We start from the raw sequence: 57671 nt of genomic DNA, 5'->3' as shown, positions 1-57671 counted from the left end.
CTCATTACCGCAGCCCAAGTCAAAAAAGAGTACTACACCTCGGCCAGCTCAACCGAGCGGCCAGCTAAATCGCCGCGTCCTTGATCGACTGCTGCAAGCCATGGCGCAGTTGCAACCCGAGCTCCGAGCGCGCCTTGTCGATGCAGGGTACATACCGGTTCCGGAAACTCCCCGGAGTAGCCTGAGCGGCTGCAATGTGCACCGTTTTTTGGGGGGACAGCACGTCACGCACCTGATGCGCGAGCTCAGCGATCGTCACCGCCTCATCCGAGCCGACGTTGTAAGCAGTGCCCGCACGCCCTTGGCGCAACATCACATCCAGCCAGTGAGCCAGATCACGCTGGTCCATGTAGGAACGCACGGGCGTTCCATCCCCACTGACGCGAATGGCAGGCGACTCAAGCGCGTCGCGGATGAAGTTGCCTATCGCGAAGTGCACATCGCGCGGCAGGTCCCTGCCGACAAACGCGAAACAGCGGGCGATGACCACTTCCAGGCCAAACTGCTGCTGGTACAGGATGCACAGATGCTCGGCACAGCGCTTGGCAACGCTGTAGGCATGGGCAGGTTCCAGCGGGTCGGGCAACCCGTGGTAATCCTCGGGGATCTGCTCCAGCCCCTGTGGCTGGGGGCCGTACACACCACCGGAACTGATCATCAGGAAGCGCGGGATAGAATGCCGGGCTGCATAGTCCAGCAAATTTCGAGTGCCATCGACAATCTGGGTGTAGCGCTGTAACGGAGACAGCTGTGGCCCTGCAGTCGAGTCGGCCGCAGCATGCAGTACATGACTGAAATCCCCGCCCTCTGGCAAAGACTCAGGATCCAGGATGTCGCCACGATACAGGCGTATCCAGTCATGGATGCCAAATTCTGGATACCGCTCAAGAAAGCTTTCTGGAGAGCGGCTCAGGACGGTGACCATAGGGACAGCGGCACCTGCATTGGCGGCCGCCATCCAGTGCCGCAGCAACGCCTTGCCAAAAAAACCGGTGCCACCGGTCAATAGCACCTTCATTGGCCCGGAACCGCATACAGGACAGACTCGAACGTGTTCGATGCATGCTGCCGTATATGAAGCCGATAGCTCGGGCACAGCGCTGACAGCAGCTCTGGCAGCTCCCATAGATCCTGCTGATTATGGTAGAGGGACACCGCGAGCACCGGCCGATTTCGCCGAATGATACCTGCAGCACCGCGTAAAACAGCGGCCTCAGCACCCTCCACATCAAGCTTGATCAGGTCTACCGGAACTGCGGGCAACATTTGATCCAACGCCACCGCAGCAATCGAGATTCCGTCACCCTGATCACTGATAGCGCAGGCTTCTCCCTGGCCAGCGTTGAAGGTCAAGAGGCTGTGGCGCTCAGCGGCAGCCAGGGGCAAACAGACGGCATTGCGCCCCTTGGCCGAGACCTGCTGGACCAGCCGGACGAAGTTGCCAGGATCAGGCTCAAGCAGAAACGCCTGCCCACAGGAAACCTCAGGCCGCGCCAGCAATGCCTCATAGCTATCGCCATCATAGGCACCACAGTCGACGAAGGTGATCGCGCGCCCTGTCAAGGCAGGCACGGTCAACTCATTGATGTACTGCGCCTCGCCCGAAGAAAAGCTGGCGTATTGCATATCGAGCCCAAGGCGGAAAGCGCATATCCGATAAAGTATCTTGCGACTCTCATCGTCAGCCAGCCCTTCGGCAACACGCCCGATACGCTCCATTGCACCCAACAGAGAGGCGCGAGCGCCCAACCAGAACCTCCAGCCCAAAGCCTCGGAGAACTGCTCGTACAGATCCCACGGCATCAACAGGTTGGCAAAACCTGCTTTCGCAGCGATGCCTAGCAACGCATCGTAGGGCGTATCACGATTGAGTATTCCGAGCGCGACCTGGGCCGTTGGGGCATCTTGCGACAGCTGTTGCCAGTTCACCACCGGCAACCCTGCAACCCTGTCAGATCGCGGTGACGTCTCGACAAAGCCCCCAACGACAAAGCCTTGCTGCTGCATCGCCGTTGCCAGGCTAAGGCCGAAATTTCCCGCACCAAAGATCCACAGCGGTCGACGAGGATCAATGTGCGCCGGTTTCACGTCGTTCGCCCGGTCGCGCAGAGCCATGAAGTCTTCGAAGCGCCACGTTGTGTCAGCCATGTCAATCGCCAGTCGTGTCGGTGATAGGGACAGCACGCAGCGCTGCAGCTTCTGCACGAATTCGCGCCATGGTTTCCGGCTCCAGGAACGGGTGCATGTCATCGAGCTCCGGGGTGACGAACGCACCGTTGGCATCGACCCGCGACTTGATACGCGGCACGAACTCCTGCCGCGGGTCGACATGCAGGTCGATCAACATCGGGCCATCACTTTCCAGAAGCGTATCGAGCCGCGCCAGGTCGCCCTGCGTAGCGATGCTTTCGGCGCGCAGGCCATAAGCACTGGCCACGGCAGTGAAGTCCGGGAAATCCACGCCTGATTCAGGCGTGGCGCCGATCACCCGACCAAAGAAGTTTTCGTGTGTTTGCCAGATCGAGAGGTAACCTCGATTGTTGAGCACGATCACGATCACGTTGACGCCGAGGGTCTTGAGCGTTTGCAGTTCCTGAATGTTCATCTGCAGGCTGCCGTCGCCGGCAAAGCAGATCACCCGGCGTGCACCTTCCGCTTTGGCTGCCGTCGCCGCACCAATGGCCGCTGGCAGGTCATAGCCCATCGACGCGGAGCCGGAGTTACTGAACAGGCGCTGGCCCTTCTGCAAGGCGCCGATCTGGAATGGCAGGATGCAGGCTGACGCGTTGCCACACACCACGATGTCATCCGCACGCATCTGCGCAAAAATGCGCTGCACCATCAGGTACGGGTTCAAAGGCCCATCGGCTTTTTGCGTGTGCTCCGCCGCTGCAGGATAGGTACGCCCTATGTGCTGGCACCATTGCACCCACGGCGCAAAACTCTGAACGGTAGCCTTTGCCAGCTCTTGCTCGAAGACATCGAGGAAGTCTGCCAGGTCGGCAGCAACGCCGAAGTCCGGGCGCACGGTGGGCTTGTTCAGCTCGGCGGCGTCGATATCGACCTGAGCCACCCAGGCGTGCTTGGCGAACGCCTGCCAGTTGTAGCTGGTCTGGCGAACATTAAGGCGCGACCCCAGCACCAGCACAAAGTCAGCCGCCTGCAAGCAGAAGTTGCCGGCACGGGTACCGATAGTGCCAGGACGGCCGGCGAACAATGGGTGATCGGACGCAATCAGATCATGGGTCCAGGCGGTCGCCAGGGGGATGCCGTAGCGCTCCACCAGCGCCAGCAGCCGTTGCTCGGTGCGCGAAAGGCGTACGCCAGTGCCGCCCAGTACCACAGGACGGTGCGATTGCAACAGCTTGCCGACGATATCACGGCAAGCCGCGCGCAAACCCTCGGCCCGAGGCGGCTGGACCAGCGATGGCGCGGGGATATCGAGCGGTGCTTTGGATTGCTGGATATCCAGTGGAATATCGAGCCAGACAGGCCCGGGCCGACCGCCCACTGCTTCGGCGAAGGCCTTGGGCAGCATGACCTCCACATCCTGCTCCGAACGCACGATCTGCGCATACTTGCAGACCGGGCTGGCCATGGCGATGGTCGGCCCCTCCTGATCACCCAGTTGGCGCAGGCCAGGCACATCCTGGAAAGACACACAGGTCTCGCGCTTGATCTGGCCAGACAGCACGATCATGGGAATGGAATCGGTGAACGCCCCATGCACTCCATTGAGCGCGTTGATAGAGCCCGGGCCGGTCGTCAACATCACCACGGCCGGCTTGCCGGTGATGCGCGCATAACCTTCGGCAGCCATGGCACAAGCCTGCTCATGGTGCATGAACGTGCAACGCAGTTGCTCATGGCCACCCAAGGCCTGGTTGAGGAACATGGCACCGCCACCGGTAACGGTGAAAACCTGCTCGACCCCCTGCTGAACCAGCCACTGCGCAATTTGCTGAGATACAGTCGCCATCATCACAGCCCTCGGCCCAGGATCAGTTCTTTCAGTGCCGGGGTTTCACTGTATGGCCCGTCAATGTGGTCGATGGTCAGGCGTTCGTTTGCCTTGATCGGCCGCAGCAGCGTTTCACCGTTCATCACTTCCCGGCAGGACAGCTGCCCTTTGTGCAACGGGATGGCAAGGTAGAAGTCCTTTTCGAACTCGTCCCGGTTCAGTACGTAGCCTGGCGACAGGTCCCGACGTGCGTAGGCACCGCGCACGAGTGCGTTGAGGTACTCGGTTTCCTTGCGCGAAATGATGCGTCGAGTGCCGCTGACACCCCCGCACATTTCCTTGGCCTTGTGGAACGCCTTGTACCAGGCGTCGCACTGCTCCGGGAGCGAGCAATAGTTGGAAACCGGCACACCTTGGTACTGGATATCAATGTGCCTTTCCCAGGTACGTACACCTTTGCCGTAGGAAATGAGCATGGAAGAGTGCCAGTCATGGTACTCATGGGTCGACAAACCAATGACATGCCCAGGGTAACGGTTGCGCAGGTAGTCGATCTGGTCGAGCTGCAGCTCGTCGTCCTCGCTGGGGTAAAGCGAAACGCAATGGTTGATGGCCAACGGGATATCACGCTTTTCAAAAAAGCGAACGATATCGTCCAGGTCTTTTTCCGATGCGCCACCGGTGGAAATGATGGTCGGCCGGCGGGTAGACGCGATTTTCTCGATAAGCGGCCAGTCGTTCATGTCGGAACTGGCGATCTTGATGATCGGCATGTCGAATTCGACGCACAGATCAACCGAGGCTTCGTCGAACGGCGTCGCCATGGGAATGCAGCTCAGGTTGCGGACTTCTTCCACCATGCGGGCAAACTCCGCCTTGGTCAGGCGAGTGTCCTCGGTCTTCTTCACATAGCGAAGGTCTGCAGTACCTTTGAAATCAGGATGGATGAACTCGTCGACATCACGGAACTGCAGCTTGATGGCAGCCTTGACGTTGTTGTAACGCGCAATCGTGCCGTGGTCGCGGACAATTTTCAGGCCGCGCTCCAGCTTGCCCCAATGATTGTTGGCGAGTTCCAGTACGAACAGGTTTTCAAACAGATCTTTGTCACGCTGACTAATGGTTTTCACCGGATACTCCCCTGATTGCCATGCGCCGGGTCGATGTGGCGCCAAAGCATGCTGTGTTCTATGTGCGGCTATGCCGGCATTGCACGCCGCCCTGGGACGTACCCGGCGGCTATTGGAATAGTTGACTCTTCGCTATCGGTGTCTGGTCTGCCCTCACCCTGGCAGCCAGGCGTCAAGCCATTGGCGTGCATAGCCTTCATCCAGCATGTGCCGTGCCAGCACCTGCTCGCGCAACGCTTGCGCACCCTTTGCACTGGCAGCAGGCTCGGCAAGGTGCGCCTGGATAGCACTGACCCAGTCGCCGGCCGTGTTCCTGACCCTGGTCACGGGCAACCCTTGGTAGGGCAATACGTCACTGCACACCACCGGATAACCGCAGGCGGCATACTCCAGAAGCCGCACATTGCTGCGACACGCATCAAGCCAGCCATCGCCAAGCGGAGCCAGCGCCAGATCGAGCCCCAGCGACATGAGTTTCTGCGGATACTCATCGTATGGCACCGGGCCATGCAGCTCGCGCAGGTAAGGCTGTAGCTGTGGCGGACATTCACCCAGGCAGACCCAGTCCACATCGGCACGCAAGGCCTGAACAATCTCCAGCATCAGGTGCTGAACGCGTGCATCGAACTGATCACCCACCCACCCGACACGAGGGCGACTACCCGGCTGCCGTTGAGTGGCCAACGCCCCCCAACGCGCCGGATGCAGACGATCCGGCATGACACGAATATCGGAACAGAAGCCTTGCAGCGCTTCGGCCAATGCCTGGGTTGGCACCACCAGCCTGTCCACAACGCCGACAGACCACCGCAGCGCCCCTGCAAGATCGTCTTCAGCCAGGCCAGGCAAGTCGGCATTCACGTCGCCCACCTTGAATGCGCGGCTGAACCGGGCATTGCGACGCAACGCGTCAATCTGGGCCTCGCTGGCCGGCCGCCGCATCACCCAGCTGTCGGGCTGCAGCCGCTCCAGCTCAGCGGGCAGATAAGGCCGCAAAGCCAGGCGGACATCCGCCAGGCCGGCGATACTCATGGACAACGCCGGGTCGACAACCCGACTGCGAGCAGCGCCGGCAAGTTCGCCCGGCATGCTCAGCAGCACAGGCAACGGCCGCCAGCTCAAGGGGTTCCACGACAGGCCCGGGTCAGTCTCAAGCTCAAAACCAGCCCCCTGCAAAGACAGGTTGCGGTTGTAGGCCGGATCGCGGGCGATGACAGGCAGCCATTTGCCATACAACGCGTCCTGTTCGGCTTCGACCGCTTCGGCAGGCACGAGCTCGCCCTGCCCTTCGCACACCAGCACAGCATGGGGCGTCCACACCGTGAGATAACCGGCCTGCCGCGCCTTGAGGCAAAGATCGAGACTGGCACCGGTGCGCTGCGCCAGGCCTTCGTCCATTCCACCCACATCCAGGTAAAGCGCCCGGCGAATCAGCAGGCAAGCGCCAGACACGGCACTCAGGTTCTGATCCAGGTCAAGCCGGCGCATGTACCCCTCATCCTGCGGCAGCCCGGAAAACGCCGAGCTGCCCGGGCCATTCAAGCCCAGCACCTGCACAGCCTGTTCGACCATGCCATTGGGGTGCATCAACCTCGCGCCGACGATGCCTACTTCCGGCCGTTGCCCGTGATTGAGCAACGCGTCCAGCCAGTCATCGTGCACGATCACGGTATCCTCGTGCAGCAGCACCAGGTACTCGCCCTGCGCATGCCTGGCCGCCAGATTACAGGCAGTGGCATGGTCACGTACCGACGCATCACTCAGTACGCTGACCCGGTTTTGCTCCCGCGCCACAAGGCCATCCAGCCAGGCACGGGTAGCCGGGCTACTGCCGCCATCGTTTACCAGCAGAATCTCGAAGTGGGGGTAACGGGTCTTTTCAATCAACGCATGCACGCAGCGCTGTACGTGATCGAGACGCCCATTGCATGGCACGACCAACGAAACCAATGGCTGCTCGGCGTGCCCATAATCGATACGATGAATGCCTGGCCGATGCATGCGCACCTGCGCCTGGGTATAGCCGCGCCGCTGCAAATGGCGCAGCAGCACCGCCTGTTCCTGAGGGCTGTGGACAGGCGCTTCGCTGGGCGATATGCACACGGGTTCGCTGACGTGAGCCAGCCCGTCGAGGCCATCGGCATCTTCGATCAAGTGCAACAGCAACGCGAGCTCGGCCGCCCCCGCGCAGTCCAGGTCGAAACCGCCCGCCTCGAGGAATACCTCACGTCGGTAGAACCAATGCCGCGCTAGCTGGGCCGGGCTGGCCAGCAGCATGTCCAGATTGAAGTCGGGGCGCAGCAGCGCATGCTGGATGCTCTGCGGGGTGGTTACCAGCTCATCGGCATACACCGCACGCACCTGGTCGCCCTCGAGCAGTTCCAGCGCGAGCATCAACAACCCGAACGGTGTGAACGTGGTACCCGCACGAACAAAGCAGATCCACTGCCCGGTCCCTTGCTGCAGGACCAGCTGGTTAAGCGTGGCTAGCGCGCAATCAGCCGGCAAATGGACGGCGACCTGCTGATACATCTGCCCTTGCAGGCTTTTACGCGTGGCCTCGACCGCAGCTGACGGGCCGTCCGGGAGGATGACGAAATCGAACCTGGGCAAGTCCATGCGCCTGTCTTCCAGACGCTGGGCGATCAACGCGGCCTGCGCATCACTAGGGCGACGGGAGCGCAACCACTGGGCAACCTGTGCATCCGGCCGACCTGTAGCCCCCTGCATAGTGTCTGCTTGCAGGTCGGTGCAAGGCATGGCCTGGGTCTGCTCGATGAAGCTGGCCAATTGTTCCCAGAACCGGACCTGTAAATCAGCATACTTTTGCTGGACGATGGCCAAGCCGCTCCTGGCATGCTCAATTGCCTCGAGCGAGTCTTCGAAGGCCAACCCATACGTGCCGAATTCGCCAACATTTAGCGGCGTCCCATCAAAAAAGGGGGATCTGAGCACTACGACCGGGCAACCACACAACATCGCTTCCATACCAGTTGCGGTGGAAGAAAAGCAGTAGATACCTTCACTGCGCCGGAACAGCTCTGCCATTTCCCGAGGGGTAGCTGGCCATTCGTTGGTAATCAGCGTGCACCTCGCCGCCAGCTCGGGGTGCTCCTGAAGCGCGTGGGTATGGCGCCCCGGGTAGATCAGCCAACCTTTGCGATGGCCGTCATGGGGGTTGTCAAGGTTGTTGAACAACGATGTGTCGATCGGCGGCAGAAACAGTATGCGCTCAGCCCCCGCGCCCTTGGGTAGCAGATGCTCACCGTAGGCAAAGATCATTTCCGAATCGGCAAACTCCGTATCCCCTGCGATCAACCCCGGTACGTTGAGCAGGTAGCGCACTACCGAGCGTGCGTTGGTCGGGTTACCTGACACCACCTCCGGGTACACCACGATAGGCTGGCGCCCAGCCTGCTCATGCTGTTGCTTCAACTCATTGGTGAGCAGGGGCGTGTGCCACATCGGGTTGGTCGTGGAGCTGTACAGGTAGGCGTCCTGGCCGCACCGGTTCAACAGGTGACACAACATGTGCATCACCCGGATACCGGCTGAGTTATGCCGGTAGGCGGGCGCAACGATGTAATACGGGCGCGGCGACGCAACGTGCAATGGCGGATAGTGCTGAGTGCTCACGAGCTGCATCCTGGATGTGGCATGGACGGGCGTGCGCCGCTGGCTCGGGCGAACAACCTGTGGCCGCGCCCGGCAATTCGTTCACACGCGAAGGCGCTCATCAGCGCAGCCTCCGCACATAGGCTTCGATGCTGCCGGCCACATGCTCAAGGTGGTCTTCGCCAAGCCCGGGCCACAGGCCGACCCAGAAGGTGTCCTTCATGATCTTGTCGGTCACCGTCAGGTCACTGGCTACGCGGTATTGCTGGTCTTTCATGTAGGGCTGTCGGGTGAGGTTGCCGGCGAACAGCAGGCGAGTACCCACCTTCTGCGCATCGAGATGACGCAAAAGATCCAGCCGCTCCACACCACAACCATCACGCAGTGTCAGCGGGAAACCAAACCAGGACGGGTCGCTGTTGGGCGTAGCGTGTGGCAGGATCAGTTGGTCTACACACCCGGACAAACGCTCGCTGAGCCAGGCAAAGTTACGTTTGCGTGCAGCGATGAAATCATCCACCCGGTCCATCTGTGCCAACGCGCAGGCAGCCTGCATGTCGGTGATCTTCAGGTTGTAGCCCAAGTGGGAATAGGTGTACTTGTGGTCGTAACCTTGCGGCAGGTCACCCAGCTGCCAGCAGAAACGCTTGCTGCAGGTGTTGTCTTCACCTGGCCCGCAATAGCAGTCACGCCCCCAGTCACGGAACGATTCGACGATACGCTTGAGCAGCGGAGAATCGGTGAAAACCGCCCCGCCCTCGCCCATGGTGATATGGTGGGCCGGATAGAAACTGAGTGTACCCAGGTCGCCGAAGCTGCCCACCTGGCGGCCATCATAAGTGGCACCCAGCGCATCGCAGCAGTCCTCGATCAACCACAAGCCGTAGCGGTCGCACAGTTCTCGCACCACGGCCAGGTTGAACGGGTTACCCAGCGTGTGGGCCAACATGATCGCCTTGGTCCGCGGGCTGATCGCCGCCTCGATCAAGGCCGGGTCGACGTTATACGTACCCATCTCGATATCGACGAAGACCGGCACGGCACCAAACTGCAGGATCGGGTTGACGGTGGTAGGGAAGCCCGCTGCCACGCCAATGACCTCGTCCCCCTTGCGAATGGCACGATCCCCCAGGCGTGGCGACGTCAAGGCGGAAAACGCCAACAGGTTCGCCGAAGAGCCGGAGTTGGCGGTGAGCACGCCACGCCGCCCCAGGTAACGTGCCAGGCGTTTTTCGAATGCCTGGTTGAAGCGCCCGGTGGTCAACCAGCCGTCCAGCACAGCTTCTGTCATGGCTTGTAGTTCGGGTGCACCAATGACTTTGCCAGAGGGCGGAACCGCATGCTGACCCGGTACAAAACCGGGCGCGGCCAGTTCCAGCTCGGCATAACGGCCAACGAGCTCGGTAATTTGCTGGCGCAACTGCTGCGCCGTTTGATCAGTCATTGAACTCACCTTCGTGTGCCGCTATTTGCGTGCGGCAGTATTGCTGCATGTCTTGGCCATCGCGCCAGGCGTGATGCCATTCAAGGGTGTGACGCAACGATTGCTTCAGGCCCCACTTGGGCCGCCAGCCCAACGATTGACGAGCCCTGGAGGAGTCGAGGGTCAACAAGCCTGCTTCATGAGGCTGCACGCGCGCCTCGACAGACCAGCCCGCCTCGCTTGGCCACAACTGCGCCATGGCATGTACCAACTCACCCACGGTTGCCGTCCCGCTACTGTCAGGGCCGAAATTCCAGGCCTCTGCCACATCCTGGCCACGCTCGATCAACGCCTGGGCCAGCAGCAAGTAGCCGTGAAGCGGATCGAGTACGTGTTGCCACGGGCGCACGGCATCGGGGTAGCGCAAGGTCACCGATTCGCCGGCTTCCCAGGCACGCAGGATATCGGGCAGCAACCGGTCTGCTGACCAGTCACCGCCACCGATCACGTTGCCCGCACGCGCGGTCGCAAGCGCCACACCGCGCTCGCGCAGGAACGACTCGCGCCATGAGGCGCACAGCAGCTCGACGCACGCCTTGCTGCTGCTGTAGGGGTCATGCCCCCCCAAGGCATCCTGCTCACGGTATGGCCATTGCCACTCGCGGTTCTCGTAGCATTTGTCGCTGGTGACCACCAGCACGGCACGCACCGTGTCGCACTGCCGCACGGCTTCAAGCAGGTTGAGCGTGCCGGTAACGTTGGTGGCGTACGTTTGCGCCGGGCTGCGATAGGATTCGCGCACCAGCGGCTGCGCGGCCAGGTGCAAGACAACCTCCGGGCGAAATGCCGCCACACTGCGCAGCAACCGGTCAGCATCACGAATATCGGCAAACTCGCCAGCCACGCATTCGGCTAGCCGGGCGCTGTCATAAAGCGAGGGCGCGGTATCGGGGGCCAGGGAGTAGCCATACACTTCGGCGCCCATCTCGCGCAGGCAAAGGGCTAGCCAGCCGCCTTTGAAGCCGCTGTGCCCTGTCAGGAAAACCCGACGCCCCGACCAGAAGCTACGGCTCATGACCAAATGCGCCATTGTGCTTCATCGGCCTTCCAGCGCTCTTCCAGGTAACTGCGATCACGCAGCGTGTCCATGGCCTGCCAGAAGCCACGGTGCACATGGGTCATCAGCTGGCCATCCTGCGCCAGGGCACGCATGGGCTCGTATTCCCATGTGGTGGCGTCGCCTTCGATGTAGTCGAAGACCCCGGGGTCAAGCACGAAGAAGCCGCCATTGATCCAGCCACCGTCACCCAGTGGTTTTTCCTGGAAGCCATGCACCTGCTCGCCCCGCACATCCAGCGCACCGTAACGCCCGGGCGGCTGAACGGCAGTGACCGTGGCCAGTTTGCCATGGCGGTTGTGGAAATCGATCAAGGCTGGCAGGTCCACATCGGCAACGCCGTCGCCATACGTCAGGCAGAAGGTTTCGTCGCCAACGTAATCGCGTACCCGCTTGAGGCGCCCGCCAGTTGCCGTATTCTCGCCAGTGTCCACCAGCGTGACCCGCCAAGGCTCGGCATGCCGGTTGTGGATATGCATCTGGTTTTCCGACATGTCGAAGGTGACATCTGACATGTGCAGGAAATAGTTCGCGAAGTATTCCTTGATCACATAGCCCTTGTAACCGAGGCAAATCACGAAATCGTTGATCCCGTAATGGGAGTAGATTTTCATGATGTGCCAAATGATGGGCTTGCCACCAATTTCGATCATCGGTTTCGGGCGCAGATGCGACTCTTCACTGATACGGGTACCCAGGCCTCCGGCCAGGATGACTGCTTTCATTGTCGACACACCTTGACAGGCTGACGCCCATAGCGGGCTGACAAAATACTGACCAATTCAGTAAGTTGCCGTTATCTAGCAAAAAGATTGCCAATCAGCCTGACCGGGCAAGGTAAATGCGCGTGCAGCGGGAGATACCGCTCAAGCGTGGAGCCGGCCTTGATCGGCCGGGCTCGGGGGGATTGTCGAAACAGGCAGGACAGGGCTGCGCTGTCAGCTTGCAGCCCTGTCAATAATCCGCCTCGACCTATTCGACCTGTTCCAGCCAGCCTAAGGACGACGCCGCCTGCTCGCTGAAGGCCGAGGGCCAGCGATCGAACAGCGCCTGCGCCAACGCATGATCCGCTTCAGGCTGGGCGCTGAGCAGCAGCCTGGCCTGCGGCGTCCAGACCACCAGTTGCCCGGCCTCGACAACGGCCCGGCACAGGTCGATATCGGCACCTTGGGCAACCTGCAAACCCGCGCAATGCTCGAACACCTCCTTGCTCACCATCAGGCAGTCGGCACTGACCGCCTGACAACCGCGCACGGCCAATGGCCACCGGGCTTCAGCACTCGCTTGCGGCTTCATGCCCTGCCAGGGCGAAGCCACCTGCGGCCCCTGCAGCAAGGCATAACCTGCATGCAGAAGCGCAGCATCGCCCCCTTCGAGGCAGGCACCTACCACACCCACTTCCGGGCGCTGAGCCTCATTGAGCAGTGCCTCGATCCAGGCAGGGGTAATGACCTGACTGCGCTCAGACACCAGCACCAGATAAGCCCCTCGTGCCTGGCTAGCCGCAAGGTTCAGCCAACTGCTGCGCGAATCGCCTGACTGGCCGACCAGCACATGCACTTTGCCGGCGAACGGCTGCAGCGCTGCAACCTCGTGCTCGGCACACACCACCAGCACTTCGTAGCGCGGGTAACGGGTACGCTGCAGCACGCTACGCAGGCAAGCCTGCAGCTGCGCGGCATCGCCTTCACTTGCCACAAGCACGCTTACCAACGGCGTGGACGAATGCCGGTAGTCGATGGACAACCCTTCATTCGCCTGTATCTTCACCTGTGCGCGATAACCCAGTTGCGTCAGGTGTCGGCCAACCACCTTGGCAGCTTCCTCATCCAGTGCACTACTGCCCTGCTCACCGATCACCAGGTAGTCGGCCATGTGCGCCAGGCTGCTCAAGCCTTGGGCCTCTACCAGACGCAGCAGCAGGTCGAGCTCCAGCGCCTCACGGCAGGTTTCGCTGTACCCCCCCAGATCCAGCACCGCCTGGCGACGTACCAGCCAATGCCGAGACATCAACCCAGGCTGGCTGCGCAGCAGATCGAGGTCTGCACCTGGGCGTTCGACGCTGTGCAAACGCCCTTCACCGTCGCGCTGTACTTCATTGGCGGCGATGGCCTGGCAGGCCGGTGCATCGACAAGCTCCACCGACAGGCGCAACAGGCCTCCGGCAAGCAGTACATCGCCGGCACTCAGCAGCATCAGCCAGGCGCTCGGCAACTGACGCACCGCCTGGTTCAGGTGTGTTACCCAATTGCTGTCACTGACCTGTATGAAATGCAACGTGTCGCGCGGCGTGGTGATGGCCGGTGGCTTGCCAGCCTTGAGTACCAGCAGCTTGAAATTGCGTATGCCGCTGGCCAGCAGGCTGTCGAACGTGGCCTGAAGCGCTTGATCGTCGTTTTCCAGGTCGAGAACCACGAAGGCGATCTGCTCGGCCGGGTGCTTGCCCAGATACCGGAGAACGCGCTGGCGTCCAGCCTCATCCGGTGTAGCGGCCGCGATGGCCTCGATCACCTGACCCGACGGGGTACCCTGCAAACGGCACTGTTCATCAATACCCGGGACCTGCTCAAGACGTGCAAGCCAATCCGTCAGCTCACGAACATGCGCAGCTTCCTCTGCCCTGTCCAGCGTGGACAACAGCAGATGGCAGACGTCGCGGTTGAACAGGCTCAACGCCAAGGCCTGCCAGTAGCGGTGGCTCAAGCTTTCTGCGCTATCGTTCGGGTGCTCCTGCAGCAAGTCACGCTGCTGCACCCAGATCCCTTCCAGCGCACGTTGCTGCTGCGGGCTGGTCGGCCATGCGTGGCAGAGAAACTCAAGCTCGGTCAACCGCGCAAACAGTGCACCGTTGTAATAGGGCAGCTGTACGTCCTGATGTGGCTCGAACAACCGCTCAGGGTCATCGATCACACTGCGCCAGCTGGACGTGAAGATCAACGACGCCGCACTCAGATCGTAGGTGTTGCGCACAAACCGGTTGAGGGCCGTGAAGCCTTGTTCGTCACCACAGAGCCGATACAGCCCGGCATCCCACTGGCGCAAGTCGCGTACCAGCTGCGTAAGGCGCTCTTCACGCTCCACCGGGCTGGAGCCGGCGGGCTCATGCTCAGTCACCACATCGGTCTGGGCCAGGTGCGCAACCGGCCCTTGCGCCAACACGGCAAGGGACATCGCCACACGCACGGCAAGCGCATCGAGGTTGTCTGGCAAAGCCGTCAACACGGCTTGCAAAGTCGACACACGCATGACCGCACGCCAGGCCTGCTGCCCCGCCTGGGCGTACTGCAACAGCCTGCCTGTACCGGTTTCGGCAATGGCAGGTGCAAATGCCGAACCTACGCGGTAGTACTCGACCTTGCCACTCCCCGGCCTGTAGCCCAACAACTGGCCTTGCGCAGCCACCACCCCAGGTTGCGCGTGCAGGCACGCCGCTGCAGTGTCCAGAGACGGGGCCAGCACGAAGTCGGTATCCAGCGCCAGCGCCACATAAGCCGTGGCAAGCCCTTCCAGGCATTCTGCGAGGGCCTGAGCGAACCCAGCCGAGCTCGGCCCAGCCGGCAAGTCAAACGCCACACAGGGCACGCAAGCCTGCTGGTAGTAGTGCTGCGCGCGGGCGCGGCTGTGCGCCTGATCCTCGCCCAGCAAAACAATGGTCACATCATTGCGCGAGCCGATTGCGGTATCGATCATATAGCACCTGTCCAATTGTCAATCAGGCGCGGGCATCGCCCCACGCCAATGTTCAGTCTGCCAACCAGGCGTTGGCCCAATGCTGCAAATGGTGCGGCATCAGCATGTAGTCACGCAGCACTTCCGCGCGCAGGGCATCGCCCTGACGGTAGCTGGCCTGCGGGTCAGCCAGGTGCATGCGAATCGCATCCAGCCATTGCTCGGTGGTGTTGTCCTTGACCCGGGTACAAGGCAGGTAGCCGGCGTAGGCCTTGGTGTCGCTACAGACCACCGGAAAACCACACGCCCCGTACTCCAGCAAGCGCAGGTTGCTCTTGCAGTCGTTGAACAGGTTCTGCTCCAACGGCGCCAGCGCAAGGTCAAGGTTGAGGCTGGCGAGCTTGCGCGGGTAATCAGCCAGTTGAACCGCCTTGTGAAACTCTTTCACATAGGGGCGCAAGGGCTCCGGACACATACCGAAGAAGACCCAGTCAACTTCGTTGGCAAGCGCCTTCACGACGTCTTGCAACAGCTCCAGATCACCACGATGGCTCGTGCCACCCGCCCACCCGACCCGCGGCCGGATACTGGTCTGACGCTGACTGGAAAGGCCAGCCCAGAGCGGGGCGGACAACATGTTGGGCACTACGCGGATATCCTGATGCATGCTGGATAACGCATCAGCCAGCGGCTCGGTCGAACACACCAGCCGATCGCACTGCCCGATGCCTTGGGCCACCAACTCGGCAAGGTTGCCGGGCAGGTTGCGGGCATGGTCATTCTTTTTCGGCGGGTCAATGATGTAGTCGTCCAGCTCGTAGATCATCCGCGCATGCGAAAAGCGTTTGAACTGCGCCATTTCCCGGATGTTGCCCGGCATGTAACGACACTGCAGGATCATCACATCAGGCTTTTCGCGCTCGAGCTCGATAATGCCAGGGGAGACGTGGTTGACCCGCCCCTGGATCCAGCCCGCCCGCTCAAGCTCGGTGAACGGCTGGATGACCCGGTAATGCCCCACTGCCGTGGTATTGATCGGCAACGCCAGCACTGACGGCATGGCACGGGCAATGAAAGGGTCCCAGCCACTGCGCAGGCCTGGCTCCAGGTTGAAATTGGCGAACTTGAGGCTCAGGTTGTCGTTGTAGGCCGGGTCCCGGGCAATGCGGCTCAGCCAACGGTCGTAAGCAATGTCCCGGTCGGCCTTGGCAAGCTCGTCAGCCAGCTCGGCAGCTTCACCACCCGGTAGCCTCATGACACGAGCAAAAGGTGTCCCGACCGACAGGAAGCCTTTTTCACGCGCACGCAGGCAGAGGTCAACGTCAAACAACGCGACCTGGAAGGCCGAGGTGTCCAGCCCATCAAGCTCCTCGAACAGTGCCCGGCGAATGAGCAGGCAGTCCAGGCTCAGTGCGCTCCAGTTCTGTACCAGTTGCTGGCGCCCCATGTAACCTTCGGCTGACAGGAATCTGCCCGGGAACGGGCTACCCGCTGTACCGCCGCCAAGGCCGAGCACCAAGCCGGAAGACACCAGCTCGCCGTTGCTCCCACAGAGCGCCGGCCCCACCAGGCCGACCTCAGGACGCTGCGCCTGACTCATCAAGGTACTGAGCCAACGCGGTTCGAACAGCGCACACTCCGGTGCGAGCAATAGCAAATACTCGCCCTGCGCATGGCGACTGGCCTGGTTGAGCATCGCCGCCCTGCCCTGCGCCTGAACATCGATGACGCGCAACTGGTCACTGCCCAGGCCACGCATCGCCGCCAACCACTCGGCAACCGCCTGCGGCTCGTCGCCATTGGCGATGACCAGCGCTTCGAAATGGCTGTACTCGGTGTACTGGAACAGCGACTCGACGCAACGCCTAAGCGCGTTCAGGTTGGCCCCTGCAGGGATCAGTACCGATACACTTGCCTGCTGCTCATGCCGATAGGTCACACGCGTGACCAAGCTGCCAGCGGTGCTCTCCACCAAGGCATCGACGCCTATGCGACGCAAGTGAGCCTCGACCACGCGTGCCGCCTCAGCCTGCCCTGCCGGCTCGCTCATCCACTCTGCATACCCCGACTGGCAATGCACCAGCATCTGCGCGACATGCTCTACCACATGCAAGCCATGAGCCTCGACCATTCGCCATAGCAGATCCTGTGGCGCCAGGCTCTCGAACCGGGTATCGAACCCTTCCAGCGCCAGCAGAGCAGCACGCTTGAATGCCAGGGTGCGGCCCACATAGGGCACGCTGCGCATCAAGTCGAGGTTGAAGTCCGGCTTGAAAACCGGGTTGCCGGGCGCCAGGGCGCCAAAGGTGTCTTCATCGGCGTACAGGCACATACTCTCGTCGCGCAGTGCCATGCGCTCGGCCATGACCACCAGCGCATGTGGCCGCAGGCGATCACCGGCCCGCAACAGCAGCACCCAGTCGGCTACGCGTGTGCCTGCCAGCCACCGATTGAGTTGAGCGTAGCCACTGCCGCTCAAGGCCAGGTATTGCACGCCTGGCGCGTCAACCCTGTCGAAGCCATCAGGCACCAGCACCAATACCTGGCTGGCGGCATAAGACTGTGCTGCCAGGCAATCCAGGGTGGCGCGCAGTGCACTTTCATCGCCTTCGCGACAGGTTACGACCGGGACGATGGCAGGCTGTACCGGCCACTGCTCGACCCGCTTGGGCAGCAACCGCAACTGCCCGTCAGACAGGTTGCGGCAGGCCAGCCATTCGGCATAGAGCTCGGTAAAGCTGAGGGCGTTGCTGCCTACCTGCTGCGAGAAATTGGCGACCTGGCCGGCATGGAAGCGGCGGATGTCCAACTCCTCCCAGGCTGGGTCGGCCCCTGGATCGTAAGCCTCCAGCGGCAGGTAACGCACCCAGCCATTGGCCGGCGCCGACTCGCCGGTGCGCGCCGCCAGCATCTGCTGCAGCCACTCGGTTTCATGCTTGTAGGCCTCGGTCATGCTCGAGTGATGACTGAGCCGGCCTGGGTGAATGCGCTCCACACTCAGTATGCGCTCCAGGCTCGCCAGGTGCCCGCGGCGCAGCAGGCATGCGTACAAGGCCAGGTCCAACCGTGCGGCGAACCCTTGGCCACCCTGTACCAGTTGCGGCAGGTATTCCAGCACCTGGGCACGGCGGAACAGCACATGGCTGATGCCACCGAACAGATTCGGAACGTTCTCGGCGATGCTGGCCAGCAAGTCCGTACCGACAAGCACGGCACTTTGCGGCGCGATCACACTGTTGAGCGCACGGGAAGGCAAGAGGATGTCATCAGCCGACCAGAGCAGACGCTGACCGATCACCATGCTGAGCTGAGGCCATTGCGTCAAAACCTGCGCTTGCCGGCTGATGCAACTGTCGAGCAACAGGTCGTCATCACACAGGAACTTCACCAACTCCCCGTTGGCCTGCTCCAGGCACGCTTGCAGGTTACGTGCAAACCCCAACCGGACAGGGTTGCGCGTATAGCGCACGGGCACCGCAGCACCGTTGCCGAGCGCCTGGCAGATAGCCTCGATCTCGGCGCCGGCGCTGTCATCGCAAATGACGACTTCCAGGTTGGGGTAGTCCTGGCCAAGCGCACTGACCAAGGTTGCTTGAAAAAAATCGGCATTGAAGGCAGGAATGGCGATACTGACGAGTGGCTGCTCTGACACGATGACGACCTTGCTGGAGAGGCGGTGCGCTTGGAAATAGGCGGGCGTTCAGGCCTGGGCGACACAAGGGCAAGCCGGCCGGTCGTTATCAACCCAGGCCGGCGTGCCCGTGCGTCATGACGGGCAAACGCCCGTGAGGATCAGATGTAATTGACCAGCGAGAGACCGGCAATCTTGGCGTAGGCCTGCAACGAAGCCTGCAACATGTTGGATTGCATCTGAAGGCGAATCATCACCTCGGCCGGATCGCTCTCACGAATCGAGCTCTGGGTCTTGGCGTTTTCGCCACTCAGGGCCTCATTGGTTTCCACTTGCACATCGATTGCCTGGCCACGGCCACCTATCGACGAAATGGAGGAACTGACCTGGTTGGTGGCGCTGGCGATGTTGCCAATCGCCGAGTCCAGCGATGCCAGGAAGTTCTGCCTGGCCACGGGGTCGTTGTCGACCGGGGTGGCCAGCGCCGCGCGCAACTGGCTGATGGTATCGAGGACGTTCTGGGTCTGGTGCGTGTCGACCTTGATGCCAAAGCTGTCGCCTGCGCTGGGCGTGTCCGAAAGCGTGAACTCGACCCCCATGGCGGTCGCCGTGTTGCCACTGAGCGTGCCCTTGGAAATCGGTTTGCTGTCGGCGCTCACAGGGGAGGCATAAAGCTCGAACTCGGTAGCACTGGTGAACTTGAGTACCGCACCCTCAGGGAACGCCGACTTGTATTTCTCAGCATCGGTGATGGTAGCGCCGGTCACCTGGGCCGACGAGCTGTTGCCTGCACTGCGGGTGCCAGAGATTTCATCCGCCTTGGAGCTCAGGCTGAAGACATGGCCGGCGATGGCCGCATCAGGGTCGGCGGCATCGCCGTCCTGGAAGGTGATGTCCAGACGCAGGTCAACACCACGGAAATTGACCGTGGTGTTCTTGCCATTGGGGTCGAAGGTGCCCCCCTGGCTGGCTTCCAGCGTCACGTCCTTGCCAGCGGCATCGGTGATCTTGAACTGGGTGCTGCTGGTGAACTCGATGGTGTACGGCTCGCCGCTGCGGAAGCGGTCGTTGTACGTTGCGCTGCCGCTCACCTGGCCATTGGACAAGTTGACCCGGCCATCGTCGGTGGCAGGCGACACCAGGCTGGTTTCGCTGCGGCTGGTATTGAGCGCTTGCTCGAAGGCATCGTAGCCAGTTTCGTTGGCTGCCAGGGTGAGCATGTCACCCACTTGCAGGTTCAGCTTGCCTTGGTCGCCCTGGTAGGTATAAGTGCCATCAGCGTTGCGCACATAAGGCGGTGTATCGCCTTTGGACCCCGAGAACAGGTACGCACCGCTTTCATCCTTGCTGTTCATCAACGAGAACAGCTGATCCTCCAGCGACGCCAGCTCGGTGGCATTGGCCTTGCGGTCTGCATCGGTGAAACCGGCGTTACCCGAGCTGACGGCCAGCTCGTTGACGCGTTGCAAGATGGTGCCAATCGCATTCAGCGTGCTTTCTGCGGTGCCCAGCGCGTTGCGCACATTGGTGACGTTGCGGGTGTACTGGTCGAGCATGTTCTGTTGCTGCTGCAGTTGCAGCAGGCGTGCCGAGCCTACCGGATCGTCAGCCCCGCGACGCACCCGAATACCGTCAGAGGCCTCTTGCCGAGTCTTGTCGAGGTTGGAGAAGCTGCGCTGGTAGTTGGCGCTGTTGCTGTTGTAGAACTGCGAAGTGGAAATGCGCATGGTCTACGTCTCCTTAAAGAGCATTGATCAAGGTGGTGAAGGTTTCCTGTGCCGCCTTGATAATCTGCGACGACGCGGTGTAGTACTGCTGGAACTTGACCAGGTTGCCGACCTCTTCATCGACCGACACGCCGGAAAGGCTGTTGCGGCTGTCCAGCGCGGAGCTGTGCAGCGCATTGGTGGCATCACTGTCCATTTCCGCCTGGCCAGCCTTGCCGCCAACGTTTGAAACCAGCTTGGCATAGGCATCGGTAAAGCTGATGCCCTTGCCGTTGGCCCCCACTTCAACCGTGGATTTGGTCTGGAGGTCGATCACCGACTGGGCGTTGCGGTTGTCGGCCGAGCCAGCCCCCGTCAACGACACGGTGTAGCTGTCGCCGTTCTGCGGCGCGCCGGAAACGCTCATTTCGAAGGTGAAGCTGCTACCGGTCGCATTGCCGCTGCCATCGACCATCGGCACCGACAGCTTCAGCTTGTTCTCCTGGCCCGGCACGATGGTGCCGCTGCCGATTTCCGTACCCTTGGCGTCGTACAGCTTGTAAGCCTGGGGCGAAGTGGTTTCGTCACCGAACACCAGCTTCACCGGGGTGGAATTCTTCAGGCCTGCCTGCAACTGCGAACGCTGCGTGGCATCGTAGATGTCCAGCTGCGAGGTCAGGGTCGGCTGGGTGATCACACCGGTGCCCTTGTTGCCGGCACCGTTGGTGGCGGTCAGGGGTGACGCCAGCGCCAGGCGCTTGGGGTCGGTGAGGACCGTCTCGATATTGGCGGCCGCATTGCGAGTAGGTGTGATCTTGAAGCTGTCGCCAGCACTCAAACCGCCGCCGTTGAGCGACAAGGTAAAGCCATCGATGACCGGAGGTGGCGTGTCGTTAAGGTCGTAGCTGCCCATTTCGGTGCCTTCCGGCAGCTTGCGCACGCTGTAGCCTGTGGCGCTGGTGAAGGTCACCTGGTAGTCACTGGTAGTCAGTTTGCCGGTGTCCTTGATGCTGACATCCAGGTTGCCGGACCCGATGCTGTTGCCGAGTTTGGCGACGCTGCGCTCACTCATGGCCTTGGCGCTGTTGATGTCACCGAACAGGGTGGCGCCAAAGTTGCCATCCTTGTCGATACCCTGGGCCAGCTGGCTATTGATCTGGTCTGCCACCACCAGGGCCACGCGCCCCAGCTCGTTAAGCGCAGGGTCGAGGGTTTCGCTGCGGTAGCGGATCAACCCACCCAGCTCGCCTCCGGTGGCACTGCTGGTGATGTCCATCTTGGTCGAGCCGCGGTTGAGCACCAGGCTCAAACGGCCCGGGTCGCTCGCCGTAGGCTCCACACCCACCGTCTGGGTGGTGTTGCCCAGCACCAGCGCCTGGCCGTTCTTCAGGTAGACATCGTAGGTGCCGTCACGCTCGACCACGTCTGTGCCGATCAGCTTGTTCAACTCACGCACCGCGCCGTCACGCTGGTCCAGCAAGTCGTTGGGCTGACCGGAAACAGCGCCCACGCGGGCGATTTGCTCGTTCAACCCGGCGATGGTCTTGGTCAGGTTGTTGATCTGGTCGGTAATCGCCGTCATGTTGCTGTTGATATTGCTCAACTGCTGATTCAACTGCGACGACAAGGTATTGAAACGCTTGGCCAGCGACTGTGCGCTGGTCAGCAACAGCTGACGCGAAGCGTCTTCGGTTGGCTTGGCTGCCGCGTCCTGCATGGAGGTGAAAAAGCTCTGCAGCGCAGCGGTAATACCGGTATCGCTACTGGACAAGGACGTATCCAGCGGCGTGATCTGATCCAGGTACGAGGACGCCTCACTGCTCAGCGAGGTGGTGGTACGCAGCTGGTTCTCAATGAATGCGTTGTACACCCGGCGAACGTCCGCCAACGTGGTGCCCGTGCCAATGAACACCTGGCCGACTTGTTGCCCGCCCTTGGTCTTTTGCACGTTCTGCTGGCGCGAGTAGCTTTCGACATCGGCGTTGGCGATGTTGTTACCGAGGGTGTACATCCCCGATTGCGCGGCACCCAGCCCCGACATACCAATGTTGATCAGACTCGCCATGGTTCCATACCCTTAAAGTTTTGTTGCGGTACCGAGCATTGCGTAGTGCTCGTACGACTTCATCTGTCTTGCGATCTGCGAGATCTTGCTGGCGTAATTCGGGTCGGTGGCGTACCCGGCCTTTTGCAACTCTTGCACGAACTGTTCTGGTTTATCGGCGGCCTTCACCGCATCTTGATAGCGTGAATTGTTCTGCAGCAGGCTGACCAGGTCGTGGAAGCTGTCCTGGTAGGAATCGTACGAACGGAACGCCGCCGTCTCCTTGACGAACTGGCCATCACGGTACTCGCTGGTAATCGCCCTCGCCTCACCGCCGTCCCAGTTGCCAGTGGCTTTGATGCCGAACAGGTTGTGGCTGCTGCTGCCGTCGGTGTTGCGCATGACCGACTTGCCCCACCCGGTTTCCAGTGCGGCCTGGGCCACCAGGTAGCGCGGGTCGATACCAATGCGCTTGGCCGCCTGTTCGGCCATCGGCAGCATGGTGGCGACGAATTCATCGCTGTCGCCGAAGGCTTTGTTCGGCGCCAGCGGCGGCTGGGCCACGGCACGGCCGACAATGCGCAGGCCGTTGTCCGGCACGGCGAAGGCCTTGGCCACTTGCTGGCCGTCACGGGCAGGCACGGTGGCGGTGTTGGCCGTGGCCGCCGACGGCACGATGCCGGCCAACAGGCGGTCGGTGAGCTTGCTCGGCAGCGCCAGACGACGCGAGTTGAGTGCAGCGACGTCGTTGCGGGTGGCGGTCGACTGGGTGGCATGCACCGGCTCGGCCACCTTGTTGCCCCACAATGTCGGGGCGTTGCCCTCGGTACGTGGAAACGGGCTGGTGCTGGCCGGGCTGGCCTTGTTCTTCGACAGCTGGCGCACCAGCACATCCTGCAACCCGATACCGCCACCTTCGCGCGACATGCTCACAGCCAGCTGCTGGTCATACATGTCACGGTACTGCTTCACCGTTTCGGTGTTCATCGGGTTGTCGTCAGCCAGCACGTCGCTGGCCTTGCGTGAGGCCTTGAGCATTTCGCTGATGAACAGCGACTCGAACTCCTGGGCGACCTTGCGCACGTTGGCATCGCTGTCGCGGTCGCCATGCTTGAGCGAGCTCAGGCGATTGAGGTCGGTGTAGGCACCGCTGTCGGCGCTGCCGGAAACCAGGCTTTTGCTGTTCATCCGCGCCGTCCTCAGATCACGATCAGGTCGGCCTGCAAGGCGCCGGCCTGTTTCAGGGCTTCGAGGATCGCCATCAGGTCGCCTGGCGCTGCGCCCACCTGGTTCACCGCACGGACGATTTCATCCAGCGTGGTGCCCGGGCCGAACTTGAACATGGGCTTGGCTTCCTGCTCGGCATTGACCCGCGACCGTGGCACCACGGCGGTCTGGCCATTGGAGAACGGCCCAGGCTGGCTGACGATCGGGTCTTCGGTAATGGTCACGGTCAGGCTGCCGTGGGTGACCGCCGCAGGCGACACCTTGACGTTCTGGCCAATGACGATGGTGCCGGTACGCGAGTTGATGATCACCTTGGCCACGGCCTGGCCCGGGTCGATTTCGAGGTTTTCCAGGATCGACAGGTAATCCACGCGCTGGCTTGGGTCCATCGGCGCACTGACCCGCACCGAACCACCGTCCACGGCCTGTGCCACACCAGGGCCGAGCAGGTCGTTGACCTTGTCGACGATACGCTTGGCGGTGGTGAAGTCGGGGCGATTGAGGTTCAGGGTCAGGGTATTACCCTGGTTGAAGCCGCTCGGCACTGCACGCTCGACACTGGCACCGCCCGGAATACGGCCGGCCGACGGAACGTTGACGGTGATCTTCGAGCCGTCACGGCCTTCTGCATCAAAGCCGCCGACGACCAGGTTGCCTTGGGCGATGGCGTAGACGTTGCCGTCGATACCCTTGAGCGGGGTCATCAGCAGGCTGCCGCCGCGCAGGCTCTTGGAGTTACCGATCGAGGAAACGGTAATGTCCACTACCTGGCCAGGCTTGGCGAATGCCGGCAGGTCGGCATGCACCGACACCGCTGCAACGTTTTTCAGCTGCACGTTACCGGAACCGGCCGGCACCTTGATGCCGAACTGCGACAGCATGTTGTTGAAGGTTTGCAGGGTGAACGGCGTTTGGGTGGTCTGGTCACCCGTGCCGTTCAGCCCCACCACCAAGCCGTAACCGATCAACTGGTTGGAACGCACGCCAGAGATGCTGGCGATGTCCTTCAGGCGCTCGGCCTGGGCAGCGAACGCACAGGACAAGAGCAGGGTTGTGGCAATCAGCTGCCTCACGTTGAACATGGTCATCCGTACTCAGAAAGGCCAAAGCGGGCTGATGAAGAAGCGGTCCAGCCACCCGGGCTGGCTGGCATCGGCGAACGAGCCGGTACCGGAATAGGTGATGCGCGCATCGGCCACACGGGTGGACGGCACGGTGTTGTCAGTGGCGATATCGTCAGCGCGGATCATGCCGGCAATACGCACCAGCTCTTCGCCGGTGTTCAGGGTCAGCCACTTCTCGCCACGCACGGCGATGATGCCGTTGGGCAACACTTCGGCCACGGTGACGGTGATGGAGCCGGTCAGGGTGTTGCCCTGGGTAGCCTTGCTATCGCCCTTGGTGGCGCGGTCGCCGCTGTAACCGGCCTCCAGCGAAAGGTCGCCGCCACCGAACGGGTTGTTGGTGTTGGGCGTGGTGCCGAACAGCGACGTCAGGCCAATGTCGGTCTTGCTGGTCTTGGCGATCTGCGAACCGGCGTTCTTGCTGGCGGACGTGCGCTCGTTAAGCGTGATGGTGATGATGTCACCCACCCGGAACGCCTTGCGGTCGCTGTACAGGTTCTGCTCGAAACCGGCCTGGTAGATCGAACCGTTGTTGGCCGCTGCCGGCAACGGGGTGCGCGGCAGGACCGGCGCATAGTACGGGTCGTTGGGCTTGGGCGTCGGGCCGACGCAACCTGCCAGCAACACCGCCCCCCCCAGGGCGAACACGGACAACAGACGATTCATGATGCATACCTCACGGGTGTAACGAAGCTACTGGACTTAGAGCTGCTGAGTCACGAACGACAGCATCTGGTCGGCGGTGGAGATGACCTTGGAGTTCATCTCGTAGGCACGCTGGGTGGTGATCATGTTCACCAGCTCTTCCACCGTGCTGACGTTGGAGTTTTCCAGCGTCTGCTGCAGGGTAGTGCCGAAGCCGTTGAGGCCCGGGGTGCCGACCTGCGGCGCACCACTGGCAGCGGTTTCCAGGAACAGGTTGTTACCCATCGCCTGCAGGCCCGCCGGGTTGATGAAGTCGGCGGTCTGAATGTTGCCGATAACCTGTGCAGCCGGGTTGCCGGCGGTGGTGATCGACACGGTGCCGTCCTGGCCCACCGTGAAGGTCTGGGCGTCGTTCGGGACCACGATGGCAGGCTCCAGCGCCAGGCCATCGGCGTTGACGATCTGGCCGTCGGAGTTCAGGTGGAACGTACCGTCGCGGGTGTAGGAGACGGTGCCGTCAGGTTGCAGGATCTGGAAGAAACCACGGCCATTGACGGCCATGTCCAACGGGTTTTCCGTGGTCTGCAAGCTGCCGGTCTGGAAGTTTTTCTGCGTGCCGACAATGCGCACACCAGTACCGACCTGCAGGCCCGACGGTAACTCGCTGTCCTGGGTAGACTGCGCACCTGGCTGACGCTTGATCTGGTACAGCAGGTCCTGGAATTCGGCACGATCCCGCTTGAAGCCGGTGGTCGAGACGTTGGCCAGGTTGTTGGAGATGACCGTCAGGTTGGTGTCCTGTGCGGACAGGCCGGTTTTAGCGACCCAGAGAGCCGGAAGCATTTAGTGTTCTCCTCGTGCGCCTGATTTACGGCACCCGTTCAAATGTGGTTAGCCGAGTTGCAAAACACGCGCCATGGCTTCGTCGCCTTCCTTGGCCGCGTTCATCATCTTGACGTGCAGTTCGAACTGGCGAGACAGCGCCAGCACAGAGGTCATTTCCTCGACAGTGTTGACGTTACTGCCCTGCAGAAAGCCTGATACCACCCGCACGTTGATGTCGGCATCGGCGGGTTGGCCGGACGTGGTATGGATCAGCCCGTCCTGGCCTTTGGTCAGGCCTTTGGTGTCGGGGTTGACCAGCTTGATGCGATCGACTTCCGCCATCACGCGCGGGTCTTCACCCATGGAGCGAATGCTGATGGTGCCGTCGGAGCCGATTTCGACCTTCTGCTCAGGCGGAATGGCAATGGGGCCGCCGTTGCCGAGCACAGGCATACCGTTGCCGGCACGCAACACCCCGAGGGCATCGATGTTCAGGCTACCGGTACGCACATACGCTTCACTGCCATCTGGCGCTTGCACGGCGATAAAACCGTTACCGCTCACGGTCACATCCAGGTCGCGGCCGGTTTCCACCATCGGGCCTTCACTGAAGTCAGTGCCCGGGCGCTCGGTCATGGCAAAGGCACGCGCCGGAAAGCTGTCACCAAACACCGGCATCGAGCGCGCCTGCTCCAGGTCACGCTGAAAACCATTGGTAGAAACGTTGGCCAGGTTGTTGGCATGCGCCTTCTGCGCCAGCGCGTTCTGGCTGGCCCCGGTCATGGCCACATAAAGCATCTTGTCCACAATCATCCTCCGTTGCACTGGCGGCCGTTTGCCGTTCGCCGTTGCTCTACAGGGGCTAAAGCAAGTTCCGAACCAACTTGCCAAAAGCACGAAAAAGCCCATGAATACGGGCAATTGGGAAAGCCCGGGCGACGACAGCCGCCGGTTATCCGGCGCTGCTTTGCCGCTGGCGGCAAAACGGTTTCATCTACAGGCAAGCCTGTGCCTATGGCACGTCACGGCAACGCGCATTGTTGTAAGGCCCGGCAAAGCGCCTCCAGCCCTCACCTGGCGACCACTGCGAACACACCAGACGCCCATCCACCAGGCTCTCCCATCGCCAGTAAGGCGCTGGCGCCGCCTGCAGCTGACCAAGACAGCAGGCAACCAGCATTGCGACAAACAGCCTTTTCATCACCCCTCCTGCAAAAACAACGAACCCCTTCACGAGAAAGGGGTTCGCCTGTACGCACTCAAACAATCACGGTCAAGTCATCTGAATGATGGTCTGCATGACGGTGCTTTCGGTCGAAATGGTCTTGGCGTTCGCCTGGTAGTAGCTTTGCGCCTTGATCAGATCAACCAGCTCCTGCGTCAGGTTGACGTTGGAACCTTCCAGCGAGTTGGACTCGATCGCGCCCAAGGTACCGGTTTTCGGCGAATCGATACCCGGAATGCCCGAGTTGTAGGTCTCGGTCCAACGGGTACTGCCGATTTGCTGCAGCCCCTGCTCGTTGGCGAAGCTCGCCAGCGCGACCTGACCAATGGCGCGCGACTGGCCATTGCTGAAGGAGGCGAACAACACACCCGTCGCGTCGATGCTCAGGTTGGACAGGATGCCCGTGGCATAACCGTCCTGGGACTGGGACATACGCGCCGTTTCAGTGTTGTAGGAGGTGGTGCTGGCCATCGACATTTTCATGCCGGCAGCATCGCCCACCGCACCGTTGGCACTCCAGTTACCCGAAGCATCTTCGACTGCCGGCACCCAGCCAATCATGCTGAAGGTATTGTTGACGACCGTGAACGAGGTGCCCGCCGGATGGCCCGTGTTGTCAGCTGTCATCGAGTTGACCGAACCATCGCTGTTGAATGCGATCGTGCCCACCAGCGGCTCTGTGCTGCCCGGGTTGAACGGGTTGCGCCCGTCAACGAGGGTGTACATGGTCCACTCGTTGGTACCGGTCTTGCGGTAGAACTGCTCCATGGTGTGTTCGTTGCCCTGGCTGTCATACACCTTGGTCGGGAACGAGCGGGTATAGGTCGTATCGTCGGAAGGGTCGAACGGCTTGTTTGCCACCAAGGCAGGCGAGGTGACACCCAGCGACTGGTTGGTACCTGCCGCGCCACTGGCAACCCAGTCACCATTGGCATCCTGAGTGGCCGGCACCCAGCCGGTCATGGCAAACGCGCCATTGCTGACCGTGAACGACGCACCACTTGGCACGCCCGTGGTGTCAGCCACCATGGAGCTGATGGTGCCATCACTGTTGTAGTTGATGGTGCCGGCCAGCGGGGTGGTGCTGGCCGGGTCGAACGGGTTGCGACCGTCGACCAGCGTGTACATGGTCCATTCGTTGGTGTCGGTCTTGCGGTAGTACTGCTGCACTTCGTGCTGAACACCGTTAGCATCCAGCACGGTACTGGTGCTGGAGCGCTGATAAGTGCTTGGGTCCGCCGGGTCGAATGCGGCCATGGACGGCGGCTTGGTGTTGTCATACACCAGGAAAGGAATCGAGGCCGCCGAGGAGTTCAGGTTGATGCCCTGGTCGATCAACGAGGTTGCCTTGGGCTGCAATGCCGACGTGTCGATCTTCAGGTCGGTCAGGCCGCTTTTCTGGATCTTGCCGGTGGCATCCGCCATGTAACCTTGCAGGCGCAGGCCATCGGAGGTCTCGACGAAGTTGTCCTTGCTTGGCTGGAAGGAGCCCGCCCGGGTGTAAACCTTCGAGCCGTTATCAGACAGCACGAAGAAGCCCTGCCCCTGGATGCCCATGTCCAGCACGTTGCCCGTGGTGTTTACATCACCCTGGGTGAACTGCTGGGAAATGGCTGCCAGCCGCACACCATTGCCCACCTGGTTCTTGCCCACACCCAGGCGGTTGGCGCCCGCATAGACATCCGCGAACTCGGCACGCGAGGACTTGAAGCCCGTGGTATTGACGTTGGCGATGTTGTTGCCCGTGACATCCAGTTGTTTGTTGGCTGCGTACAGACCGCTAAGGCCGATATTGAAAGACATGAATTCGCTCCTTTTGCCGCTCTAGCGGGCCTTAGATACCAATGGTTTGCACGTCGGAGAGGGAGACCTTGCCTACACCGGCAAGGTTGAGCACCATTTCGCCCGAGGCACTGAAGCTGACGCTGGTGACCTTGGCCGGCAGCAGCGTGCTCATTTGCACCGCCTTGCCATCGACTGTGGTGCTTGCGGTGAAGGTGTAAGTGCCCGGGTCCACTTTCTCGCCACTGTTGTTGGTACCGTCCCAGATAAAGTCGGCGTAACCGGCTTTCTGCTCACCCAACTCGATGGTCTTGACCGTGTTGCCGTCCTTGTCCTTGATGGTGATCTTCGCTTCACTGATGGCCTGGGGTACAACGAACTGGGCATTGAAGCTTTCAGCGGTATCAACCACGGCCTTGTCGTTCTGAACCACCACCGACCGCCCTACCAGCGACGATGCCTGAAGCGCCTGGGACGAAGCCATGGCACTGGTGATGGCGCTGACCGAGTCGTTCAGCGAGGTAATACCTTCCAGGCTGCTGAACTGCGCCAGCTGGGCAACGAACTCGCCGTTATCCTGCGGGTCCAGCGGGTTCTGGTGCTGCATCTGGGTGACCAGCAACTGCAGGAAGGCATCTTTGCCGAGCGAATCGGTGCCGGTCTTGGATGCAGTGTCCGTGGTCTTTTTGGTGCTGGTGCCCACGCCCGACGCCGACAGCACGTCATTGAGGTTCACACCGTTAGTATCGATTGCCATGGTCCGAATTCCTTATCACTGCCCCAGGGTCAGCACTTTCTGCATCATGGTCTTGGCCGTGTTCATCAGTTCGGCATTGGTCTGGAACGCGCGGCTGGCAGAGATCATGTCAGCCATCTCCTCGACCACGTTGACGTTCGGGTAGTAGACGTAGCCGTCCTTGTTCGCCGCCGGGTGGTTCGGCTCGTAGCGGGCCTCCAGGGTGCTCTGGTCTTCGACGATGCCTTTTACCTGCACGCCCTGCCCTGCCTCACCCTGGTCTTCGAACAGCGACTGGCTGCTGCCGGCCTGTGCGTCCTGGAAGGTGGTGGCGAACACCGGATGGCGGGCGCGGTAGGTCTGGTCGATGCTCGAAGACACGGTCTCGGCGTTGGCAATGTTGGACGCAACGGTGTTCAGGCGCGTGTTCTGCGCGCTCATACCGCTACCGGCAATGTTGAAAACACTGGAAAGGGACATGGTCATTCTCCCCGCAGGGCGGAAACCAGCCCTTTGAATTTACTGTTGAGCAGCGTGAAGCTGGCCTGGAAGCCAATGGCGTTTTCGGTGTAGTTCGATTGCTCGATCTGCGCGTCCACGGTGTTCTGGTCGATCGACGGCTGCAGCGGCGTGCGGTACTTGAGGGTATCGTCAGCGGCGATGGCGAGGCCTTCGGCTTCGATGTGCCGGCTGTTGGTACGGTCCATGGCGAAGCGGCCGCTTTGCTGCTTGCTGGTTTCGGCGGCGAGCACCGAAGAAAAGTCCATGTCACGCGCCTTGTAGTTGGGCGTGTCGGCGTTGGCGATGTTGTTGGCCAGCACTTCGGCGCGCTGGGCGCGGAAGCCCAGTGCCTTTTCGTGAATGCCAAGCGCCTTGTCGAAACTGATGCTCATGTCGGGGAAACCTTCAGAGGTTGACCGGAATGTCGTTGAGCAAGGTATAGCAAGGGCTGTGCCAACGCGTAAAAAGCCCGGAAACTCAGGCTTTCGAGGTACGGTGGTGTCAGGGTGATGCCAGAAAAGCGGCAAAGGCCTTCCGCCTTGGGCGGCGAAAGCGGCAATTGCCGGGTGGCAAAAGCGGCAAATCAAAAAATTGACGTCAGTGTTTTTCCTGCACGCTCGAAGAGGCCGACGCAGGCAAACAAAAAGGCCGGCAACTTTCGCTGCCGGCCTTTGTGCTTACTTGGCCTGGTAGATGATCCCCGGGCTGCACTGCACCATCTGGTAATGGTCCGGCAACCCGTTCAGGGCTTCCGACGCACCGAGGAACAGGTAGCCACCCGGCTTCAGGGTGCTGTGAATGCGCAGCAGGATGTCCTTCTTCACCTGCGCCGAGAAGTAGATCAGCACGTTGCGGCAGAACACGATGTCGAACTTGCCCAGGCTGGCATAGCTGTCGAGCAGGTTGAACGAGCGGAACTCGACGCGGCTGCGAATCGCTGGCTTTACCGCCCAGCGCCCTGGCCCCTTGGGGTCGAAGTAGCGCTGCAGGCGCTCCTGCGACAGGCCGCGGGCAATCGCCAGGCTGTCGTACTCACCGGTCTTGCAATTGGTGAGCATGGTGCCGGACAGATCGGTGGCCACAATCTGCGCACCCATCTTCAGCTGGCCCAGGTTGCTGCGCTCGAACTCGTCGATGGCCATCGAGATGGAATACGGCTCCTGTCCCGACGAACAGGCCGCCGACCACATGCGCAGGCGCTGGCCGGGGTTGTTGCGGATGAACTCGGGAATCACCTTGTTCTTCAGCACTTCGAACGGGTAGGTATCGCGAAACCACAGGGTCTCGTTGGTGGTCATGGCATCCACCACCTGCTCGCGCAAACCGCCGCGCGGCTGGGCCTGGATACGCTGCACCAGCTCGCCCAGGCTCTTGATGCCCTGTTGCTCCATCAGCTTGTTGAGACGGCTGGAAACCAGGTACTGCTTATTCTCGCCCAGCAGGATGCCACAGGCTTTCTCCAGGAATACCCGGAACTGTTCGAAATCCAAATTACCCGTAGACACTACTGCCGCCTCTTTTCAATCACTGGTGCCGGGGGCCTGCCCCCGGCTGCTTCAATGCGCTGCCTTGATCCGGTCGACCACCCGCTGGGCCAGGTCGTCCGGCTTGAACTTGGCCAGGAAGTCATCGGCGCCGACCTTCTTGACCATTGCCTGGTTGAACACCCCGGAAAGCGAAGTATGCAGGCAGATGTGCAATTTTTGCATGCGCGGGTCGCTGCGGATCTCCGCCGTTAGCGTATAGCCGTCCATTTCCGGCATTTCAATGTCCGAGATCATCATCAGGAACTCTTCTTCCGGCTTTTTGCCCTCGTCCACCAGCTGACGCAGGTAGTTCAGGGCCTGACGGCCATCATTGAGTGCCACCACTTCCACCCCCACGGTCTGCAGGCAACGGCTGACCTGCTTGCGCGCCACCGACGAATCGTCGACGGTCAGCACCCGCATCAGCACGGCCTTGTCCTGCACTTCGGCGTCGATCACCCCGGCCGATACCGACTCCGACGATGGCGACACTTCGGCCAGCACCTTCTCCACATCGATGATCTCGACCATCCGGTTGTCAACACGGGTGACCGCCGTCAGGTAGTGGTCACGGCCAGTGCCCTTGGGTGGCGGATGGATCTCTTCCCAGTTCATGTTGACGATGCGCTCCACCGAGTGCACCAGGAAGCCCTGGGTCTTGGTGTTGTACTCGGTGATGATCACGAAGCTGTTGCGCGTGTCTTCCTGCAGCGGCCGCAACCCGGTGGCCATCGACAGGTCGAGAATCGGGATGGTCGCCCCGCGAATGTTGGCAACGCCACGCACCACCGGGTGCGCCTTGGGCAGCAGGGTCAGCGCAGGGCATTGCAGCACTTCCCTGACCTTGAACACGTTGATGCCGTATAGCTGCTCGCCATTGAGGCGAAACAGCAGCAATTCCAGGCGATTCTGCCCCACCAGCTGCGTGCGCTGGTTGACCGAATCCATAACACCCGCCATGCCAGACTCCTTAATCTTTCAGCCTTTCGTTGCAACTCAGGTAGCGAGTCGGCACGGGCTTTGCTTTTTTGAGCGTCATGCACACGAAAACGACATTTTTCCGACGATTGACGCGCCTGCTGACCGGCTTGCTGGCCACGCTGTGCCTGCTGGCGCCCGGCGTTCGTACGTTAGCGGACGCGTTCACCTTGCCTGAACAACTTATCGGTGTCACCCAAGGGTTTCTTGAATTCACCGTAGAAGATTACCTGGCCACCACCCAGACAGCCGGCCGTTACGAAATCCAGGTCAACCCGCTGGACCCGCGCCTGCGCATGCCGCTGTGCAGCCAGCCACTGGACGCCTCGCTGGAAAGCCCCGCGCAGCCACTGGGACGGGTGACGGTGCGGGTTCGCTGCGACAGCGCAGCCCCGTGGACAGTGTTTGTGCCGGCCACCGTACGGCTGTTCCGCGACGTGGTCGTGGTAACCCGCCCGCTCAAGCGCGACAACACGGTTGGCGAAGGCGACGTGGCCCTGCGCGAGCGCGATGTCGGCACCCTTGGCCAGGGCTTTCTGACCGAGCTGGACCAGGCAGTGGGCATGAAGATGCTGCGCCCCACGGTGATCGACCAGGTGCTCACCCCGCAACACCTGGAGCAGGCCGAGGTGGTCCGCAAAGGTGACCAGGTGGTGATCATTGCCCGCAGCGGCAGCCTGAGCGTACGCATGCCGGGCGAGGCCCTGAGCAAGGGCGGGCTGAGCGAGCAGATCCGGGTACGCAACCTCAACTCCAAGCGGGTGGTCAAAGCCAGGGTGACCGGCCCCGGCCAGGTCGAGGTCAGTATGTAAGCCAGCCACCCGATTGCGCTGGCGGTGAGGAACCGCATTTCCTAAACTGTGTCAGAAAACGGGTTACGCGAGCCTGCCGACAGGCGGCTATGCATTTGTGCCTAAAGTTTCTATCGGGTTGGCCGAAAACAAGGCAAGCGTCCAAATACCCAGAGGTTTCTGATCATGGTCATCGACTTCAGTCGTTTGAATAACTCGCCGTCCGTCACGGGCGGTGTGCGCGGCAACTCCGCGTCTGGCAGCGCCGAAAAGCCGGCAGCCAGCCAGGAAGCAGCCAGCGCCACCAGCGCCAGCGGAGAAGCGGTGCACCTCAGCCAAGAGGCCCAGCAGTTGCAGAAGATCAGCGACAAGCTGCGCGACGAGCCCGTGGTCAACAGCGCCCGCGTGGCCCAGTTGAAACAGGCGATCGCCGACGGCAGCTACCAGGTCGATGCCGGCCGGGTCGCCAGCAAACTGCTCGATTTCGAAGCCCAGCGCTGACCGTACGGCGCGCTGACTTCACGGACGCTAGAAAAGCCAAGAGTTAGCCATGCACGACATCACCTTGCTGCAACTGATCGAAGACGACATTGCCCCGATGCAGGAACTGCTCGACCTCCTGCAAAAGGAGTCTGTAGCCCTGCATGGCCGCGATATGGCCCCGCTGGAAAGTATCCTGGCCCGCAAACAGTCTTTGATCGTGCTGCTCGAGCAGCAAGGCCTGCGGCGCAACAACCTGCTTACCAGCCTTGGCCTGAGCGCAGATCGCGCCGGTGTGGAGGCTGTGGCGGCACAATCGCCCAACGGTGAATTGATCCTGCAACAACTCGACGTGATCAGCCAGTTGATGCAAGCCTGCCAACAGCTTAACGAGACCAATGGCCGGATCATCCAGGTGCAGCAACACGTCACCAGCAACCAGATCCGGATCCTCATGGGCGGCGATTCGCCGTCACTGTACGACAGCCGCGGCAGCACCTCGCCGCTGGCCAAGCCACGGGCGCTCAGCCAAGTGTGATTTTTCTATCAAGGCACAGAACATACTGGCAAAATGCCGTTACTTGCGTGTGTCGCTTTTGCCTGGAGAACGATAAGCCGTGTTCAATGAATCCGATGCCCCGCAACCGCCAAAGGTGCTGAGCACCCCCTTGGAGATTGCGGCCAACTTGCGGCAGCTGCAGGAAAGCCACGACCCCCTCATCATCACCTTCCACGACCGTAGCCAGCGCTTCCAGAGCTATGTGGTGCACGTGGACCGTGAAAGCAACACCCTGGCCCTGGACGAAATGATCCCCCGCGACGGCGAGAAGTTCATCGAGAACGGCGAGCACTTCCGCATCGAAGGTTTCCACGATGGCGTGCGCATCGCCTGGGAATGCAACCACGAGCTGAAGATTACCGAAGTCGACGGCCACCGCTGCTACAGCGGCCCCATGCCAGTAGAGATGACCTACCACCAGCGCCGCAATGCGTTCCGCGCCGCGCTGAAGCTGTCGCAGCTGGTCGATATCATCCTCGACGGTGCCCACCTGAAGGGTAACGGCGCCCTGCGCGGCAAACTGCTGGATATCTCGGCTACCGGCTGCAAACTGCGCTTTGAAGGCAATGTCGAAGACCGCCTGCAACTGGGCCAGGTGTACGAACGCTTCAAGGCGGGCAACCCGCTGGGCCTGGTGGACACCATGGTCGAACTGCGCCACCTGCACTATGAAGAGCGCATCAACACCACCTTTGCCGGCGTACGCTTCCATAACCTGAGCGGGCAGGCACAGCGCAAGATCGAGAGCTTTGTGTACCAGCTGCAGCGTGAGGCGCGGCGGTTCGACAAGGACGACTATTGATCGTCGGCTGAATGAAAAAACGCCACCTGATGAGGTGGCGTTTTCTTTTGTGTCTCTCCAGTGCCGGCCTCTTCGCGGGCTTGCCCGCTCCCACAGGTAAAGTGTTGCCCTCAGGCTTAGCGCTATTCCTGTGGGAGCGGGCTCATCGAGGCGTCGAACCGCCGCGAAGAGGCCGGCACAGGCTTACACCGACTTGCTGGCCTCCTGCGGTTCAGTGGCCTGTGGCTCAGCCCCCTTCCCTTCATCCTCGGTATCTTCAGCCGCCACCGGCGCCTGCATCATGTCCTGCACGGTCTGCTCATCCACCCGTGGGTCCAGCGCCGCCGATAATGGCGAACCCGCCGCCGGCATCGCCACGTGGCCCAGCGGCGCATCCTGAACCTGGTGCAGCCCGGTAACCGCTTTCGGCCGAATGCGCCACACCAGCACCAAGGCGAAGAACACAAAGAACGCATACAGCATCTGCGCGCCCAGCACCTTCATCAGCACGCCCGCCGCCAGTGGCCCGATGCACGCACCCACACCGTAGGTCACCAGCAGCATGGCGGTCAGCGACACCCGCCGCTCGCTTTCCACGTGGTCGTTGGAAAACGCCACCGCCAGCGGGTACAGGCAGAACTGCAGCAACGAAATCAAAAAGCCGATACCAAACAGCAACTCCAGCGGCACGCTGGGCAGTATCGCCAAGGGCGCAGCGGCCAACGCCAGGCCAATTGCCACGCTGCGGATCAGCACCGCCCGGTCGTAACGGTCAGACAACCAGCCCAGTGGCCACTGCACCAGCAGGCCAGCAAAAATACAGCTACCCATGAACAGACCGATCTGCTCGGTCGTCATTCCTTGGCTGGAGGCATACAAGGGCGCCAGGCCGTAGAACGAGCCGACGATCAATCCCGAGCCCAATACCGTACTGAGCGATTGCGGCACACGCTTGATGAAGAACTTCGGCTCCATCGGCGCCGGGCGCAAGGGCGCCGGGTGAATGCGCCGGGTCATCGCCACCGGCACCAGGCACAGGGCAAAGCACATGGCCACCAGCATCAGCAGCTCCGGGCCAAGCGCGGGGTGCACCACCAGGATCAGCTGGCCAAGCACCAGCCCCAGGTACGAGGCAATCATGTAGCCGCTGAACACCGCGCCACGGTGCTTCACGTCAGCCTGCTCGTTGAGCCAGCTCTCGATGACCATGTATTGGCACATCATGCCCAGGCCCACGATCATGCGCAGCCCGACCCAGGCCGGCAGCCAGCTGGTCAGGCCATGGCCAAGCACTGCCGCACCGACGATGCCAGCGCAGGTGGCATAGGCGCGTATGTGCCCTACCCGGCCGATCAACCGGTGGCCAACCTTGCCGCCCACCGCCAGGCCAAAATAGTTGGCCGCCATCAACGCACCCACCCACAGGCTGTCGACGTGGTCGGCCGCCAGGCGCAAGGCAAGGTAGGTACTGAGCAGGCCCGAGCCGATCAACATCATCAGCGCGGCGAAATACAACGACTGAAACGGCTTCCATACATTTCGCATACGTCCCGCAATGCTCCCTGGTCAGGTGGCGGTAGGTGCTAGCAGCATAAGGGCAAACGCCGGTCAGTGCAGGCCCCCGACTGCAAAATGGTGCAGCCGGGGCGTGTCCGGTGCAGGTCGTGTCGCGATCAGGCCTGTGCCGCCAGGACCCGGCGCTCCCACGGGGTGATTTCGTCGAAGAAATCGGTCAGCTCCAGGGTCTTGCTGGCGATGTAGCCTTCGATGAACTCACTGCCGAACAGTTCCCGCGCCAGCGCGCTGCGCTTGAGCCGCTCCAGCGCCGCATGGAGGGTGCATGGCAAGCTCAAGTGCTCCGGCACTTCGAACTCGCCCTGCATGGCCGGCGAAGGTTGCAGGCGCTGCTCGATGCCGTGCAACCCCGCAGCCAGGCTGGCGGCGATGGCCAGGTAGGGGTTGGCGTCGGCGCCGGGCAAACGGTTTTCCACCCGACGCGCGACCGGTGCACTGGCCGGGATGCGCAGGCCTGCTGCACGGTTGTCCTCGGACCAGCAGGCGTTGTTCGGCGAAGCATAGGGGTGGCACAGCCGCTGGTACGAATTGACGTTGGGCGCAAACAGCGCAGTGAAGTCGGCCATGCAGGCCTGCAGGCCGCCGATGAAATGGTGGAAGGTATCGGTAGGCTGGCCCTGCTCATCGCTGAACACGTTACGCCCGCTGCTGGTATCGACCAGGCTCTGGTGAATATGCATGGAGCTGCCAGGCGTGCGCGCCAGCGGTTTGGCCATGCACACCACGGTCAGCCCGTGCTTGAGTGCCACTTCCTTGAGCAGGTGTTTGAACAGGAAGGTCTGGTCGGCCAGCAGCAGTGGGTCGCCGTGCAGCAGGTTGATCTCGAACTGGCTGACACCCATTTCATGCATGAAGGTGTCGCGCGGCAGGCCGAGCGCGGCCATGCACTGGTACACCTCCTTGAAGAACGGGCGCAGGCCGTTGTTGGAACTGATACTGAATGCCGAGTGGCCAAGCTCACGGCGGCCATCGATGCCTACGGGTGGCTGGAACGGTTGCTGGGGGTCGCTGTTGGGGGCAAAGACGAAGAATTCGAGCTCGGTCGCCACCACTGGCGCCAGGCCCAGCGCCGCATAGCGGGCGATCACGGCCTTGAGCTGGCCACGGGTGGACAGTGCCGAGGGGCGACCATCCAGTTCATTGGCGTCGCAAATGGCCAGGGCGCGGGCGTCGTTGCTCCAGGGCAGGCGATGGACCTGGCTGGGTTCGGCGACCAGTGCCAGGTCGCCGTCGTCGCTGCCGTAGAACTTCGCCGGCGGGTAACCGCCCATGATGCATTGCAGCAACACCCCGCGTGCCATCTGCAGGCGGCGGCCTTCGAGGAAGCCCTCGGCGGTCATTACCTTGCCGCGCGGCACGCCGTTGAGGTCGGGGGTGACGCATTCGATTTCATCGATGCCCTGAAGCTGAGCGGTGCTCATGACGCTTGTCCTTGTTGTTGTGCGCTGACAACAACATAGGCTGGGGGTGTTTAAAATATCAAGCACCCTCTTTAGCACCTGTGCTGCCCGCTACTCCCGCAAGGTCATGCCATTGGCCGGCAGGGGCAAAGCGGTTTTGTACCGCACCTGCTTCAAGGCAAAGCTTGAGCGGATATTCGCCACCCCCGGCAACCGCGTGAGGTAATCGAGAAACCGCTCCAGCGCCTGGATGCTCGGCAGCAGCACTCGCAACAGGTAATCCGGGTCGCCCGTCATCAGGTAGCACTCCATCACCTCGGGCCGTTCGGCAATCTCTTCCTCGAAGCGGTGCAGCGACTGCTCTACCTGTTTTTCCAGGCTGACATGGATGAACACATTCACATCCAGCCCCAACGCTTCGGGCGACAACAAGGTCACCTGCTGACGGATCACCCCCAGCTCTTCCATGGCCCGCACCCGGTTGAAACAGGGCGTAGGCGACAGGTTGACCGAGCGTGCCAGCTCGGCATTGGTGATGCGGGCGTTTTCCTGCAGGCTGTTGAGAATGCCGATATCGGTACGATCGAGTTTGCGCATGAGACAAAATCACCGGTTTTTTGTGTTTATGCGGAATGTTTATCTGCCCCGCTCGGCAAAGGCAATCAACTTGAGAGAAAAATTCTCCTGCCGGACCACTAAGATGTAGGGGACGCTGACTTACCAGTCACAAGCCGGTACTCAGCGGCGGCCGCTTCAGAGCTCACAAAAACAAATACCCGAGCGAGCGTAAAAAGCATGAACGAGTACGCCCCCCTGCGTTTGCATGTGCCCGAGCCCACCGGCCGGCCAGGCTGCCAGACCGATTTTTCCTACCTGCGCCTGAACGATGCAGGTCAAGCCCGTAAACCCCCTGTCGATGTCGATGCTGCCGACACCGCCGACCTGTCCTACAGCCTGGTCCGCGTGCTCGACGAGCAAGGCGACGCCCAAGGCCCCTGGGCCGAAGACATCGACCCGCAGATCCTGCGCCAAGGCATGCGCGCCATGCTCAAGACGCGGATCTTCGACAGCCGCATGGTGGTTGCCCAGCGCCAGAAGAAGATGTCCTTCTACATGCAGAGCCTGGGCGAAGAAGCCATCGGCAGCGGCCAGGCGCTGGCACTTAACCGCACCGACATGTGCTTCCCCACCTACCGTCAGCAAAGCATCCTGATGGCCCGCGACGTGTCGCTGGTGGAGATGATCTGCCAGTTGCTGTCCAACGAACGCGACCCCCTCAAGGGCCGCCAGCTGCCGATCATGTACTCGGTGCGCGAAGCCGGCTTCTTCACCATCAGCGGCAACCTGGCGACCCAGTTCGTGCAGGCGGTCGGCTGGGCCATGGCCTCGGCCATCAAGGGCGATACCAAGATTGCCTCGGCCTGGATCGGTGATGGCGCCACCGCCGAGTCGGACTTCCACACCGCCCTCACCTTTGCCCACGTTTACCGCGCCCCGGTGATCCTCAACGTGGTCAACAACCAGTGGGCCATTTCTACCTTCCAGGCCATCGCCGGTGGCGAGTCGACCACCTTCGCCGGCCGCGGCGTGGGCTGCGGCATCGCCTCGCTGCGGGTGGACGGCAACGACTTCGTCGCCGTTTACGCCGCTTCGCGCTGGGCTGCCGAACGTGCCCGCCGTGGTTTGGGCCCGTGCCTGATCGAGTGGGTCACCTACCGTGCCGGCCCGCACTCGACCTCGGACGACCCGTCCAAGTACCGCCCTGCCGATGACTGGAGCCACTTCCCGCTGGGCGACCCGATCGCCCGCCTGAAGCAGCACCTGATCAAGATCGGCCACTGGTCCGAAGAAGAACACCAGGCCACCACGGCCGAGTTCGAAGCGGCCGTGATTGCTGCGCAAAAAGAAGCCGAGCAGTACGGCACCCTGGCCAACGGTCACATCCCGAGCGCCGCCTCGATGTTCGAGGACGTGTACAAGGAGATGCCCGACCACCTGCGCCGCCAACGCCAGGAACTGGGGGTTTGAGATGAACGACCACAACAACAGCATCAACCCGGAAACCGCCATGGCCACCACTACCATGACCATGATCCAGGCCCTGCGCTCGGCCATGGATGTCATGCTTGAGCGCGACGACAATGTGGTGGTGTACGGCCAGGACGTCGGCTACTTCGGCGGCGTGTTCCGCTGCACCGAAGGCCTGCAGACCAAGTACGGCAAGTCCCGCGTGTTCGACGCGCCCATCTCGGAAAGCGGCATCGTCGGCACCGCCGTGGGCATGGGTGCCTACGGCCTGCGCCCGGTGGTGGAAATCCAGTTCGCTGACTACTTCTACCCGGCCTCCGACCAGATCGTTTCTGAAATGGCCCGCCTGCGCTACCGTTCGGCCGGCGAGTTCATCGCCCCGCTGACCCTGCGCATGCCTTGCGGTGGCGGCATCTATGGCGGCCAGACCCACAGCCAGAGCCCGGAAGCGATGTTCACTCAGGTGTGCGGCCTGCGCACCGTGATGCCATCCAACCCGTACGACGCCAAAGGCCTGCTGATTGCCTCGATCGAATGCGACGACCCGGTGATCTTCCTGGAGCCCAAGCGCCTGTACAACGGCCCGTTCGACGGCCACCACGACCGCCCGGTTACGCCGTGGTCGAAACACCCGCACAGCGCCGTGCCTGACGGCTACTACACCGTGCCACTGGACAAGGCCGCCATCACCCGCCCCGGCAATGACGTGACCGTGCTCACCTATGGCACCACCGTGTACGTGGCCCAGGTGGCCGCCGAAGAAAGTGGCGTGGACGCCGAAGTGATCGACCTGCGCAGCCTGTGGCCGCTAGACCTGGACACCATCGTCGAGTCGGTGAAAAAGACCGGCCGTTGCGTGGTGGTACACGAGGCCACCCGTACCTGTGGCTTTGGCGCAGAACTGGTGTCGCTGGTGCAGGAGCACTGCTTCCACCACCTGGAGGCGCCGATCGAGCGCGTCACCGGTTGGGACACCCCCTACCCTCACGCGCAGGAATGGGCTTACTTCCCAGGGCCTTCGCGGGTAGGTGCGGCATTGAAAAAGGTCATGGAGGTCTGAATGGGCACGCACGTCATCAAGATGCCGGACATTGGCGAAGGCATCGCGCAGGTCGAGTTGGTGGAATGGTTCGTCAAGGTGGGCGACATCATCGCCGAGGACCAGGTGGTTGCCGACGTCATGACCGACAAGGCCACCGTGGAAATCCCGTCGCCGGTCAGCGGCAAGGTGCTGGCCCTGGGTGGCCAGCCCGGTGAAGTGATGGCGGTCGGCAGTGAGCTGATCCGCATCGAAGTGGAAGGCAGCGGCAACCATGTGGATGCGCCGCAAGCCAAGCCGGCCGAAGCGCCTGTGGCCCCGGTAGCCGCTAAACCTGAACCACAGAAAGACGTTAAACCGGCGGCGCACCAGGCGCCAGCCAACCACGAGGCAGCGCCCATCGTGCCGCGCCAACCGGGCGACAAGCCACTGGCCTCGCCGGCGGTGCGCAAACGTGCGCTGGATGCTGGTATCGAACTGCGTTACGTGCATGGCAGCGGCCCGGCCGGGCGCATCCTGCACGAAGACCTCGACGCGTTCATGAGCAAACCGCAAAGCGCAGCCGGGCAAACCCCCAATGGCTATGCCAGGCGCACCGACAGCGAGCAGGTGCCGGTGATCGGCTTGCGCCGCAAGATCGCCCAGCGCATGCAGGACGCCAAGCGCCGGGTCGCGCACTTCAGCTATGTGGAAGAAATCGACGTCACCGCCCTGGAAGCCCTGCGCCAGCAGCTCAACAGCAAGCACGGCGACAGCCGTGGCAAGCTGACGTTGCTGCCGTTTCTGGTGCGCGCCCTGGTCGTGGCGCTGCGTGACTTCCCGCAGATCAACGCCACCTACGATGACGAAGCGCAGATCATCACCCGCCATGGCGCGGTGCATGTGGGCATCGCCACCCAGGGTGACAACGGCCTGATGGTCCCCGTGTTGCGCCACGCCGAAGCGGGCAGCCTGTGGACCAATGCCGGTGAGATTTCACGCCTGGCCAACGCTGCGCGCAACAACAAGGCCAGCCGCGAAGAGCTGTCCGGCTCGACCATCACCCTGACCAGCCTCGGCGCCCTGGGTGGCATCGTCAGCACGCCGGTGGTCAACACCCCGGAAGTGGCAATCGTCGGTGTCAACCGCATGGTTGAGCGGCCCGTGGTGATCGACGGCCAGATCGTCGTGCGCAAGATGATGAACCTGTCCAGCTCGTTCGACCACCGCGTGGTCGATGGCATGGACGCCGCCCTGTTCATCCAGGCCGTGCGTGGCCTGCTCGAACAACCCGCCTGCCTGTTCGTGGAGTGAGCATGCAACAGACTATCCAGACAACCCTGTTGATCATTGGCGGCGGCCCTGGCGGCTATGTGGCTGCCATCCGCGCCGGGCAACTGGGCATCCCTACCGTGCTGGTGGAAGGCCAGGCGCTGGGCGGTACCTGCCTGAACATCGGCTGCATTCCATCCAAGGCGCTGATCCATGTGGCCGAGCAGTTCCACCAGACCTCGCGCTTTACCGAGCCCTCGCCGCTGGGCATCAGCGTGGCTTCGCCGCGCCTGGACATCGGCCAGAGCGTGGCCTGGAAAGACGGCATCGTCGACCGCCTGACCACCGGTGTCGCCGCCCTGCTGAAAAAGCACGGGGTGAAGGTGGTGCACGGCTGGGCCAAGGTGCTTGATGGCAAGCAGGTCGAGGTGGATGGCCAGCGCATCCAGTGCGAGCACCTGTTGCTGGCCACGGGCTCCAGCAGTGTCGAACTGCCGATGCTGCCGCTGGGTGGGCCGGTGATCTCCTCTACCGAGGCCCTGGCACCGAAAGCCCTGCCGCAACACCTGGTGGTGGTGGGCGGTGGCTACATCGGCCTGGAGCTGGGCATCGCCTACCGCAAGCTCGGCGCGCAGGTCAGCGTGGTGGAAGCGCGCGAGCGCATCCTGCCGACTTACGACAGCGAACTGACCGCCCCGGTGACCGAGTCGCTGAAAAAGCTGGGTATCGCCCTGCACCTTGGCCACAGCGTCGAAGGTTACGAAAATGGCTGCCTGCTGGCCAACGATGGCAAGGGCGGACAACTGCGCCTGGAAGCCGACCAGGTGCTGGTGGCCGTGGGCCGCCGCCCACGCACCAAGGGCTTCAACCTGGAATGCCTGGACCTGAAGATGAATGGCGCCGCCATTGCCATCGACGAGCGCTGCCAGACCAGCATGCACAACGTCTGGGCCATCGGCGACGTGGCCGGCGAACCGATGCTGGCGCACCGGGCCATGGCCCAGGGCGAGATGGTGGCCGAGATCATCGCCGGCAAGGCACGCCGCTTCGAGCCCGCTGCGATAGCCGCCGTGTGCTTCACCGACCCGGAAGTGGTCGTGGTCGGCAAGACGCCGGAACAGGCCAGCCAGCAAGGCCTGGACTGCATCGTCGCGCAGTTCCCGTTCGCCGCCAACGGCCGGGCCATGAGCCTGGAGTCGAAAAGCGGTTTCGTGCGCGTGGTCGCGCGGCGTGACAACCACCTGATCCTGGGTTGGCAAGCGGTTGGCGTGGCGGTTTCCGAACTGTCCACGGCGTTTGCCCAGTCGCTGGAGATGGGTGCCCGCCTGGAGGATGTGGCCGGTACCATCCATGCCCACCCGACCCTGGGTGAGGCGGTACAGGAAGCGGCACTGCGTGCCCTGGGCCACGCCCTGCATATCTGACACTGAAGCGGCCGAGGCCGATTTGGCCCGCCGCGCCTAGAGGCGCTGCGGGTCTTTTTTATACCTGTACCGGCCCTATCGCCGGCAAGCCAGCTCCCACAGGTACTGCGCAGGCCTCAGGCCTTGTGCTGTACCTGTGGGAGCTGGCTTGCCGGCGATAGGGCCGGTACAGGCAAACCAATTCACTCGGCAATGGCGTTCTTGCCAGCCCCCTTGGCCCGGTACAGCGCCTTGTCAGCCCGTGCCAGCAGTGCATGCTGGTCCTCCCCTTCCTGCCACTGCACCACGCCATAACTCATGGTCAGCCGGCATTCACCCACAGGCTCCAGTTGCGCCATCACCTGGCGCAAGCGCCCGGCGACATCCAGCGCCTCGCCCAGCGTGCTCTGCGGCAACACGATGACAAACTCGTCCCCGCCCCAGCGCGCCAACAGGTCCAGTTCGCGCAGGCAGGTCCGCAGGCTGTCGACCACCCGCACCAGCGCAGCATCGCCCCGAGCATGCCCGTAGCGGTCGTTGATCGGCTTGAAATCATCCAGGTCCATGGCGATCAGCGACAACGGCTGGCGGAAACGCTGCGCCCGCTCGCACTCCAGCTGCAGGGCCTTTTCCAACCGATAGCGGTTGGCAATACGGGTCAACGCATCACGCTCGGCCAACTCACGGTTCTCGTCCAGTTGCCGCTGCAACTGCTGGTTCACCCAGGACAACTCACGGGTGCGCTCGGCCACCTGCCCTTCCAGCGACTGGTTCTTCTGCTCCAGCTGCGCCACCAGGCGTTTGCCGGCGTCGATGTTGCGGTGCGCACCGAGCATGCGCGCCACCGAACCGTCTTCGTTACGGTCGATGATGTAGCCGCTGTCTTCGATCCACAGGTAGCTGCCATCGTCGCAACGGCAGCGGTATTCGATGAGGTAGCGCTCGTTGCGCTGGCTGATATACGCCTCGAAATGCGCCATTACCCGTGGGTAGTCTTCCGGGTGAATCACGCTTTCCCAGGTCAGTACCGAGTTGGCCATGGAGTGGCTGGCGTAGCCGAGCATCGCGTACCAGCCCGGGTTGCGATAGACGTAGCCGGTGTTGGCATTCCAGTCCCAGATGCCATCGCTGATCAACTCGAATAACGTGTGCAACTGCTGTTCACTGAAGCCGGCGGGGGCCGGCCTGGTTTCCTGATTCATGGACGCTCTCCCTGATGCCCAGCAACTGCGCTCCGGTCAAGGGGCTGCCGACAATGTGTAATTTGCCGCAGGCGGCAAGATCATGCCTCTGACGGGCAAGCATATGCCCGCCGTGCCACGACCGGAATAGCCCCAGCGCTCTATTTACGCGCCGCCCCGACTGGCATGGCATTTGCCCCTCCTCGCCTGCCACTCACATTTCCAAGGAGGATTTCATGACTATCGCCCTCAACGGCCTCGGCTGGCAGGCCGCAGTCCACCAGCAACAACGCACCAGCGGCGTCGACCCGGCGGCAGGCGATATGCTGCAGTTTCGCCTACCGGTAGTGGCCAGCAATGCCACGGCGCAACAGGGCAGTGAGAATACCTCGCAGCAGGATGCCGAAGACGCCCGCGAAGAAGCGTTTGCCAAGCTCAAGCTGCAACTGCAGAACCCTGGCACCAGCATCGGCCCGTCCGCTGACGCAAGCACGGAAGTAACCAGCAGTGCCAGGCAAGCGTTTCAGGACCTGATGTCCAAATCGCACGGCGAGATGATCAAGGAAAAACTGCTGAGCGAAATTGGCCTGACCGAAGCGCAGTACGAAGCCCTGCCGCCAGAGGTGAAGGCCAAGGTCGGCGAGTTGATCGCTCAGCGCTTGCAAGAGGAGATCGAGAACCGGATCCAGGAGAAAGCACAAGAACAGCTCTCCCAGGCAGACGGCACATCCGATGGCAATGAAGACGCGGTAAGCCACGTGTGAGGATTGGCGACGAGACCTGTCGGGGGCGCCATCCGACAGGCAGAGCCAAGGCTCAAGCCAACTGCAACAGCGCCTCCTCCACCGCAGCCACCACCTGGTTGCCCTTGGCACCCGGTAATCGCCACGCGGCAATGGTCATGCCCAAAGGCACCGCGCAGTCGATTGGCGCCACCAGTTCGCCGCTGTCCAGGTAGCGTTGCACCAGGCTTCTGCGCCCCATCAGTACACCCGCAGCGAGCAAGGCCTGCTGCAATGCAATCGAGTACAGGGAAAAGCCCGGCCCACGGGCCACGAACTTGTGCCCGGGCATGGCTGCGCCGGTCCACACCGCCCAGTCATTCCAGCCTACGTCAGCAATGCAACGGGCATTGGCAAGGTCCGCAGGGGTGATGATGCTCTCTGCCAGGGCCGGTACGCATACGGGCAACACTTCTTCCGTGGCGATCCTGCGCTGCCAGCGCTCAGGTTTTTCGGTGTAGAACAGGCACAGGTCGAATGGGCTGCGTTTGAGGTTGGGCGGCTCATCCACCGCCGTAACCGAGATCTCGATGGGCGCCAGCAAGCGGGTCAATTCCGGCAGGCGTGGCCCTATCCACAACTGCGCCAGGGCCGGCGACGTCACAATGTGCACACGCTGCGGCGCAGCCAGCCGCCGTAGCGTACGCGCGGCAGCTTCCACTGCATCGAACGCCTCGGTGAACTGGCTTTTCACGCTTTCACCCAGGGGCGTAAGGCGTACGCCCTTGGCATGGCGCTCAAACAACGCAGCGCCGTATTCGTTTTCCAGCGTCTTGACCAAGGCGGCGATGGCCCCTGGGGTCACCTTGAGTTCGAGTGCGGCACGCGCGAAACCGCCCAGGCGCGCAGACGCCTCGAAGGCGCGCAAGGCATTGAGCTGGAGCGAGTGCCGGGTGGGGCTGTCGAGATACACGGTAGGAGACCTATATTTTTTAGGCCTACTATTCCAGAAATCTGACGTTGTGGCCAACTGTCAGGCGCATTAACGTGAGGGTGTCCATGCGCCTTCCGAACACCTCCAAGGAACTCCCATGCAGTACCCAAGCGCGACCCAAGCATTCAAGCAGGGCGCACAAAGCGTTCTGCCGTTGACCTCCGGCATTGTGCCTTTTGGCCTGATCACCGGGGTTACGGCAATCGGCATGGGCCTGTCACCCGCCGACGCCATTGGCATGACCCTGCTGTTCTACTCCGGCTCTGCGCAAATGGTGGTGATGCAGTTGATGCAAAACGCCGCCCTGCCAGTGACGATGGTGGTTACAGCACTGGTGATCAACCTGCGCTTTTTGATGTACAGCGCCAGCCTGGCCCCACACTTGGGCCACCTCCCGCGCCGCCACAAGTGGCCAATGGCGTTCATGCTCTCGGACCAGTCCTTTGCCCTGTGCACGCTGAAAATGGGCACAGGCGGGCTAGGCCAGCATGCCTACCCCTATTACGCCGGCACGGCGATCACCATGTGGTTCGGCTGGAACCTCTCGGTACTGGCGGGCATGTACCTGGGCGCAGGCATTCCGGAAGACTGGTCACTGGGTTTTGCCATACCGTTGTCGTTCCTGGCCTTGCTGATACCCGGCATTCGCAATACCGCCATGCTCGGCGCCGCGCTGACCGGTGGCGTGCTTGCGGTGCTGGCCGTTGACCTGCCCTACAACCTTGGCCTGCTGACCGGTGCCGTGGGCGGGATCATCGCCGGGCTGGCCATCGAGAGCCGGCAAAAACAACACGCCGTACCTGAAGCCCATACAGAGCAGAACGCATCATGAGCGAAACGACCCAGTGGATAACCTTCGTACTGATCGGCCTGGGCACCTTCGCCATCCGGCTGTCGTTCATCGAACTGCACACGGTGCTGCGCATCCCGCCGCTGTTTCGCCGCGCACTGGCCTATGTGCCGGCCAGTGTACTGGCTGCGCTGGTGTTGCCGGCCGTGGTCTTCCCTGACCGACATGCCGGGTTCGACTGGACGAACCCGCAGATACCCGCGGCGGTACTGGCTGCGCTGGTAGCCTGGCGCACACGCAGCACGATGCTGACGCTGGTTGTGGGCATGGGGGTGTTGTGGGCACTGAAGCACTGGGGGCTTTAGGAGAAAGTGTCAGCCGCGCGGCATGAAGCGCAACAGTCCTTAGGAAAAATCAGCAGGATGTTGTGCACAGAATTCGTTTGAGGTCCTTGGCCTTATTGTCCATGGTGGCAGCCTGGTAGCTATTTGCCACGCGTGGACGCAGGCGCACGACAGTGCCTGCGTAGGGGGACGTTGTCGGCCCCCAATAATAAGAGAGGACAAGGAAATGCAATCCAACAGTTTGAAACAAAGCCTGAAGCAGCGGCACATCACCATGATTGCCCTGGGCGGGGTAATCGGTGCCGGGCTGTTCATGGGGTCTGGCGCGTTAATCGCCTCGGCGGGCCCTGCGGCCATCCTGTCGTACTTCATCGGGGGGTTGGTGGTCACCCTGGTCATGTTCATGCTCGGCGAAATGGCCTGCCGCAACCCGGATGCCGGTTCGTTCTCGACCTACGCCAACACCTACCTCGGTGACTGGGCCGGGTTTGCTGTCGGCTGGCTGTACTGGTTCAAGTCGATGATGACCATCACCCTCGAAGCCGTGCTGTTGGGCGCGATCCTGCATGACTTTTTACCTTGGCTGCCGATCTGGGCAGGCGCTTTCCTGATGCTGGTGACGCTGATGGCCAGCAACGCCTACTCGGTACGTTCCTTTGCCGAAGTGGAATACTGGCTGGCCGCGATGAAGGTTGCCACCATTGTCATCTTCATGCTGCTGGGCATTTCGATCCTGCTTGGCCTGCACAGCAACATTCCCTCCCCCGGGCTGGTCAACCTCACCGCCCATGACGGCTTCATGCCCAACGGCCTGTCACCGGTAATGGCCGGCGTGATCGTGGTGATCTTCTCGCTGGGCGGCAGCGAAATTGCCGCCGTGGCTGCAGGGGAGTCGGAAAACCCGCGACAGAACGTGATTCGCGCAATCAAGAGCGTGATCCTGCGGGTGATGCTGTTCTATGTAGGCTCGGTGTCGATCCTGATCCTTTGCCTGCCGTGGACCGACAAGGCCAACCTGGCCTCACCCTACGTTTCGCTGTTCAGCCTGGCCGGGTTCGGTGGTGCTGCGGTGGCCATGAAACTGGTGCTGTTCGTCTCGTTCATGTCGGTGATGAATTCGTTCATGTTCTCCAACTCGCGCATGCTGTTCTCCCTCAGCCAGCGCGGGCACGCACCCAAGCTGTTCTCGCGCACGAGCGCCAAAGGTGTGCCGATCAATGCATTGCTGCTTAGCCTGTCGATCTGCACGATGATCCTGACCGTGCACTTCGTCAGCGGCGGCGACCTGTTCATGACCTTGGCCAAGAGCACGGGCAGCCTGGTGATGGTCGTATGGATCTTCATCATCATCGCCCACGTGGCCATGCGCTGGAAAACCCGCCATGAAGCGATCGACCCGGCTGCCTTCCGGGCCTGGCTGTTCCCGTATGCCAACATCGTCGCGTTGTTCGCCTTGCTGGCGGTGATCGGCACCCAGGCATTCGAACCGGCGTCACGCTTCCAGTTCTGGTTCACAGTGCTGACAGTGGTACTGGTGGTGGCGGGGTACTTCGTGATGCGTCAGCGCCTGGCCGGTAGCAAGGCAGACGAACAACACCATCGCGCGTTGCAATGATGGAGGGTGGGCATATGGGGAAACAGGAAATGGCGTCCCAGGCAGGAATTGAACCTGCAACCTTCCCCTTAGGAGGGGGATGCTCTATCCAATTGAGCTACTGAGACGCAAGCACCGGCAGCGAGCGCTGCACAGCGGGACGGCCAGCATGTTAACCAGCATGCTGGCGTTTGTCATGCCTCTACCTGGCTTTTTCGCGTAATCCTTTTCTGGCACTGCTACACCGGCGGCAGCACACCTTCATCGCGAAGCAACCCGAACAGGGCCGCGACCGCGGCCTCCAGGCTTGTCGAGTTGTCCAGCACATGCACCGAAGGATCGGACAACACCTGCAAACGAGCACTGCGCGCCAACCGCTGTTCAACCTCTTCGACGCTTTCGCGGCCCCGGGCCAGCAAGCGCTGGCGCAGCACATCCGGCCTGACCTCGACCAGCACTGCCAGCATGCCCGGGTAACGCTGACGCGCTTCGGGCAGGTAAGCCCGCGAGCCATTCACCAGCACCGCCTTGCCCGCCGCCAGCCACTCATCCACCTGGCGGGGAATGCCATAGCCCAGGCCATTGGCCCGCCAGCACATGGCAAATGCCCCCTGCGCGCACAGGGTTTCAAACTGTTCCGCCGTGACCCCTTGGGCAGCTTCGCCCTTGGCTTCAGCGGAGCGAGTAATGACCCGACGGGCAACCTCTACCCCGGCGGCCGCCAGCCGCTCACGCGAAGCGTCGATCAGGGAATCTTTTCCCGAACCTGACGGTCCTACCAGAAATATCAGCCGGCCTGTCCCTGATCGGCGGTCGCTTGCGTCATGTTGCATAGCCACTATGCTCTATGGAGGGAAACCGGCGCATTCTAGGGGTTTTCCTGTCCTTTTGCTGTGTTTTACCAGTTTTTGACGGCAAAAGACTGACGGTCAGGCAAGCCGGAGCATGTAAAACTTTTCAAACCAGTGCTCATTTCTGATAATTGGTACTGGCATAAAGCCTTTATCCGGCTCACTATTTGTCACAGAATTGACGCCAAGGAAACGGCGACCATGAGGCAAGATGAGCATCCATTTTTCACTGACGGTTGAACATTTTGTCGTCGCCACGGTCGTACTTCCACCCCGTGCGGCCAATTTGAGAACCGCTTCCCCTGAACCAAACTCCGGTCAATTTATATGCGCCCAATGAAACAGGCTATTTATTCGAGCCGCACCGCTGACAAGTTCGTCGTCCGCCTGCCAGACGGGATGCGTGAGCGCATTGCCGAGGTAGCGCGCAACCATCACCGCAGCATGAACTCCGAAATCATCGCGCGCCTGGAGCAGAGCCTTATCCAGGAAGGTGCGTTGGGTGACGAGCTGAGCATGCGCCTGGACAGCCCTGAGTTGTCCCTGCATGAGCGCGAGTTGCTGCAGCGCTTCCGCCAACTGTCTCACCGCCAGCAGAATGCCTTGGTCGCCCTCATCGCTCACGATGTGGAAATGGCCGCCGACGCCTCCTGAGGCCTGCAAGCGAGCACAAAAAAGCCAGCGTAAGCTGGCTTTTTTGTGGGTGGCTGGTTCTGGCGAGCCTACAGCAGGAACAAGGTGGCCAGACCGAGGAAGATGAAGAAGCCGCCACTGTCGGTCACGGCAGTGATCATCACACTCGCCCCCATCGCCGGGTCGCGCCCCAAGCGGGCCAGTGTCATCGGGATGAGCACACCCATCAGCGCCGCCAGTAACAGGTTCAAGGTCATCGCGGCGGTCATCACCACGCCCAGCGACCAGCTGCCGTACAACCAGAAAGCCACGGCACCAATCACTCCGCCCCACACCAGGCCGTTGATCAGCGACACCGCCAACTCTTTGCGCATCAGGCGGCTGGTATTGCCCGGCGATACCTGGTCCAGCGCCATGGCGCGGACAATCATGGTGATGGTCTGGTTACCCGAGTTGCCACCAATACCCGCAACGATCGGCATCAACGCAGCCAACGCCACCAGCTTTTCGATCGACCCCTCGAACACCCCGATCACTCGCGAAGCGAGGAACGCGGTAATCAGATTGATCGCCAGCCACGCCCAGCGGTTGCGGAACGAGCGCCAGACCGAAGCAAAGATGTCTTCCTCTTCACGCAGACCCGCCATGTTGAGGACTTCGCTCTCGCTCTCCTCACGGATCAGGTCGACCATCTCGTCAATGGTCAAACGGCCGATCAGGCGCTCACCCTTGTCTACGACAGGTGCCGATACCAGGTCGTAACGCTCGAAAGCCTGCGCCGCATCATAGGCATCTTCCTCGGGCTGGAAGGATACCGGGTCGGTCGCCATGACCTCCGCCACCTTCTTCTCCGGGTCGTTGACCAGCAGGCGCTTGATGGGCAACACACCCTTGAGGATGCCGTCGTAATCGACCACGAACAGTTTGTCGGTGTGGTTGGGCAGCTCTTTCAGGCGGCGCAGGTAGCGCAGCACCACTTCCAGGCTGACGTCTTCGCGGATGGTGACCATCTCGAAGTCCATCAGCGCACCGACCTGCTCCTCGTCGTAGCTCAGCGCCGAACGTACACGTTCGCGTTGCTGGGCATCGAGGGTTTCCATCAGCTCATGGATAACGTCGCGCGGCAGCTCTGGGGCCAGGTCGGCCAGCTCGTCGGCGTCCATTTCCTTGGCGGCAGCCAACAGCTCGTGATCGTCCATGTCAGCGATCAGCGATTGACGAACCGAGTCGGATACTTCCAGCAGGATGTCGCCATCGCGGTCCGAGCGCACCAGCTGCCAGACCGTCAGACGGTCTTCCAGGGGCAAGGCTTCGAGGATATAGGCGATGTCGGCGGGGTGCAGGTCATCGAGCTTGCGCTGCAACTCGACGAGGTTCTGGCGGTGGACGAGGTTTTCCACCAGGTCGTTGTGCGCGCCTTCCTGGCGGTGAGTCAGGTCTTCGACGACACGCTGGCGCTGCAGCAGTTCGACCACCTGGGCCAGGCGATCCTGCAGGCTCTCTTGCGCTTTTTTTACTTCTACTTCAGTCATAGGCGAACTCCACTCCCAGCAGCGGAGCACGCCGGGAGAATCAATCGGTCAGATCTTTCTGTATGAATCGTGTTAGCGAGTAACTACTGGGTAAGTCCATGGTGGTTTTCCACAAGCCCCGGCGGGGCTGACGGGCGCAATCATACACTGCTAAAGCTGTCAGATCGCTTAAATTTTTGGCCAGAACAATCGTTTGCGTGATAAAGCTAGGACAACGCTCGAAGCTATCAGTGCGACGGTTGTTGTGGATGGGAAAGCACATTTGTTTAGGTTGCCGCACGGCGGCGCCAAGCTACACCACAATCATTACAGAAGAGCGTAGATCGACATCACCAACAATTCATTGGCGCAGAAAAACAAAAAGCCCGCTCAAATGAGCAGGCTTCTTGATGGGGTATGGCGGACTCAGCAGGATTCGAACCTGCGACCGCTCGGTTCGTAGCCGAGTACTCTATCCAGCTGAGCTATGAGTCCGTGGTGGTAGTTTTAGACCAGGTTACCACTGGTTGACTGAAACAGCTTTGCAAGCAGAGCCACTTCAAAAAGTGGCGGACTCAGCAGGATTCGAACCTGCGACCGCTCGGTTCGTAGCCGAGTACTCTATCCAGCTGAGCTATGAGTCCGCGATTGGCAGTTTTAGACCAGGTTACCGCTGGTTGACTGAAGCAGCTTTGCAAGCAGAGCCACTTCAAGAAAGTGGCGGACTCAGCAGGATTCGAACCTGCGACCGCTCGGTTCGTAGCCGAGTACTCTATCCAGCTGAGCTATGAGTCCGCGATTGGAAGTTTTAGACCAGATACCGCTGGTTGATTGAAGCAGCCTTGCAAACAAAGCCACTTCAAAAGTGGCGGACTCAGCAGGATTCGAACCTGCGACCGCTCGGTTCGTAGCCGAGTACTCTATCCAGCTGAGCTATGAGTCCGTGTCTTGCCGCGCATTATAGGTCGCTGAAACATTTTTGCAAGAACGTTTTCGTTTAAAATCAACTACTTAGCGTTCTTACCGTTTACAGCGCCCTACGCAAATAATGGCGGTGAAGGGGGGATTCGAACCCCCGATACCCTTATGAGGTATACTCCCTTAGCAGGGGAGCGCCTTCGGCCACTCGGCCACCTCACCGCAACACGAGGCGAATATTAAAGAACCTCTTTCACCTTTGCAACCCTTTTTTTGAAAAAAACTTCAAAAAAATTAAAGGCTTGGCTCTTCATCCTTCTCCTTCTTGATCCGCAGGTAGATTTCCTCGCGGTGAACAGCCACTTCTTTCGGGGCGCTGACGCCAATACGCACCTGGTTGCCTTTGACGCCAAGCACCGTCACGGTGATCTCGCCGTCTCCAATGATCAGGCTCTCGGCGCACCGACGAGTCAGAATCAACATAGCTTTCTCCTTACGCAAAACATTCAGGGGTAACAGTCTTGGGTATCAGGGCCAGTCGTGGACGACGACGGGGCCCCGGTTACGCGCCACACAGGGCAGGACAGGGCCTGCGTGGCGAGCAGAAACGCGAAGGGCGCGGCACCAGCCGCGCCCTTCCAGGCAGCGCCTTACTCGCCCTGTCGGGCAGGAGCGTCGAGCTCGAACGCGGTGTGCAGCGCGCGTACGGCCAGCTCCAGGTACTTCTCTTCGATCACTACCGAGACCTTGATCTCGGAGGTGGAGATCATCTGGATGTTGATGCTCTCCTTGGCCAGGGCTTCGAACATGCGGCTGGCCACACCGGCGTGCGAACGCATGCCGACGCCAACGATCGAGACCTTGGCAATCTTGGTGTCGCCGATCACTTCACGGGCACCGATTTCGCGGGCGGTGTTTTCCAGCACGCTTTGCGCCTTCTCGTACTCGTTGCGGTGTACGGTGAAGGTGAAGTCGGTGGTGTTATCGTGGGCAACGTTCTGCACGATCATGTCCACTTCGATGTTCGAAGCGCTGATCGGGCCGAGGATCTTGAAGGCCACGCCCGGGGTGTCCGGCACGCCGCGAATGGTCAGCTTGGCTTCATCACGGTTGAAGGCGATACCGGAAATGATCGGCTGTTCCATGGATTCCTCTTCATCAATGGTAATGAGGGTACCCGGACCCTCCTTGAAGCTGTGCAGCACGCGCAGCGGGACGTTGTACTTGCCGGCGAACTCCACCGAACGGATCTGCAGCACCTTGGAACCGAGGCTGGCCATTTCCAGCATCTCTTCGAAGGTGATCTTCTCCAGGCGCTGGGCCTGCGGCACGACGCGCGGGTCGGTGGTGTAGACGCCATCGACGTCGGTGTAGATCTGGCACTCGTCCGCCTTCAGCGCTGCCGCCAGGGCCACGCCGGTGGTGTCGGAGCCGCCACGGCCCAGGGTGGTGATGCTGCCGTGCTCGTCCACACCCTGGAAGCCCGCCACCACGACCACGCGGCCTTCCTTGAGGTCGGCGCGAATCTTCTGGTCGTCGATCTGCAGGATGCGCGCCTTGTTGTGCGCGCTGTCGGTAAGGATGCGCACCTGGTTGCCGGTGTAGGACACCGCTGGCACACCACGCTTGATCAAGGCCATGGTCAGCAGGGCAATGGTGACCTGCTCACCGGTCGACACGATCACGTCCAGTTCACGCGGAACCGGCTGATCGGTGATCTGCTTGGCCAGGTCGATCAGACGATTGGTTTCACCGCTCATGGCCGACAATACAACCACCAGGTCGTCGCCCGCTTCACGGTGTTTCTTGACCTTTTCGGCTACCTGCTCGATCCGCTCGATGGAACCGACAGAGGTGCCGCCAAATTTCTGTACGATCAACGCCATTTCAATGGTGCCTCAGCCCATACAGGGCCCCAAAAAACAATCCAACATGAAGAGGCCGGCGACTAGACCACCGGCCCCTCCATCTCAAAGTCCCTGCTCTGCGAATGGCACGGCCAGCGCCAGGGCCTGGTCCAGTGCAGCGACGTCGACGCCACCACCCTGGGCCATGTCCGGACGGCCACCGCCCTTGCCACCCACCGCCGCAGCGGCTTGTTTCATCAGATCGCCAGCCTTGAGTTGGCTGGAGAGGTCCTTGGTTACGCCGGCCACCAGCACAACCTTGCCCTCATGCTCGCTGCCCAGCAGGATCACTGCGTGGCCGAGCTTGTTCTTCAGCTGATCGACCAGGGCCAGCAGGGCCTTGCCGTCCTGCCCATCCAGGCGGGCAGCAAGCACCTTGGCGCCCTTGACCTCAACGGCCGCGTTGGAGAGATCGTCCCCGGCGGCGCTGGCGGCCTTGGCCTGCAGCTGTTCCAGCTGCTTCTCCAGCTGGCGGTTGCGCTCAAGCACAGCCGACAGCTTGTCGATCAGGTTGTCGCGGTTACCTTTCACCAGTTGCGCGGCTTCCTTGACCTGCTCTTCGGCAGCGTTCAGGTAGGCCAGCGCTGCTGCGCCGGTAACGGCTTCGATACGACGTACGCCAGAGGCCACGCCGCCTTCGCTGATGATCTTGAACAGGCTGATGTCACCGGTGCGCTTGGCGTGGATACCGCCGCACAGCTCAACCGAGAAATCACCGCCCATGCTCAGTACACGCACGGTGTCGCCGTACTTCTCGCCGAACAACGCCATGGCGCCTTTGGCCTTGGCGGTTTCGATGTCGGTCAGTTCGGTTTCTACCGGGGTGTTCTTGCGCACTTCGCGGTTGACGATGTCTTCCAGGGCCTTGATCTGCTCCGGTTTCACCGCTTCGAAGTGGCTGAAGTCGAAACGCAGGCGCTGGCTGTCGACCAGCGAGCCCTTCTGCTGTACGTGCTCACCCAGCACCTGGCGCAGCGCTTCGTGCAGCAGGTGGGTGGCGGAGTGGTTCAGCGAGGTGGCGTGCTGCACGTCGGCATCGACCTTGGCCTCGACCGGCGAGCCGATCACCAGCGCACCGCTGGCGACCACGCCGTGGTGCAGGAAGGCACCACCGGTCTTGGTGGTGTCGCGCACGTCGAAACGCGCGGCGCCAGCCTGCAGGAAACCGGTGTCACCCACCTGGCCACCGGATTCGGCGTAGAACGGCGTACGGTCGAGCACAACCACGCCCTGCTCGCCTTCGCCCAACTGGTCGACGGACTGGCCGTCCTTGTACAGGGCGATGATCTTGCCCTGGCCTTCGGTGGCGTCGTAGCCGAGGAACTCGGTGGCGGTGTCGACCTTGACCAGGCTGTTGTAGTCCATGCCGAAGGCGCTGGCGGAACGGGCACGCTCACGCTGGGCGTCCATTTCGCGCTCGAAGCCGGCTTCGTCGATGGTCAGCTCGCGCTCACGGGCGATGTCGGCGGTCAGGTCCATCGGGAAGCCGTAGGTGTCGTACAGCTTGAACACCACGTCGCCCGGTACCACGTCGCCTTTGAGCTGAGCCAGGTCTTGCTCAAGAATACGCAGGCCCTGCTCCAGGGTCTTGGCAAACTGCTCTTCCTCGGCCTTGAGCACGCGCTCGATGTGCGCTTGCTGGCTCTTCAGCTCTGGGAAGGCTTCGCCCATTTCGGCGGCCAGTGCGGCGACGATCTGGTAGAAGAAGCTGCCCTTGGCGCCCAGCTTGTTACCGTGACGGCAGGCGCGGCGGATGATGCGGCGCAGCACATAGCCACGGCCTTCGTTGGACGGCAGCACGCCGTCGGCGATCAGGAAACCGCACGAACGGATATGGTCGGCCACCACTTTCAGCGAGGCCTGGCCGTCGTTGCTGCAACCGATGGCCTTGGCAGCCGCCGCCAGCAGGTTCTGGAACAGGTCGATCTCGTAGTTCGAGTGCACGTGCTGCAGCACGGCGCTGACACGCTCCAGGCCCATGCCGGTGTCTACCGACGGCGCTGGCAGCGGGTGCAGCACGCCGTCGGCGGTGCGGTTGAACTGCATGAAAACGT

The 57671-nt window shown here is 61.6% G+C and carries 48 protein-coding genes and 6 tRNA genes (1 of these 54 only partly in view); 13 read left to right on the top strand and 41 right to left on the bottom strand.

Annotated features, from left to right (window positions below):
* Positions 1–64: 64 nt before the first annotated feature.
* From A0O30_RS07800 to A0O30_RS07685, 24 genes are all read right to left on the bottom strand, one after another.
* Complete coding sequence (locus A0O30_RS07800; protein ID WP_105946083.1) at positions 65–1018, bottom strand: NAD(P)-dependent oxidoreductase; 954 nt, start codon at positions 1016–1018, stop codon at positions 65–67.
* Positions 1015–2148 carry an FkbM family methyltransferase gene (locus A0O30_RS28120; protein WP_105946082.1) on the bottom strand — a complete coding sequence of 378 codons (1134 nt, stop codon included), beginning with the start codon at positions 2146–2148 and terminating at the stop codon, positions 1015–1017. Before A0O30_RS28120 ends, A0O30_RS07800 begins: the two co-directional genes overlap by 4 nt.
* A 1-nt stretch (position 2149) precedes the next feature.
* A complete protein-coding gene (locus A0O30_RS07790) occupies positions 2150–3982 on the bottom strand; it encodes a thiamine pyrophosphate-binding protein (protein ID WP_105946081.1) in 1833 nt (610 codons plus the stop codon).
* Positions 3982–5091 (bottom strand): N-acetylneuraminate synthase family protein, encoded by a 1110-nt coding sequence (locus A0O30_RS07785; protein ID WP_105946080.1) that lies wholly within the window; start codon positions 5089–5091, stop codon positions 3982–3984. Before A0O30_RS07785 ends, A0O30_RS07790 begins: the two co-directional genes overlap by 1 nt.
* Positions 5092–5244: 153 nt before the next feature.
* Entirely contained in the window at positions 5245–8736 is a 3492-nt protein-coding gene (locus A0O30_RS07780; protein WP_105946079.1) for a glycosyltransferase, read from the bottom strand.
* A gap of 91 nt (positions 8737–8827) precedes the next feature.
* Positions 8828–10150 carry a lipopolysaccharide biosynthesis protein RfbH gene (rfbH, locus tag A0O30_RS07775; RefSeq protein ID WP_027615304.1) on the bottom strand — a complete coding sequence of 441 codons (1323 nt, stop codon included), beginning with the start codon at positions 10148–10150 and terminating at the stop codon, positions 8828–8830.
* On the bottom strand, positions 10143–11219 hold the full coding sequence (rfbG, locus tag A0O30_RS07770) for a CDP-glucose 4,6-dehydratase (protein WP_218274915.1): 1077 nt from the start codon (positions 11217–11219) through the stop codon (positions 10143–10145). The genes rfbH and rfbG overlap by 8 nt, the downstream gene beginning before the upstream one ends.
* Positions 11201–11971, bottom strand: a complete 771-nt coding sequence (gene rfbF, locus A0O30_RS07765; protein ID WP_105946077.1) for a glucose-1-phosphate cytidylyltransferase — start codon at positions 11969–11971, stop codon at positions 11201–11203. Before rfbF ends, rfbG begins: the two co-directional genes overlap by 19 nt.
* A gap of 247 nt (positions 11972–12218) precedes the next feature.
* Complete coding sequence (locus A0O30_RS07760; RefSeq protein WP_105946076.1) at positions 12219–14936, bottom strand: glycosyltransferase; 2718 nt, start codon at positions 14934–14936, stop codon at positions 12219–12221.
* 52 nt (positions 14937–14988) lie between these two features.
* Positions 14989–18567 carry a glycosyltransferase gene (locus tag A0O30_RS07755; RefSeq protein ID WP_105946075.1) on the bottom strand — a complete coding sequence of 1193 codons (3579 nt, stop codon included), beginning with the start codon at positions 18565–18567 and terminating at the stop codon, positions 14989–14991.
* Between the two features lie 140 nt (positions 18568–18707).
* Positions 18708–20273: a flagellar hook-associated protein 3 gene (locus A0O30_RS07750; RefSeq protein WP_105946074.1), complete on the bottom strand. Its 1566-nt coding sequence runs from the start codon at positions 20271–20273 to the stop codon at positions 18708–18710.
* A gap of 13 nt (positions 20274–20286) precedes the next feature.
* On the bottom strand, positions 20287–22317 hold the full coding sequence (flgK, locus tag A0O30_RS07745) for a flagellar hook-associated protein FlgK (protein WP_105946073.1): 2031 nt from the start codon (positions 22315–22317) through the stop codon (positions 20287–20289).
* Positions 22318–22329: 12 nt separating this feature from the next.
* Complete coding sequence (gene flgJ / locus A0O30_RS07740; RefSeq protein WP_105946072.1) at positions 22330–23484, bottom strand: flagellar assembly peptidoglycan hydrolase FlgJ; 1155 nt, start codon at positions 23482–23484, stop codon at positions 22330–22332.
* 11 nt (positions 23485–23495) lie between these two features.
* Positions 23496–24605: a flagellar basal body P-ring protein FlgI gene (locus tag A0O30_RS07735; RefSeq protein WP_027609424.1), complete on the bottom strand. Its 1110-nt coding sequence runs from the start codon at positions 24603–24605 to the stop codon at positions 23496–23498.
* Between the two features lie 12 nt (positions 24606–24617).
* Entirely contained in the window at positions 24618–25313 is a 696-nt protein-coding gene (gene flgH, locus A0O30_RS07730) for a flagellar basal body L-ring protein FlgH (protein WP_060500738.1), read from the bottom strand.
* A gap of 36 nt (positions 25314–25349) precedes the next feature.
* Entirely contained in the window at positions 25350–26135 is a 786-nt protein-coding gene (gene flgG, locus A0O30_RS07725; RefSeq protein WP_012051601.1) for a flagellar basal-body rod protein FlgG, read from the bottom strand.
* A gap of 48 nt (positions 26136–26183) precedes the next feature.
* The gene (locus A0O30_RS07720; RefSeq protein WP_105946114.1) at positions 26184–26924 is read right to left on the bottom strand and encodes a flagellar basal body rod protein FlgF; all 741 of its coding nucleotides are present in this window, start codon (positions 26922–26924) and stop codon (positions 26184–26186) included.
* Positions 26925–27129: 205 nt separating this feature from the next.
* On the bottom strand, positions 27130–27318 hold the full coding sequence (locus A0O30_RS27965; protein ID WP_082426447.1) for a hypothetical protein: 189 nt from the start codon (positions 27316–27318) through the stop codon (positions 27130–27132).
* A gap of 72 nt (positions 27319–27390) precedes the next feature.
* Positions 27391–29145 carry a flagellar hook-basal body complex protein gene (locus A0O30_RS07710; protein ID WP_105946071.1) on the bottom strand — a complete coding sequence of 585 codons (1755 nt, stop codon included), beginning with the start codon at positions 29143–29145 and terminating at the stop codon, positions 27391–27393.
* A 31-nt stretch (positions 29146–29176) separates the two neighbouring features.
* On the bottom strand, positions 29177–29881 hold the full coding sequence (gene flgD / locus A0O30_RS07705; protein WP_016711819.1) for a flagellar hook assembly protein FlgD: 705 nt from the start codon (positions 29879–29881) through the stop codon (positions 29177–29179).
* A gap of 15 nt (positions 29882–29896) precedes the next feature.
* Positions 29897–30340 (bottom strand): flagellar basal body rod protein FlgC, encoded by a 444-nt coding sequence (flgC, locus tag A0O30_RS07700; RefSeq protein WP_027609421.1) that lies wholly within the window; start codon positions 30338–30340, stop codon positions 29897–29899.
* Between the two features lie 2 nt (positions 30341–30342).
* Entirely contained in the window at positions 30343–30753 is a 411-nt protein-coding gene (flgB, locus tag A0O30_RS07695; RefSeq protein WP_016711821.1) for a flagellar basal body rod protein FlgB, read from the bottom strand.
* Positions 30754–31038: 285 nt separating this feature from the next.
* Complete coding sequence (gene cheR / locus A0O30_RS07690) at positions 31039–31866, bottom strand: protein-glutamate O-methyltransferase CheR (RefSeq protein WP_004575768.1); 828 nt, start codon at positions 31864–31866, stop codon at positions 31039–31041.
* Between the two features lie 51 nt (positions 31867–31917).
* Positions 31918–32847, bottom strand: coding sequence for a chemotaxis protein CheV (locus A0O30_RS07685; protein WP_010955104.1), 930 nt, complete (start codon positions 32845–32847; stop codon positions 31918–31920).
* 77 nt (positions 32848–32924) lie between these two features.
* Between A0O30_RS07685 and flgA the strand changes: the two genes are divergently transcribed.
* The 4 genes from flgA to A0O30_RS07665 all read left to right on the top strand — a co-directional run bounded on the left by flgA (position 32925) and on the right by A0O30_RS07665 (position 35497).
* Positions 32925–33677, top strand: a complete 753-nt coding sequence (gene flgA / locus A0O30_RS07680; RefSeq protein ID WP_016711822.1) for a flagellar basal body P-ring formation chaperone FlgA — start codon at positions 32925–32927, stop codon at positions 33675–33677.
* Between the two features lie 165 nt (positions 33678–33842).
* Positions 33843–34157, top strand: a complete 315-nt coding sequence (flgM, locus tag A0O30_RS07675; RefSeq protein WP_016711823.1) for a flagellar biosynthesis anti-sigma factor FlgM — start codon at positions 33843–33845, stop codon at positions 34155–34157.
* A gap of 49 nt (positions 34158–34206) precedes the next feature.
* Complete coding sequence (locus A0O30_RS07670) at positions 34207–34674, top strand: flagella synthesis protein FlgN (protein WP_028699581.1); 468 nt, start codon at positions 34207–34209, stop codon at positions 34672–34674.
* Between the two features lie 79 nt (positions 34675–34753).
* Entirely contained in the window at positions 34754–35497 is a 744-nt protein-coding gene (locus tag A0O30_RS07665; RefSeq protein ID WP_105946070.1) for a flagellar brake protein, read from the top strand.
* Positions 35498–35680: 183 nt separating this feature from the next.
* Here A0O30_RS07665 and A0O30_RS07660 read toward each other — a convergent pair whose 3' ends face one another.
* The 3 genes from A0O30_RS07660 to bkdR form a co-directional block, all read right to left on the bottom strand.
* Entirely contained in the window at positions 35681–37021 is a 1341-nt protein-coding gene (locus A0O30_RS07660) for an MFS transporter (protein WP_105946069.1), read from the bottom strand.
* A 128-nt stretch (positions 37022–37149) separates the two neighbouring features.
* Positions 37150–38391: a glutamine synthetase family protein gene (locus tag A0O30_RS07655; RefSeq protein WP_177410261.1), complete on the bottom strand. Its 1242-nt coding sequence runs from the start codon at positions 38389–38391 to the stop codon at positions 37150–37152.
* A 171-nt stretch (positions 38392–38562) separates the two neighbouring features.
* The gene (bkdR, locus tag A0O30_RS07650) at positions 38563–39048 is read right to left on the bottom strand and encodes a Bkd operon transcriptional regulator BkdR (protein WP_012273540.1); all 486 of its coding nucleotides are present in this window, start codon (positions 39046–39048) and stop codon (positions 38563–38565) included.
* A 198-nt stretch (positions 39049–39246) separates the two neighbouring features.
* Here bkdR and A0O30_RS07645 point away from each other — a divergent pair, with 198 nt between their 5' ends.
* From A0O30_RS07645 to lpdA, 4 genes are read left to right on the top strand one after another with little or no spacing between them, the layout of a single operon-like run.
* Complete coding sequence (locus A0O30_RS07645) at positions 39247–40479, top strand: 3-methyl-2-oxobutanoate dehydrogenase (2-methylpropanoyl-transferring) subunit alpha (RefSeq protein ID WP_105946067.1); 1233 nt, start codon at positions 39247–39249, stop codon at positions 40477–40479.
* Position 40480: 1 nt separating this feature from the next.
* Entirely contained in the window at positions 40481–41539 is a 1059-nt protein-coding gene (locus A0O30_RS07640) for an alpha-ketoacid dehydrogenase subunit beta (protein WP_012273542.1), read from the top strand.
* On the top strand, positions 41540–42811 hold the full coding sequence (locus A0O30_RS07635) for a dihydrolipoamide acetyltransferase family protein (RefSeq protein ID WP_105946066.1): 1272 nt from the start codon (positions 41540–41542) through the stop codon (positions 42809–42811).
* A gap of 2 nt (positions 42812–42813) precedes the next feature.
* Positions 42814–44193, top strand: a complete 1380-nt coding sequence (lpdA, locus tag A0O30_RS07630; protein WP_105946065.1) for a dihydrolipoyl dehydrogenase — start codon at positions 42814–42816, stop codon at positions 44191–44193.
* Between the two features lie 182 nt (positions 44194–44375).
* Here lpdA and A0O30_RS07625 read toward each other — a convergent pair whose 3' ends face one another.
* Positions 44376–45374: a sensor domain-containing diguanylate cyclase gene (locus A0O30_RS07625; RefSeq protein WP_105946064.1), complete on the bottom strand. Its 999-nt coding sequence runs from the start codon at positions 45372–45374 to the stop codon at positions 44376–44378.
* 215 nt (positions 45375–45589) lie between these two features.
* Here A0O30_RS07625 and A0O30_RS07620 point away from each other — a divergent pair, with 215 nt between their 5' ends.
* Positions 45590–46117 (top strand): hypothetical protein, encoded by a 528-nt coding sequence (locus A0O30_RS07620; RefSeq protein WP_105946063.1) that lies wholly within the window; start codon positions 45590–45592, stop codon positions 46115–46117.
* Positions 46118–46169: 52 nt separating this feature from the next.
* On the opposite strand, the gene A0O30_RS07615 is transcribed toward A0O30_RS07620, so the two are convergent.
* On the bottom strand, positions 46170–47048 hold the full coding sequence (locus A0O30_RS07615) for a LysR family transcriptional regulator (protein WP_105946062.1): 879 nt from the start codon (positions 47046–47048) through the stop codon (positions 46170–46172).
* 118 nt (positions 47049–47166) lie between these two features.
* Between A0O30_RS07615 and A0O30_RS07610 the strand changes: the two genes are divergently transcribed.
* The 3 genes from A0O30_RS07610 to A0O30_RS07600 all read left to right on the top strand — a co-directional run bounded on the left by A0O30_RS07610 (position 47167) and on the right by A0O30_RS07600 (position 49818).
* On the top strand, positions 47167–47901 hold the full coding sequence (locus A0O30_RS07610; RefSeq protein WP_105946061.1) for an AzlC family ABC transporter permease: 735 nt from the start codon (positions 47167–47169) through the stop codon (positions 47899–47901).
* Positions 47898–48224 (top strand): AzlD domain-containing protein, encoded by a 327-nt coding sequence (locus tag A0O30_RS07605; protein ID WP_016711836.1) that lies wholly within the window; start codon positions 47898–47900, stop codon positions 48222–48224. Before A0O30_RS07610 ends, A0O30_RS07605 begins: the two co-directional genes overlap by 4 nt.
* A 205-nt stretch (positions 48225–48429) precedes the next feature.
* Complete coding sequence (locus tag A0O30_RS07600) at positions 48430–49818, top strand: amino acid permease (protein ID WP_105946060.1); 1389 nt, start codon at positions 48430–48432, stop codon at positions 49816–49818.
* Positions 49819–49848: 30 nt separating this feature from the next.
* Here the strand turns inward: A0O30_RS07600 and A0O30_RS07595 are convergent.
* From A0O30_RS07595 to A0O30_RS27680, 3 genes are all read right to left on the bottom strand, one after another.
* Positions 49849–49925, bottom strand: a tRNA-Arg gene (locus A0O30_RS07595).
* Between the two features lie 111 nt (positions 49926–50036).
* On the bottom strand, positions 50037–50630 hold the full coding sequence (gene phnN, locus A0O30_RS07590) for a phosphonate metabolism protein/1,5-bisphosphokinase (PRPP-forming) PhnN (RefSeq protein ID WP_104834201.1): 594 nt from the start codon (positions 50628–50630) through the stop codon (positions 50037–50039).
* A 96-nt stretch (positions 50631–50726) separates the two neighbouring features.
* Positions 50727–50906 (bottom strand): hypothetical protein, encoded by a 180-nt coding sequence (locus A0O30_RS27680; protein ID WP_146232438.1) that lies wholly within the window; start codon positions 50904–50906, stop codon positions 50727–50729.
* A 69-nt stretch (positions 50907–50975) separates the two neighbouring features.
* Here A0O30_RS27680 and A0O30_RS07585 point away from each other — a divergent pair, with 69 nt between their 5' ends.
* A complete protein-coding gene (locus tag A0O30_RS07585; protein ID WP_003254499.1) occupies positions 50976–51302 on the top strand; it encodes an Arc family DNA-binding protein in 327 nt (108 codons plus the stop codon).
* Positions 51303–51370: 68 nt separating this feature from the next.
* Here A0O30_RS07585 and mgtE read toward each other — a convergent pair whose 3' ends face one another.
* The 9 genes from mgtE to alaS form a co-directional block, all read right to left on the bottom strand.
* The gene (gene mgtE, locus A0O30_RS07580; RefSeq protein ID WP_016711838.1) at positions 51371–52813 is read right to left on the bottom strand and encodes a magnesium transporter; all 1443 of its coding nucleotides are present in this window, start codon (positions 52811–52813) and stop codon (positions 51371–51373) included.
* Between the two features lie 397 nt (positions 52814–53210).
* Positions 53211–53287: transfer RNA gene (locus A0O30_RS07575), tRNA-Arg, on the bottom strand.
* A 72-nt stretch (positions 53288–53359) separates the two neighbouring features.
* Positions 53360–53436: transfer RNA gene (locus A0O30_RS07570), tRNA-Arg, on the bottom strand.
* A 74-nt stretch (positions 53437–53510) separates the two neighbouring features.
* A tRNA-Arg gene (locus A0O30_RS07565) sits at positions 53511–53587 on the bottom strand.
* A 71-nt stretch (positions 53588–53658) separates the two neighbouring features.
* A tRNA-Arg gene (locus A0O30_RS07560) sits at positions 53659–53735 on the bottom strand.
* Between the two features lie 106 nt (positions 53736–53841).
* Positions 53842–53932 (bottom strand) — tRNA-Ser (locus A0O30_RS07555).
* A 72-nt stretch (positions 53933–54004) separates the two neighbouring features.
* The gene (csrA, locus tag A0O30_RS07550) at positions 54005–54193 is read right to left on the bottom strand and encodes a carbon storage regulator CsrA (RefSeq protein WP_003254503.1); all 189 of its coding nucleotides are present in this window, start codon (positions 54191–54193) and stop codon (positions 54005–54007) included.
* 167 nt (positions 54194–54360) lie between these two features.
* The gene (locus tag A0O30_RS07545; protein ID WP_019099135.1) at positions 54361–55596 is read right to left on the bottom strand and encodes an aspartate kinase; all 1236 of its coding nucleotides are present in this window, start codon (positions 55594–55596) and stop codon (positions 54361–54363) included.
* Between the two features lie 84 nt (positions 55597–55680).
* On the bottom strand, positions 55681–57671 hold the 3' portion of the coding sequence (gene alaS / locus A0O30_RS07540; RefSeq protein ID WP_146256305.1) for an alanine--tRNA ligase. It continues 634 nt past the right edge of the window; 1991 of the gene's 2625 nt are visible here — the last part of the coding sequence; its start codon lies off the right edge, out of view; the stop codon is at positions 55681–55683.

It is taken from the genome of Pseudomonas sp. LLC-1, from assembly GCF_002992185.1.
GTDB classification, from domain to species: Bacteria; Pseudomonadota; Gammaproteobacteria; order Pseudomonadales; family Pseudomonadaceae; genus Aquipseudomonas; species Aquipseudomonas monteilii.
The sequence above is the reverse complement of the archived record's forward strand: the minus strand, read 5'-3'. Positions and strand labels throughout refer to the sequence as shown.

Coding starts and splice junctions, on each gene's coding strand:
- A0O30_RS07800 (WP_105946083.1), bottom strand. CDS start 1,018: ATGAAGGTGCTATTGACCGGTGGCACCGGTTTTTTTGGCAAGGCGTTG.
- A0O30_RS28120 (WP_105946082.1), bottom strand. CDS start 2,148: ATGGCTGACACAACGTGGCGCTTCGAAGACTTCATGGCTCTGCGCGAC.
- A0O30_RS07790 (WP_105946081.1), bottom strand. CDS start 3,982: ATGATGGCGACTGTATCTCAGCAAATTGCGCAGTGGCTGGTTCAGCAG.
- A0O30_RS07780 (WP_105946079.1), bottom strand. CDS start 8,736: ATGCAGCTCGTGAGCACTCAGCACTATCCGCCATTGCACGTTGCGTCG.
- rfbH (WP_027615304.1), bottom strand. CDS start 10,150: ATGACTGATCAAACGGCGCAGCAGTTGCGCCAGCAAATTACCGAGCTC.
- rfbG (WP_218274915.1), bottom strand. CDS start 11,219: ATGGCGCATTTGGTCATGAGCCGTAGCTTCTGGTCGGGGCGTCGGGTT.
- rfbF (WP_105946077.1), bottom strand. CDS start 11,971: ATGAAAGCAGTCATCCTGGCCGGAGGCCTGGGTACCCGTATCAGTGAA.
- A0O30_RS07760 (WP_105946076.1), bottom strand. CDS start 14,936: ATGATCGATACCGCAATCGGCTCGCGCAATGATGTGACCATTGTTTTG.
- A0O30_RS07750 (WP_105946074.1), bottom strand. CDS start 20,273: ATGCGCATTTCCACTTCGCAGTTCTACAACAGCAACAGCGCCAACTAC.
- flgK (WP_105946073.1), bottom strand. CDS start 22,317: ATGGCGAGTCTGATCAACATTGGTATGTCGGGGCTGGGTGCCGCGCAA.
- flgJ (WP_105946072.1), bottom strand. CDS start 23,484: ATGAACAGCAAAAGCCTGGTTTCCGGCAGCGCCGACAGCGGTGCCTAC.
- A0O30_RS07735 (WP_027609424.1), bottom strand. CDS start 24,605: ATGTTCAACGTGAGGCAGCTGATTGCCACAACCCTGCTCTTGTCCTGT.
- flgH (WP_060500738.1), bottom strand. CDS start 25,313: ATGAATCGTCTGTTGTCCGTGTTCGCCCTGGGGGGGGCGGTGTTGCTG.
- flgG (WP_012051601.1), bottom strand. CDS start 26,135: ATGCTTCCGGCTCTCTGGGTCGCTAAAACCGGCCTGTCCGCACAGGAC.
- A0O30_RS27965 (WP_082426447.1), bottom strand. CDS start 27,318: ATGAAAAGGCTGTTTGTCGCAATGCTGGTTGCCTGCTGTCTTGGTCAG.
- A0O30_RS07710 (WP_105946071.1), bottom strand. CDS start 29,145: ATGTCTTTCAATATCGGCCTTAGCGGTCTGTACGCAGCCAACAAACAA.
- flgD (WP_016711819.1), bottom strand. CDS start 29,881: ATGGCAATCGATACTAACGGTGTGAACCTCAATGACGTGCTGTCGGCG.
- flgC (WP_027609421.1), bottom strand. CDS start 30,340: ATGTCCCTTTCCAGTGTTTTCAACATTGCCGGTAGCGGTATGAGCGCG.
- flgB (WP_016711821.1), bottom strand. CDS start 30,753: ATGAGCATCAGTTTCGACAAGGCGCTTGGCATTCACGAAAAGGCACTG.
- A0O30_RS07685 (WP_010955104.1), bottom strand. CDS start 32,847: ATGGCGGGTGTTATGGATTCGGTCAACCAGCGCACGCAGCTGGTGGGG.
- flgA (WP_016711822.1), top strand. CDS start 32,925: ATGCACACGAAAACGACATTTTTCCGACGATTGACGCGCCTGCTGACC.
- flgM (WP_016711823.1), top strand. CDS start 33,843: ATGGTCATCGACTTCAGTCGTTTGAATAACTCGCCGTCCGTCACGGGC.
- A0O30_RS07670 (WP_028699581.1), top strand. CDS start 34,207: ATGCACGACATCACCTTGCTGCAACTGATCGAAGACGACATTGCCCCG.
- A0O30_RS07660 (WP_105946069.1), bottom strand. CDS start 37,021: ATGCGAAATGTATGGAAGCCGTTTCAGTCGTTGTATTTCGCCGCGCTG.
- A0O30_RS07655 (WP_177410261.1), bottom strand. CDS start 38,391: ATGACCGCCGAGGGCTTCCTCGAAGGCCGCCGCCTGCAGATGGCACGC.
- bkdR (WP_012273540.1), bottom strand. CDS start 39,048: ATGCGCAAACTCGATCGTACCGATATCGGCATTCTCAACAGCCTGCAG.
- A0O30_RS07645 (WP_105946067.1), top strand. CDS start 39,247: ATGAACGAGTACGCCCCCCTGCGTTTGCATGTGCCCGAGCCCACCGGC.
- A0O30_RS07640 (WP_012273542.1), top strand. CDS start 40,481: ATGAACGACCACAACAACAGCATCAACCCGGAAACCGCCATGGCCACC.
- A0O30_RS07635 (WP_105946066.1), top strand. CDS start 41,540: ATGGGCACGCACGTCATCAAGATGCCGGACATTGGCGAAGGCATCGCG.
- lpdA (WP_105946065.1), top strand. CDS start 42,814: ATGCAACAGACTATCCAGACAACCCTGTTGATCATTGGCGGCGGCCCT.
- A0O30_RS07625 (WP_105946064.1), bottom strand. CDS start 45,374: ATGAATCAGGAAACCAGGCCGGCCCCCGCCGGCTTCAGTGAACAGCAG.
- A0O30_RS07620 (WP_105946063.1), top strand. CDS start 45,590: ATGACTATCGCCCTCAACGGCCTCGGCTGGCAGGCCGCAGTCCACCAG.
- A0O30_RS07610 (WP_105946061.1), top strand. CDS start 47,167: ATGCAGTACCCAAGCGCGACCCAAGCATTCAAGCAGGGCGCACAAAGC.
- A0O30_RS07605 (WP_016711836.1), top strand. CDS start 47,898: ATGAGCGAAACGACCCAGTGGATAACCTTCGTACTGATCGGCCTGGGC.
- A0O30_RS07600 (WP_105946060.1), top strand. CDS start 48,430: ATGCAATCCAACAGTTTGAAACAAAGCCTGAAGCAGCGGCACATCACC.
- phnN (WP_104834201.1), bottom strand. CDS start 50,630: ATGCAACATGACGCAAGCGACCGCCGATCAGGGACAGGCCGGCTGATA.
- A0O30_RS07585 (WP_003254499.1), top strand. CDS start 50,976: ATGCGCCCAATGAAACAGGCTATTTATTCGAGCCGCACCGCTGACAAG.
- mgtE (WP_016711838.1), bottom strand. CDS start 52,813: ATGACTGAAGTAGAAGTAAAAAAAGCGCAAGAGAGCCTGCAGGATCGC.
- csrA (WP_003254503.1), bottom strand. CDS start 54,193: ATGTTGATTCTGACTCGTCGGTGCGCCGAGAGCCTGATCATTGGAGAC.
- A0O30_RS07545 (WP_019099135.1), bottom strand. CDS start 55,596: ATGGCGTTGATCGTACAGAAATTTGGCGGCACCTCTGTCGGTTCCATC.